This window comes from Arthrobacter sp. CJL-S3 (assembly GCF_056711635.1).
Window position 1 is genome coordinate 2,169,759 of sequence record NZ_CM160046.1, and the last position, 56,964, is coordinate 2,226,722.

General features: G+C 68.9%; 52 protein-coding genes and 1 tRNA gene (2 of these 53 running past the window's edge). 34 read left to right on the plus strand and 19 right to left on the minus strand.

From position 1 onward, the window contains the following. Positions 1-613, minus strand: partial view of a response regulator gene (locus tag AC06G6_RS09815; protein WP_479828488.1) — the 5' portion only. 116 nt of this gene lie to the left of the window's left edge; only the first 613 of its 729 coding nucleotides appear in the window; it begins with the start codon at positions 611-613; the stop codon falls past the left edge of the window. Positions 614-977: 364 nt separating this feature from the next. On the opposite strand from AC06G6_RS09815, the gene AC06G6_RS09820 reads away from it, so the two are divergent. Beyond that, positions 978-1,430, plus strand: coding sequence for a universal stress protein (locus AC06G6_RS09820; protein WP_479828489.1), 453 nt, complete (start codon positions 978-980; stop codon positions 1,428-1,430). Positions 1,431-1,473: 43 nt separating this feature from the next. Here AC06G6_RS09820 and AC06G6_RS09825 read toward each other — a convergent pair whose 3' ends face one another. The 3 genes from AC06G6_RS09825 to glgC all read right to left on the minus strand — a co-directional run bounded on the left by AC06G6_RS09825 (position 1,474) and on the right by glgC (position 4,983). Beyond that, complete coding sequence (locus tag AC06G6_RS09825) at positions 1,474-1,944, minus strand: pyridoxamine 5'-phosphate oxidase family protein (RefSeq protein ID WP_479828490.1); 471 nt, start codon at positions 1,942-1,944, stop codon at positions 1,474-1,476. A gap of 87 nt (positions 1,945-2,031) precedes the next feature. Next, positions 2,032-3,495, minus strand: a complete 1,464-nt coding sequence (locus AC06G6_RS09830) for an SDR family NAD(P)-dependent oxidoreductase (RefSeq protein WP_479828491.1) — start codon at positions 3,493-3,495, stop codon at positions 2,032-2,034. Positions 3,496-3,567: 72 nt separating this feature from the next. Continuing rightward, a complete protein-coding gene (gene glgC / locus AC06G6_RS09835) occupies positions 3,568-4,983 on the minus strand; it encodes a glucose-1-phosphate adenylyltransferase (protein ID WP_479828619.1) in 1,416 nt (471 codons plus the stop codon). A gap of 96 nt (positions 4,984-5,079) precedes the next feature. Here glgC and glgA point away from each other — a divergent pair, with 96 nt between their 5' ends. Continuing rightward, positions 5,080-6,285, plus strand: coding sequence for a glycogen synthase (gene glgA / locus AC06G6_RS09840; RefSeq protein WP_479828492.1), 1,206 nt, complete (start codon positions 5,080-5,082; stop codon positions 6,283-6,285). 100 nt (positions 6,286-6,385) lie between these two features. Here glgA and AC06G6_RS09845 read toward each other — a convergent pair whose 3' ends face one another. Then, positions 6,386-8,482 carry an acyl-CoA dehydrogenase family protein gene (locus AC06G6_RS09845; protein ID WP_479828621.1) on the minus strand — a complete coding sequence of 699 codons (2,097 nt, stop codon included), beginning with the start codon at positions 8,480-8,482 and terminating at the stop codon, positions 6,386-6,388. Positions 8,483-8,527: 45 nt separating this feature from the next. Then, positions 8,528-9,304, minus strand: a complete 777-nt coding sequence (locus AC06G6_RS09850; protein ID WP_479828493.1) for a TetR family transcriptional regulator — start codon at positions 9,302-9,304, stop codon at positions 8,528-8,530. 61 nt (positions 9,305-9,365) lie between these two features. Here AC06G6_RS09850 and AC06G6_RS09855 point away from each other — a divergent pair, with 61 nt between their 5' ends. Genes AC06G6_RS09855 through AC06G6_RS09865 form a run of 3 tightly spaced genes read left to right on the plus strand, consistent with a single transcriptional unit; the run spans position 9,366 to position 13,090 of the window. Beyond that, entirely contained in the window at positions 9,366-10,802 is a 1,437-nt protein-coding gene (locus AC06G6_RS09855) for an acetyl-CoA C-acetyltransferase (RefSeq protein ID WP_479828494.1), read from the plus strand. Between the two features lie 9 nt (positions 10,803-10,811). Beyond that, complete coding sequence (locus AC06G6_RS09860) at positions 10,812-12,182, plus strand: 3-oxoacyl-ACP reductase (protein ID WP_479828495.1); 1,371 nt, start codon at positions 10,812-10,814, stop codon at positions 12,180-12,182. After that, positions 12,179-13,090: a MaoC family dehydratase gene (locus AC06G6_RS09865; RefSeq protein ID WP_479828496.1), complete on the plus strand. Its 912-nt coding sequence runs from the start codon at positions 12,179-12,181 to the stop codon at positions 13,088-13,090. The genes AC06G6_RS09860 and AC06G6_RS09865 overlap by 4 nt, the downstream gene beginning before the upstream one ends. On the opposite strand, the gene AC06G6_RS09870 is transcribed toward AC06G6_RS09865, so the two are convergent. The 4 genes from AC06G6_RS09870 to AC06G6_RS09885 form a co-directional block, all read right to left on the minus strand. Continuing rightward, on the minus strand, positions 13,087-14,217 hold the full coding sequence (locus AC06G6_RS09870) for an FUSC family protein (protein WP_479828497.1): 1,131 nt from the start codon (positions 14,215-14,217) through the stop codon (positions 13,087-13,089). The two genes, AC06G6_RS09865 and AC06G6_RS09870, sit on opposite strands and share 4 nt — an antisense overlap. Before the next feature lie 63 nt (positions 14,218-14,280). Then, on the minus strand, positions 14,281-15,345 hold the full coding sequence (locus AC06G6_RS09875) for a glutathione S-transferase family protein (protein WP_479828498.1): 1,065 nt from the start codon (positions 15,343-15,345) through the stop codon (positions 14,281-14,283). A 9-nt stretch (positions 15,346-15,354) separates the two neighbouring features. Further along, the gene (locus AC06G6_RS09880; protein ID WP_479828499.1) at positions 15,355-16,134 is read right to left on the minus strand and encodes a M50 family metallopeptidase; all 780 of its coding nucleotides are present in this window, start codon (positions 16,132-16,134) and stop codon (positions 15,355-15,357) included. After that, the gene (locus tag AC06G6_RS09885) at positions 16,131-16,511 is read right to left on the minus strand and encodes a TraR/DksA family transcriptional regulator (RefSeq protein ID WP_479828500.1); all 381 of its coding nucleotides are present in this window, start codon (positions 16,509-16,511) and stop codon (positions 16,131-16,133) included. The genes AC06G6_RS09880 and AC06G6_RS09885 overlap by 4 nt, the downstream gene beginning before the upstream one ends. Before the next feature lie 242 nt (positions 16,512-16,753). On the opposite strand from AC06G6_RS09885, the gene AC06G6_RS09890 reads away from it, so the two are divergent. From AC06G6_RS09890 to AC06G6_RS09900, 3 genes are read left to right on the plus strand one after another with little or no spacing between them, the layout of a single operon-like run. Next, positions 16,754-17,290 (plus strand): hemerythrin domain-containing protein, encoded by a 537-nt coding sequence (locus AC06G6_RS09890; protein WP_479828501.1) that lies wholly within the window; start codon positions 16,754-16,756, stop codon positions 17,288-17,290. A gap of 9 nt (positions 17,291-17,299) precedes the next feature. Next, the gene (gene malQ, locus AC06G6_RS09895; protein WP_479828502.1) at positions 17,300-19,456 is read left to right on the plus strand and encodes a 4-alpha-glucanotransferase; all 2,157 of its coding nucleotides are present in this window, start codon (positions 17,300-17,302) and stop codon (positions 19,454-19,456) included. Between the two features lie 14 nt (positions 19,457-19,470). Next, a complete protein-coding gene (locus AC06G6_RS09900) occupies positions 19,471-20,358 on the plus strand; it encodes an alkaline phosphatase family protein (RefSeq protein WP_479828503.1) in 888 nt (295 codons plus the stop codon). Positions 20,359-20,413: 55 nt separating this feature from the next. Here AC06G6_RS09900 and AC06G6_RS09905 read toward each other — a convergent pair whose 3' ends face one another. Further along, complete coding sequence (locus AC06G6_RS09905; protein WP_479828504.1) at positions 20,414-20,962, minus strand: hypothetical protein; 549 nt, start codon at positions 20,960-20,962, stop codon at positions 20,414-20,416. 113 nt (positions 20,963-21,075) lie between these two features. On the opposite strand from AC06G6_RS09905, the gene AC06G6_RS09910 reads away from it, so the two are divergent. Both AC06G6_RS09910 and AC06G6_RS09915 read left to right on the plus strand, forming a co-directional pair. Continuing rightward, the gene (locus AC06G6_RS09910; RefSeq protein WP_479828505.1) at positions 21,076-21,792 is read left to right on the plus strand and encodes a Pr6Pr family membrane protein; all 717 of its coding nucleotides are present in this window, start codon (positions 21,076-21,078) and stop codon (positions 21,790-21,792) included. Further along, positions 21,785-22,858 carry a hypothetical protein gene (locus tag AC06G6_RS09915; RefSeq protein WP_479828506.1) on the plus strand — a complete coding sequence of 358 codons (1,074 nt, stop codon included), beginning with the start codon at positions 21,785-21,787 and terminating at the stop codon, positions 22,856-22,858. Before AC06G6_RS09910 ends, AC06G6_RS09915 begins: the two co-directional genes overlap by 8 nt. Positions 22,859-23,485: 627 nt before the next feature. On the opposite strand, the gene AC06G6_RS09920 is transcribed toward AC06G6_RS09915, so the two are convergent. Further along, positions 23,486-23,568, minus strand: a tRNA-Leu gene (locus tag AC06G6_RS09920). A 163-nt stretch (positions 23,569-23,731) separates the two neighbouring features. On the opposite strand from AC06G6_RS09920, the gene AC06G6_RS09925 reads away from it, so the two are divergent. Continuing rightward, on the plus strand, positions 23,732-25,036 hold the full coding sequence (locus AC06G6_RS09925; protein WP_479828507.1) for a M20/M25/M40 family metallo-hydrolase: 1,305 nt from the start codon (positions 23,732-23,734) through the stop codon (positions 25,034-25,036). Positions 25,037-25,070: 34 nt separating this feature from the next. Next, on the plus strand, positions 25,071-26,234 hold the full coding sequence (locus AC06G6_RS09930; RefSeq protein ID WP_479828508.1) for an acyl-CoA dehydrogenase family protein: 1,164 nt from the start codon (positions 25,071-25,073) through the stop codon (positions 26,232-26,234). A gap of 23 nt (positions 26,235-26,257) precedes the next feature. On the opposite strand, the gene AC06G6_RS09935 is transcribed toward AC06G6_RS09930, so the two are convergent. After that, positions 26,258-26,491, minus strand: a complete 234-nt coding sequence (locus tag AC06G6_RS09935; protein WP_307464900.1) for a DUF5703 family protein — start codon at positions 26,489-26,491, stop codon at positions 26,258-26,260. A 39-nt stretch (positions 26,492-26,530) separates the two neighbouring features. On the opposite strand from AC06G6_RS09935, the gene AC06G6_RS09940 reads away from it, so the two are divergent. Next, a complete protein-coding gene (locus tag AC06G6_RS09940) occupies positions 26,531-26,794 on the plus strand; it encodes a hypothetical protein (protein ID WP_479828509.1) in 264 nt (87 codons plus the stop codon). A gap of 66 nt (positions 26,795-26,860) precedes the next feature. Here the strand turns inward: AC06G6_RS09940 and AC06G6_RS09945 are convergent, their stop codons facing one another. Continuing rightward, positions 26,861-27,796, minus strand: coding sequence for an aldo/keto reductase (locus tag AC06G6_RS09945; protein WP_307464897.1), 936 nt, complete (start codon positions 27,794-27,796; stop codon positions 26,861-26,863). A 52-nt stretch (positions 27,797-27,848) separates the two neighbouring features. On the opposite strand from AC06G6_RS09945, the gene AC06G6_RS09950 reads away from it, so the two are divergent. Beyond that, positions 27,849-28,682 carry an undecaprenyl-diphosphate phosphatase gene (locus AC06G6_RS09950; protein ID WP_479828510.1) on the plus strand — a complete coding sequence of 278 codons (834 nt, stop codon included), beginning with the start codon at positions 27,849-27,851 and terminating at the stop codon, positions 28,680-28,682. Positions 28,683-28,697: 15 nt separating this feature from the next. Then, the gene (mshC, locus tag AC06G6_RS09955) at positions 28,698-29,978 is read left to right on the plus strand and encodes a cysteine--1-D-myo-inosityl 2-amino-2-deoxy-alpha-D-glucopyranoside ligase (protein ID WP_479828511.1); all 1,281 of its coding nucleotides are present in this window, start codon (positions 28,698-28,700) and stop codon (positions 29,976-29,978) included. Here mshC and AC06G6_RS09960 read toward each other — a convergent pair. After that, on the minus strand, positions 29,975-30,880 hold the full coding sequence (locus AC06G6_RS09960) for a PAC2 family protein (RefSeq protein ID WP_479828512.1): 906 nt from the start codon (positions 30,878-30,880) through the stop codon (positions 29,975-29,977). The two genes, mshC and AC06G6_RS09960, sit on opposite strands and share 4 nt — an antisense overlap. 130 nt (positions 30,881-31,010) lie before the next feature. On the opposite strand from AC06G6_RS09960, the gene AC06G6_RS09965 reads away from it, so the two are divergent. The 18 genes from AC06G6_RS09965 to AC06G6_RS10050 all read left to right on the plus strand — a co-directional run bounded on the left by AC06G6_RS09965 (position 31,011) and on the right by AC06G6_RS10050 (position 52,152). Further along, on the plus strand, positions 31,011-31,796 hold the full coding sequence (locus tag AC06G6_RS09965; RefSeq protein ID WP_479828513.1) for an HAD family hydrolase: 786 nt from the start codon (positions 31,011-31,013) through the stop codon (positions 31,794-31,796). Next, entirely contained in the window at positions 31,789-32,997 is a 1,209-nt protein-coding gene (locus AC06G6_RS09970; protein ID WP_479828514.1) for a site-2 protease family protein, read from the plus strand. Before AC06G6_RS09965 ends, AC06G6_RS09970 begins: the two co-directional genes overlap by 8 nt. 113 nt (positions 32,998-33,110) lie before the next feature. Next, on the plus strand, positions 33,111-34,241 hold the full coding sequence (locus AC06G6_RS09975) for a tRNA (adenine-N1)-methyltransferase (protein WP_479821607.1): 1,131 nt from the start codon (positions 33,111-33,113) through the stop codon (positions 34,239-34,241). An 82-nt stretch (positions 34,242-34,323) separates the two neighbouring features. Further along, a complete protein-coding gene (gene arc, locus AC06G6_RS09980; protein WP_479821609.1) occupies positions 34,324-36,096 on the plus strand; it encodes a proteasome ATPase in 1,773 nt (590 codons plus the stop codon). 59 nt (positions 36,097-36,155) lie between these two features. Then, positions 36,156-37,766: a depupylase/deamidase Dop gene (gene dop / locus AC06G6_RS09985; protein ID WP_479828622.1), complete on the plus strand. Its 1,611-nt coding sequence runs from the start codon at positions 36,156-36,158 to the stop codon at positions 37,764-37,766. 90 nt (positions 37,767-37,856) lie between these two features. Beyond that, a complete protein-coding gene (locus tag AC06G6_RS09990; protein WP_024365265.1) occupies positions 37,857-38,060 on the plus strand; it encodes a ubiquitin-like protein Pup in 204 nt (67 codons plus the stop codon). A gap of 92 nt (positions 38,061-38,152) precedes the next feature. Continuing rightward, positions 38,153-39,001, plus strand: a complete 849-nt coding sequence (gene prcB, locus AC06G6_RS09995; RefSeq protein WP_479821611.1) for a proteasome subunit beta — start codon at positions 38,153-38,155, stop codon at positions 38,999-39,001. 1 nt (position 39,002) lies between these two features. Further along, the gene (gene prcA / locus AC06G6_RS10000; protein ID WP_354350229.1) at positions 39,003-39,710 is read left to right on the plus strand and encodes a proteasome subunit alpha; all 708 of its coding nucleotides are present in this window, start codon (positions 39,003-39,005) and stop codon (positions 39,708-39,710) included. A gap of 1 nt (position 39,711) precedes the next feature. Further along, positions 39,712-41,076 carry a Pup--protein ligase gene (gene pafA / locus AC06G6_RS10005; RefSeq protein ID WP_479821613.1) on the plus strand — a complete coding sequence of 455 codons (1,365 nt, stop codon included), beginning with the start codon at positions 39,712-39,714 and terminating at the stop codon, positions 41,074-41,076. A gap of 110 nt (positions 41,077-41,186) precedes the next feature. Further along, positions 41,187-42,119, plus strand: a complete 933-nt coding sequence (locus AC06G6_RS10010; RefSeq protein ID WP_479821615.1) for an FKBP-type peptidyl-prolyl cis-trans isomerase — start codon at positions 41,187-41,189, stop codon at positions 42,117-42,119. 45 nt (positions 42,120-42,164) lie between these two features. After that, a complete protein-coding gene (locus AC06G6_RS10015) occupies positions 42,165-42,560 on the plus strand; it encodes an FKBP-type peptidyl-prolyl cis-trans isomerase (RefSeq protein WP_307464873.1) in 396 nt (131 codons plus the stop codon). A 137-nt stretch (positions 42,561-42,697) separates the two neighbouring features. Beyond that, positions 42,698-44,728, plus strand: a complete 2,031-nt coding sequence (locus tag AC06G6_RS10020; protein ID WP_479821617.1) for a helix-turn-helix transcriptional regulator — start codon at positions 42,698-42,700, stop codon at positions 44,726-44,728. A 26-nt stretch (positions 44,729-44,754) separates the two neighbouring features. Then, entirely contained in the window at positions 44,755-45,135 is a 381-nt protein-coding gene (locus tag AC06G6_RS10025; protein WP_479821619.1) for a hypothetical protein, read from the plus strand. A 35-nt stretch (positions 45,136-45,170) separates the two neighbouring features. Next, a complete protein-coding gene (tatA, locus tag AC06G6_RS10030) occupies positions 45,171-45,440 on the plus strand; it encodes a Sec-independent protein translocase subunit TatA (protein ID WP_479821621.1) in 270 nt (89 codons plus the stop codon). Between the two features lie 48 nt (positions 45,441-45,488). After that, a complete protein-coding gene (tatC, locus tag AC06G6_RS10035) occupies positions 45,489-46,283 on the plus strand; it encodes a twin-arginine translocase subunit TatC (RefSeq protein ID WP_307464867.1) in 795 nt (264 codons plus the stop codon). 24 nt (positions 46,284-46,307) lie between these two features. Then, positions 46,308-49,202: a DEAD/DEAH box helicase gene (locus AC06G6_RS10040; protein ID WP_479821623.1), complete on the plus strand. Its 2,895-nt coding sequence runs from the start codon at positions 46,308-46,310 to the stop codon at positions 49,200-49,202. Positions 49,203-49,288: 86 nt separating this feature from the next. Continuing rightward, on the plus strand, positions 49,289-50,962 hold the full coding sequence (locus AC06G6_RS10045; RefSeq protein WP_479821625.1) for an amidohydrolase: 1,674 nt from the start codon (positions 49,289-49,291) through the stop codon (positions 50,960-50,962). A 440-nt stretch (positions 50,963-51,402) separates the two neighbouring features. Continuing rightward, the gene (locus tag AC06G6_RS10050; protein WP_479821627.1) at positions 51,403-52,152 is read left to right on the plus strand and encodes a polyprenol monophosphomannose synthase; all 750 of its coding nucleotides are present in this window, start codon (positions 51,403-51,405) and stop codon (positions 52,150-52,152) included. Between the two features lie 108 nt (positions 52,153-52,260). Here AC06G6_RS10050 and AC06G6_RS10055 read toward each other — a convergent pair whose 3' ends face one another. The 4 genes from AC06G6_RS10055 to AC06G6_RS10070 form a co-directional block, all read right to left on the minus strand. After that, positions 52,261-52,608 carry an RNA polymerase-binding protein RbpA gene (locus tag AC06G6_RS10055; protein ID WP_024367218.1) on the minus strand — a complete coding sequence of 116 codons (348 nt, stop codon included), beginning with the start codon at positions 52,606-52,608 and terminating at the stop codon, positions 52,261-52,263. Positions 52,609-52,904: 296 nt separating this feature from the next. Continuing rightward, positions 52,905-53,912, minus strand: a complete 1,008-nt coding sequence (locus AC06G6_RS10060; RefSeq protein ID WP_479821630.1) for an SPFH domain-containing protein — start codon at positions 53,910-53,912, stop codon at positions 52,905-52,907. A 96-nt stretch (positions 53,913-54,008) separates the two neighbouring features. Further along, positions 54,009-54,470, minus strand: coding sequence for an NfeD family protein (locus AC06G6_RS10065; protein WP_307464857.1), 462 nt, complete (start codon positions 54,468-54,470; stop codon positions 54,009-54,011). Between the two features lie 158 nt (positions 54,471-54,628). After that, positions 54,629-55,504, minus strand: coding sequence for a methyltransferase domain-containing protein (locus AC06G6_RS10070; protein WP_479821632.1), 876 nt, complete (start codon positions 55,502-55,504; stop codon positions 54,629-54,631). Positions 55,505-55,622: 118 nt separating this feature from the next. Here AC06G6_RS10070 and AC06G6_RS10075 point away from each other — a divergent pair, with 118 nt between their 5' ends. Beyond that, positions 55,623-56,964, plus strand: partial view of a S9 family peptidase gene (locus AC06G6_RS10075; RefSeq protein ID WP_479821634.1) — the 5' portion only. 746 nt of this gene lie beyond the right edge of the window; the window shows 1,342 of its 2,088 coding nt (coding positions 1-1,342); its start codon is at positions 55,623-55,625; its stop codon lies beyond the right edge, outside the window.

The following is a 56,964-nucleotide window of genomic DNA, read 5'->3' on the forward strand; positions in this document are numbered from 1 at the left end:
GCAGGGACGAAACGTAGTTCTTGACCGTCTTCTCCGCGAGGAACATTTCCGCAGCGATCTGGCGGTTTGTGAGCCCGCCGCCCACCAGTTCCAGGACCCGGCGCTCCTGCGGCGTGAGCGAGGACGTCCTGGGGTCCACCTCTTCGGCCTCGACAAGGCTGTCCACGATGCCCGCAGCGACGCCTTCCGCGAAGAGCGACTCGCCGGCGGCCGCCCGGCGCAGTGCCCCGATCAGGTCGGTGCCGCCGATTTCCTTGAGCACATAGCCGCTTGCGCCCGCCAGCACGGCGCCGCGCAGCGCCTGCTCGTCATCGAAGCTGGTCAGGATGATGCAGTTCAGCGACGGGTCAACCGAGCGCACGTCCCGGCAGACCTCAATCCCGGTACCGTCCGGCAGCCGGGCATCCAGAACGCTCACGTCCGGATGCAGGGCGGGAATACGGCGGGTCGCCTCGACGGCGGAACCCGAACTTCCGACCACCAGGAAGCCCTCACCCTCGAGGAGCTCCTGCAGTCCGCGCCTGACGAGCTCGTGGTCATCCAGGATGAAAACCCGGATGACGGCCGGCGCCCCGTCGGGTGCAGTGAGACCTGCGTCTGCCCAGGCAATCATGATTCTCCTGTCCGGCGGCTTGCGCTGCCATGAATGGTGAGGTGCTCCCCAGCCTGATTTTCGCAAATGGCGCCTGCAGGTTGTGCCTGCTAAATCCATTGTCGCTGACCCAGGCGCCGCCGTCGCTGCCGACATTGGAGCTGGTCCCGTTGTTACGTTGTCCCTTGTTACATTGTCCACTCCGGGAGCGTGTTCCGTCCCGGCGACTGTAATTCTTCTCCGGGTAGCGGGCCCCGGCAAGGGTCATTGGTCCCGCCGGGGCGGGCCGGCGGGCTCCTCCGGATGACTTTCGGCCCTAGCTGCTCCTGCGGCCCGCACGGCACTATAGGCTGGACGCGACAGCCGCATGACGAAGGGATCTGCCATGACCGAAGCCAGGGACATCCGGACCATTGTGGTGGGGGTTGATGGGTCCGATGCGTCGGTGGAGGCCCTCCGCCAGGCCCAAGGCCTCGCCGTGCCGCTCTCGGCGACGCTGGTGGCTCTGGCCAGCTGGGACGTCCCTCCGGTGTACGACGGTTACGTCGCGATGGGAATCGATGACTTCGATGTCCGCGCCGGGGAAATCCTGCAGGAAACGGTGGAGAAGGCGTTCGGGGCGGACACCCCGGCCAACGTCGAGAGCCGCCTCGTCCAGGGACACCCGCGGCACACCCTGATCGAGGCCAGCAAGGACGCGGACCTGGTTGTGGTGGGACGCCGCGGGCACGGAGGCTTCGGCGGAATGCTGATCGGATCCGTGAGCTCTGCCCTGGTGGCCCACGCCCATTGCCCCGTCCTGGTCGTCCATTCCCCGGAAGTGAAGGCCGCCAAGTAGGTCCGGCCGGCCCCCAGCTAACGGCCTCCGAACGAACGGCGCCTTATTCGAACGAGGCCCGGCGGGGATCGGAGAGCCGCGTGGTCCACAGATCCGGGCGGTTGACCTTGAACCGGCGCCCGGTCAGGGCCTTCGGGGAGAGCCGGACGTAATAATCCTTGTCGCCCGGCTGCCAAGGTTCCAGCAGCAGGGCGTCGACGGCGTCCTTCTCCTGCTGGTTTTCGATCAGTGCGGCCTCACCGCGGGCCACGACGCTCCAGGCCTCCTGCTCGTGGGAGTCATAGCCGTCGATTTCGAAGGCGATGGGTTTGGCCGTCATCGCCGCCCACAGTTTGGTGCCGCCGGCGGTGCGGAACACGATCGAGCGGCGCTCGAGCGCGAAGTTCACCGGGAAGATCTCCGGATGCTCGTCCACGATCAGGGCGATCCGCCCCACCACCTCGGTGTCCAGCAGCACCCAGCATTGGTCGATGGACATTCCGAAATCGGGCGCAGGCGTCGTCTCTGTGTTCATGTGGACCCACGTTACGTACTGTGCCGGGCACCCATTAGGGCCATTAGGCCTGTAGCCCGGGCAGGCCGGCTCTGATAGGGCCGGCGCCTACCAGGGGCTCGGCTTGTAGTCCTTCAGGAAGACCCCGAACTGGTCCTCGCCGGACTCGCCCATGACGATCGGGTCGTACACCCGAGCGGCCCCGTCGACGAGATCCAGCGGGGCGTGGAAGCCCTCCTCCATCAGACGGACCTTCGTGTAGTGCGGGCGCTCATCCGTGATCCAGCCGGTGTCCACGGCGGTCATCAGGATGCCGTCCTCTTCCAGCATCTCCTGGGCGCTGGTCCGGGTCATCATGTTCAGCGCCGCTTTGGCCATGTTCGTGTGCGGGTGGCCGGGACCCTTGTAGGCGCGGGAGAACTGGCCTTCCATGGCGCTGACGTTCACGATGTACTTCCGCCGCGCGGTGGAGCGCTTCATCGCCCCGCGGAGCCGGCTGACCAGCAGGAACGGCGCGGTGACGTTGCACAGCTGGACTTCGAGCATTTCGAGCGGATCCACCTCGTCGACTACCTGGGTCCAGCTGTTGATGCTGGCCTGGTCGGGAACCAGCCCGCCGGCGTCGATGGCGGTGCCCGCGGCGATGCGTTCCAGCGACGCGGAACCGGTGGACAGAGCCAGCGAGGTGATCGCGTCCCCGGCGAGCACCGGATGCTCCAGCACGCTGCTCGCCAGGGCCAGCGGGTGCTTGTCGTGGGCGTGGCCGAAGGTCACCAGTTCCGGGCCGCCGTTGGCCGCCTGCAGGGCCGCCGGCAGGGGCTCGTCCTCGGCGTCGACCAGGGGCTTGTACGCGTTCCCGGAGCGGCGCACGGTCTGGGCGGCGTTGTTGATGATGATGTCGAGCGGTCCGGCGGCATCGAGGGAGTCGGTCAGCGCCATCACCTGCGAGGGATCGCGCAGGTCAATGCCGACGATCCGCAGCCGGTGCAGCCACTCGCCGCTGTCGTCCATCGCGGCGAAGCGCCGCGCGGCGTCCTTCGGGAAGCGGGTGGTGATGGTGGTGTGGGCGCCGTCGCGGAGCAGCCGTAGCGCGATGTACATGCCGATCTTGGCCCGGCCGCCGGTCAGGAGGGCGCGGCGTCCGCTCAGGTCCGTCCGGGCGTCGCGTTTGCTGTGGCTGAATGCGGCGCATTCCGGGCACAGCTGGTGGTAGAAGGCGTCCACCTGGGTGAAGTGCTGCTTGCAGATATAGCAGGGCCTGGACCTGATCAGGTGCCCGGCAATGCTCCCCGTTGTAGAGGGCGCGAGCTTGTTGCCGCGGGTTTCGTCGTCGATCCGGTCCGGGGCCGCCGTCGCCGTCTGGGCGATCACGGCGCGGTCGGCCTCGGCGATCAGGTCCCGCTTGCTGACCCGGCGGTGGCGCTTGACGGCCTTGAACATTTTGCCGGTGGCACGGCGGACCGAAACGTAGTCCGGGTGCTCCTCGTCGTAGACGTGGATGCTGTTCAGGACCTTCAGGCAGGCCTGGATTTCCTCGGGAGTCAGATCGGAGGGCAGATCGGGGGAGCTCATTGCCCCAATTTTACAGCCTGCGGGGAGCCCGGCCCGACGCCGGGTCCGGACTCCCGCTGCAGCTGTTCAGGCTCAGGGGGCGTTGCTTGACCGCGGAGCCGTGACGCCGACGGCGGCCGCTTGGACTTCTGCCACCTTGTCCACGGATTCCCGCAGGGCGGGCCAGTGCTCGGTGGCGGCCTTGACCGCGTCGGGCACCAGGATCAGGTTGGCGGCCGACAGGGCGCGTTCGTCCTCACCGGGCTCCGGGACGAGCTGACCCTTGGACAGCACGGTGATGCCCGAGTCGGTGACCTTGAAGCCGCGGGCCCGGTCCAGTTCGGGGTCGAGACCGATGGCGGCGCCCGCCGGGACCTGGACGTTCTTATCGATGATGGCCCGCTTGACGACGGCGCCTTCACCGATGTTGACCTTGTCCATCAGCACCGAGTCGAGCACCCGGCTGGAGGTGCCGACGTAGACGTCGTTGGACAGCACGGAGCCTTCCACGATGCCGCCGGAGATCACGGTGCCGCTGGCAACGATCGAATCCAGGGCCGTGCCGACCGTGTTCTTCTGGCCGCGGACGAACTTGGCCGGCGGGGAGATGCTCTGCCGCGTGTAGATCGGCCATTCCGAGTTGTAGAGGTTGAAGACCGGCACGGGCGAGATGAGGTCCATGTGCGCGTCATAGAACGAGTCGATGGTGCCGACGTCGCGCCAGTAGGTGCGGTCGCGTTCGGTGGAGCCGGGGATCTGGTTCAGGGTGAAGTCGTAGACCCCGGCCTCGCCCTTGTCCACGAAGTAGGGAATGATGTCCCCGCCCATGTCGTGCTTGGTATCCAGGCGCTCGGCGTCGACATGCAGGGCCTCGACGAGGGCGTCGGCGTCGAAGACGTAATTGCCCATGGACGCGAGGAACTGGGTGGGGTCGGCGGCCAGGCCCGGGGTGGAGGACGGCTTCTCGACGAAGGCGGCGATCCTCTCCGGGTTGTCCTGGTCCACTTCGATCACACCGAACTGGTCGGCCATGTGCAGCGGCTGGCGGACGGCCGCGACGGTGGCCTTGGCGCCGCTAGCGACGTGCTGGTCCACCATCTGGGCGAAGTCCATGCGGTAGACGTGGTCTGCGCCGACAACGACGACGATGTCGGGGTTGGCGTCATGGATGAGGTTCAGGGACTGGTAGATGGCGTTGGCGCTGCCGAGGAACCAGCTCTTGCCTACGCGCTGCTGCGCGGGGACCGACGCGATGTAATTGCCCAGCTGCGTGGACATCCGCCAGGTTTCGGAAATATGGCGGTCAAGGCTGTGTGACTTGTACTGCGTCAGGACGACGATCTGCAGATAGCGGGAATTGACCAGGTTCGATAATGCAAAGTCAATGAGCCGGTAACTTCCGGCAAACGGGACGCCGGGTTTAGCCCGGTCCGCCGTCAATGGCATGAGCCGGTTTCCCTCGCCACCTGCGAGGACAATGGCCAGAACTTTTTTATTCGGCATGGTGATCGCTCCTGAACGCCTTTGTACTTCCCCAAAACAGTCCGGCACGCCCGAACGTCTTCACACTAGATCAGTTCCACCGTAACGACTACCTTGGGGTTTGTGCGTATAGACATTGTGACCAAAGAATTCCCGCCCGAAATCTATGGCGGCGCCGGGGTCCACGTGGCCGAGCTCAGCAGGGTGCTCGCCCAGCACGTGGATCTGCAGGTGCGCGCCTTCGGCGCGCCCCGTGAACCCGGGTATCACGGCGCGACGGTGACGTCCTACGCCGTACCCGAGGACCTGGGGTCCGTCAATGCCGCCATCCAGACCCTGGGGGTGGACCTGAGGATCGTTCCGGACATCGCCGGCGCGGACCTGGTCCATTCCCACACCTGGTACGCCAACATGGCCGGGCACATCGCGTCGCTGCTCCACGGCATCCCGCATGTCCTCAGCGCCCACAGCCTGGAGCCGCTGCGCCCGTGGAAGGCCGAGCAGCTGGGCGGCGGGTATGCGGTGTCGTCCTGGGTGGAAAAGACCGCCTACGAGGCGGCGGCTGCGATCATCGCCGTGTCGGAGGGCATGCGGCAGGACATCCTGCGCAGCTACCCGGACGTTGATCCCGCCAAGGTCAAGGTGGTGCACAACGGCATCGATGTGAGCCAGTGGAACCGGGACGAGGGTGATGACATCATCCGCGGGCTCGGCATTGATCCGGAGCGGCCCAGCGTCGTGTTCGTGGGCCGGAACACCAGGCAGAAGGGCGTTCCGTACCTGTTGCGGGCCGCCGCCAAGCTCCCGGCCGACGTCCAGCTGGTGCTGTGCCTGGGTGCCGCGGACACCCCCGAACTGGCGGCCGAAACGGCACGCCTGATCGAGGAGCTGCAGAGCCAGCGCAGCGGCGTCATCCTGATCGAGCGGATGCTTCCCCGCAACGAGGTCGTCCAGGTGCTGAGCCACGCGACCGCGTTCGCGTGCCCGTCCATCTACGAACCGCTGGGCATCGTGAACCTCGAGGCGATGGCCTGCGGCGCCGCCGTGGTGGCCAGCGCCACCGGCGGGATCCCCGAAGTGGTCCAGCACGGCGAGACCGGACTGCTGGTTCCGATCGAGCAGGTCACGGACGGCACGGGCATCCCCCTGGACCCGGAGAAATTCGTCACCGACTTCGCCGAGGCGCTCATCGACGTGGTGTCCGATCCCGCCCGGGCCCGGGCCATGGGACAGGCCGGCCGGCGCCGTGCCGAGGAGCACTTCTCCTGGGAATCCATCACCGAAACCACCCTTGAGGTCTACCGCTCGGTGCTCCCCAAGGGTTCCTGACCCCGGCACCCGAGGAACAGACGACGGAACAGACAACGACGGCGCCGCCCCGGCTCAGGGGCGGCGCCGTTGTCGTCTGCGCGGTCGTCGAATTACCGGGTCAGGCGCCGGTGGCCCGGGTCCCGTGGCTCTTGCGGGCCAGCAGGATCTTCTCGTCCACCGGGGCATCGCCGCTGGCGCGCTGGGTGCGGAAGTACTCCCGGGCCTCGTCCTGGCGGAGCTTCTCGGCGCCCGTGGCGATCTCGGCGCGGAGGTGTTCGGGGCCGAACCCGAAGGCGTCGACCAGGTCCAGGGCGTGCGGGCGGATCTTCACGAGCAGGCGGTTGATGTAGTCGCCCACGGTCCGGGCGCGCTGCATGGAGAGCCGGCCGTTCATCAGGTACCAGGACAGGTTGTCCTCGATCAGGGACAGCCCGAAGAGGTCGCGCAGCCAGGTCAGGACCTTCCGGGTCCCCGGGTCCGTGACGGTGCCCAGCGCCTCGGTGAAGGCCTCCCACTGCAGCAGCTCGGCGTGCGCCTGGGCTGCCTCGATGAGTTCGTCCTGGTGGCTGTTGAACAGCGCCGCGCCCTGCTGCTGCGGCAGCTTGTTGGCGCCCTTGAGGGCCGAGCCGACCTCGGCGACCATGGTCTGCACCCGGTCGGTCAGCAGCGCGCGCTGGCTGGCCTCGTCCTTGATCGCGATGGCGGCCTTCTGCACCGAGCCTGTGTCGGCCATGAACTGGGCGACGCCGCGCAGGCCGGTCCGGTGGATGGCGGCGCCGGTGGCCTGGCCGACGACGTAGCGGGCCAGCACGCCGAAGTTCACCGTGCGGAATTCCTTGGCGTAATCGGCCAGCAGCCGCTTGGCGACCAGCTGCAGCAGGACCGTGTTGTCACCCTCGAAGGTGGCGTACACGTCCAGGTCGGCGCGCAGCGAGGCGAAGCGGTTCTCAATCAGGAAGCCGGCGCCGCCGCAGGCTTCGCGGCATTCCTGCAGCGTGTCGAGCGCGTGCCAGGTGCTGAGCGGCTTGAGCGCCGCCGCGAGGGTTTCCAGATCCTGGCGGTCCGCGTCCGTGTCGGCCCGGCCGGAGAAGACGTCGTCGAACTTCTGCAGCAGCTGTTCACTGGCGAAACCGGCGGCGTAGGTGGTGGCGAGGCGGGTGAACAGCCGGCGCTGGTGCCGCTGGTAGTCCAGCAGCACCTCCTCGTCGGTCTGCGAGGAGGCGTTGAACTGGCGGCGTTCCGTGGCGTACTGGATGGCCGTCTTCAGGGCGAGCTTCGACGCGGTGACGGCGGCCCCGTCGAGCGAGACACGGCCCTGGACCAGGGTGCCGAGCATGGTGAAGAAGCGGCGGCCCGGGCTGGCGATGGGGGAGCTGTAGCTGCCGTCGGCGTCGACGTTGCCGTAGCGGTTGAGCAGGTTGGTGCGCGGGATCCTGACCTGTGTGAAGTGCAGCCGGCCGTTATCGATGCCGTTCAGTCCGCCCTTGACGCCGTCGTCCTCGCCGCCGATGCCCGGCAGGAATTCCTTCGTGTCGGGGTCGCGGAGGTCCATGTAGAAGGCGTGGACGCCGTGGTTCACGCCCTGCGTCACCAGCTGGGCGAAGACGACGGCGGCGACGCCGTCCACGGCGGCGTTGCCGATGTAGTCCTTCCACGCGGCCCGGAACGGCGTGTGCACCACGAATTCCTCGGTCGCCGGGTCGTAGGTGGCGGTCGTGGCGATGCTGGCGACGTCCGAGCCGTGCCCGGTCTCCGTCATGGCAAAACAGCCGGGAATGTCCAGGTTCATGATGCCGGGCAGCCACTTCTGGTGGTGCTGTTCGGTGCCGAGGTGGTTCACGGCGGAGCCGAACAGCCCCCACTGGACGCCCGCCTTGATCTGCAGCGAGGGGTCGGCGATGACGAGCTCCTGGAACCCAGCCACGTTGCCGCCGTGTTCGTCGGCCCCTCCGACGGACGCGGGGAAGGCGCGGTGCACGGCGCCATTGTCCACCAGGATCTTGAGCTGGCCGAAGGTGCGGCGGCGGTGTTCGGTGTGGGTCAACCCCTCGGTCTTGTGCAGTTCCGGCTGGCCCGCCAGTTCCCGTGCAGTGCGGCGGGTGTCGGCCCACTTGCCCAGTAGCAGCTCGCCCAGCGCGGCGACGTCGACGGCGGGAGCCGCGGCAGCCGTCGCGCCGGGCGCGGCCGCCGGGCGGGGGGATGCCCGGCATCCTATGAGGGGCGGACGGAGGGGAGCCTGCGGGGCGGTCGGCTAGTTCGGTCATGTCGATTCCTTCGTTGGTTCTGACAAGGTCGGTGCTGAAGTCGGTGCTGATGTGGGTGCTGAGGCCGGCGGTGCCGTGCGCAGTTCGGGCGCGATGCCGAGGCACAGCCAGTCGGTGATCTGGCGTGCCATGGCCGCCTGGTCGGGTTTGTCGGGGGACGCCGGACTGGCCAGCCACTGTTCGCCGGCGTTCCGGACAAGGCCGATGGCCGCGTTCGGCCAGTAGCCGATCACGGCCTCGCGCCCGGCCGAGTCGCCAAGGTGGCTGCGCATCGGCCGGGCGATCATGTCGCTGATCGCCGCGAAGAAATGGCCGAGGGCGCCCGCGGTGGCGATGGTGCCGCTTGTGGCGTCGCCGGGGCTGTAGCGCGTGACGAAGGTGTACACATTGGGGCTGGTTTCCGCCATCTGCAGGTACGCGGAGACCATCGCCAGCAGCCCCTCGCGGGGTGTCTGGGCGCTCTGGGCGGCCTCCTGGATGCGGCGCTGCATCTGGCTCAGCACGACTTCGCCGACGGCCTGCTGGAGCCCGGCCTTGTCCCCGAAATAGCGGTAGAACACGGATTTGGAAGTGCCAGCCGCCGCCGCAATGTCTTCCATGGACGCATCACTGCCCAGCCGGTGCACGGCCTTGCGGGCTGATTTGATCAGCTCCCGGCGGCGCTCTTCACGGTGTGACTGCCAGCGCGAGGCGCGGCCGTCCACACTGCCGGCCGCGGCAGGGCCGGAGCCGGCCGCGCCGCCGCCGGGAAGGTCAGTCTGGGGGATGTTCACGATACCCAGCGTATCAGGTACGCTGGGTATCGGTAACCGCTTTGATCAAAGGAGACAGCCCATGTCCGTCAACGGACAGTCCGCACCCGGACCAAAGGAATCAACCAGCCCGGCGACGCCCGGGGCCGTCACAGCAGCCGCCTCCCCGTCCGCGGGAAGCCCCGCCGCAGGCGCCGCAGAACCGACCGGGCGGACAGCGCCGCGGCTGCGCAGGGCGGTCATCGTCGGTGGCAACCGCATTCCCTTCGCCCGGACCGGGGGCGCCTATACCAAGTCCTCCAACCAGGACATGCTCACCGCGGCCCTGGACGGGCTCATCGCCCGGTTCGGACTGCAGGACGAACGGATCGGCGAGGTTGCCGCCGGGGCGGTGCTCAAGCACTCCCGTGACTTCAACCTGACCCGTGAAGCCGTGCTGGGCTCCGCTCTGTCCGCCGAGACCCCCGCCTACGACCTGCAGCAGGCCTGCGCCACCGGGCTGGAAACGGTCCTCGGCCTCGCCAACAAGATCAAGCTCGGCCAGATCGACTCGGCGATCGCCGGCGGCGTCGACTCCGCCTCGGACGCGCCCATCGCCGTGAGCGAGGGCCTGCGCGAAGTGCTCCTTGACCTGAACCGGGCCAAGACGCTGCCGCAGCGGCTGCAGGTCCTGAGCCGCCTCCGGCCCAAGGACCTCGCCCCGGACGCCCCCAACACCGGCGAACCGCGCACCGGCCTTTCCATGGGGGAACACCAGGCACTCACCACGGCGCAGTGGAAGATCACCCGGGAGGCCCAGGATGAACTGGCTTTCAACAGCCACCGCAACCTGGCCGCGGCGTATGACGCCGGCTTCTTCGATGACCTGCTGACCCCCTACCGCGGCCTGACCCGGGACTCCAACCTGCGGGCCGACACCAGCCTCGAGAAGCTCGCCACCCTCAAGCCCGTCTTCGGCAAGAACCTCGGCTCCGCGGCCACCATGACGGCGGGCAACTCCACCCCGCTCACCGACGGCGCCTCCACCGTGCTGCTCGCGGCGGAAGACTGGGCGGATGCCCATGATCTGCCCAAGCTCGCCACCGTCGTCGACGGGGAGGCGGCCGCGGTCGACTTCGTTCACGGCAAGGACGGCCTGCTGATGGCCCCGGCCTTCGCCGTGCCGCGGCTGCTGGCCCGCAACGGGCTCAGCCTCGACGACATTGACTTCTTCGAGATCCATGAGGCCTTCGCCGGGACCGTTCTCAGCACCCTGGCCGCGTGGGAGGACGAGGAATTCGGCCGCACGCGGCTGGGTCTGGACGGGGCCTTCGGCAGCATCGACCGGTCCAGGCTCAACGTCAACGGGTCCTCCCTCGCGGCCGGCCACCCCTTCGCGGCCACCGGCGGCCGGATCGTCGCCTCGCTCGCCAAGATGCTGCACGCAAAGGGCCAGGTTGACGGCCGCCCGGCCCGCGGCCTCATCTCCATCTGCGCCGCCGGCGGCCAGGGCGTCGTCGCTATTCTTGAAGCACTCTAGGGGGATCCGATGACCGACAAATACACCCAATTCGTGAGCCGCGGCCCGGGCAGGGACATTGCCAGGAAACTCGGGCTACCCCAGCCGGTGGTGCTGCGCCGCCACCAGCCGGGACAGCCGCTCGTGAGCGGGCCCGTCCTGGTCCAGGGAGGCGGCAGCGGCGCCGACGCGCTGGCCTCGACGCTCCTGTCCTGGGACCTCGATGTGCGCCGCCACGCGGTGCCCAAGGAGAAGCTCGGCGCGATCATCCTCGTACTGGATGAACTGGGCCGTCCGGAGGACCTGGAAAAGCCGGTGCTCACCGCGGCCACGTCCCTCCGGGACCTGGCCGCCAACGCCCGCGTCATCACCGTTTCCCGCTCGGCAGCGGACGCTGCAAAACCGGACGCTGCAAATCCAGCCGCTGCGGACCCGGCCGCCGCGGCAGCCCGCCAGGGAGTGGACGGGCTCCTCCGCTCGCTGGCCAAGGAGCTCCGCGCCGGCGCCACCGCCAACGGCATCCTGCTCTCCGGCGGTGCCGGCACCACCAGCCCCAGCACCCTCGGCGCGCTCCGCTTCTTCCTCTCCGGCCGGTCCGCGTTCGTTGACGGGCAGTTCCTCACCGTCGGCTCCGCCGAAGGGCAGCTGCCGGCCGACGCCGAAAAGCCGCTGGCGGGGAAAGTCGCCGTCGTGACCGGGGCCGCGCGCGGAATCGGCGCCGCGATCGCGCGGACCCTCTACCGCGACGGTGCCACGCTCGTCGTCGTCGACATCCCGGCTGCCGGTGACCACCTCGCCGCCGTGGCCAACGAGGTGCACGGCACGGCTCTGCAGCTGGACATCAGCCGTGAGGACGCCGGGCAGCGGATCATCGACCACGCCGTGGAACGTCACGGGGGCCTGGACATCGTGATCCACAACGCCGGCATCACCCGGGACAAGCTGCTCGCCAACATGGACCGGGGCCGCTGGAACTCGGTGATCGCAGTCAACATCGCCGCGCAGCTGCGGATCAACGAGGCCCTGCTGGCCTCGGAGCATTTCCGGAGCTCCCCGCGGATCGTGTCCGTCGCCTCCACCAGCGGCATCGCCGGCAACCGCGGCCAGACCAACTATGCCGCGTCCAAGGGCGGGGTGATGGGCATGGTCCGGGCCACTGCTCCGCTGATCGGCTTGCACGGCGGCTCCATCAACGCCGTCGCGCCGGGCTTCATCGAGACGGAGATGACGGCGAAAATCCCCTTCGCCACCCGCGAGATCGCCCGCCGGCTGAACTCCCTGCAGCAGGGCGGCCAGCCGGGCGACGTCGCCGAGGCCATCGCGTTCCTGGCCAGCGACGCCGCCGGGGGCATCTCCGGCGAGGTACTGCGCGTCTGCGGGCAGAACCTGGTGGGGGCATGACCCTTCCACAGCCCGTCATCCTGGGGGAGATGCCGTCGCTTTCCAAGCTCTACGTCAACGCGGCGGCCACCGCCGCCCGCCGCCGGGTGCTCGGCACCCAGGCGGGCGACGGGCTCCCGGCGGCACGGCACGAGGTCCGCGGCGTCAAGGCGTCAGTGGAAAACCTCACGGCGTACCAGCACCTGATCGGCGAGACCGCGAGCGATGTGCTGCCGGCCGGCTTCATCCATGCGCTGACGTTCCCGCTGGCCATGAGCGTGATGAACCGGGACGACTTTCCGCTGCCGCTGCTGGGCATGATCCACCTGGACAACAAAGTGGTGCAGTCCGCGCCCCTCCGGTTCACCGAAGCGCTGGACGTGCAGGCCTGGGCGGAGAACCTGCGCGGGCACCGGGCCGGCACCCAGCTGGACCTCGTCGCGGAGGTGCGCCGGGCGGGAGAGGACGCCGTGAGCTGGCGCGGCGTCTCCACTTACCTGGCGAAAGGCATGTTCCTGCCCGGAATCGACAAGCCGACGGCCGCTTCGGCCGTGGCGGATTTCTCGGCGCCGGATCCGACCGCGCTGTGGCAGCTGGGCGTCGACACGGGGCGGGCCTACGCGGCCGTGTCCGGTGACTTCAACCCGATCCACCTGAGCGTGCTGTCGGCCAAGGCGCTGGGCCTGCGCCGGTCCATTGCGCACGGCATGTACCTGGCGTCCAGGGCCCTGGCGGCCGTGGGGGCCGCCAAGGGTGATGCCTTCAGCTGGGATGTGGCCTTCGAGGCGCCGGTGTTCCTGCCAGCCCGCGTGGCGCTGGACATCAGCACCGGCCAGGACATCGACGGGGCGTGGCGGCGTTCGGACTATGTCGCCTGGAACTCACGGTCCGGACGTAAGCACTTCAGCGGGTCGGTGGCCGCGCTCTAGGCCCGGTCGGCGGAGTTCTTCACCACGCGCAGCATCCGGTGCAGGCTCATCAGGATCGACTCGACGGCGCTGGGGGCGTCGGTTGCCGTTTCCTCGGTGCCGACGCGTGCCGTCAGCGCCCTGACGGCGGCGTCGGCTTCCTCGCTCAGTTCCGACTGCCGGTCCGGGCTTTCCTTCTCGACCGATTCCAGGACGTTGCCGACGGCGGCCATGGCGTCGGCGAGCGGCGCCGCGTATTCATCCGGCACCACAAAGGGTGTGTCTTTGGCCCAGATGACGTCGGAGAGCACCTGCGTCACGTCCTGGACGTGGAAGGTGATCCGTTCCAGGTCCCGGAGGTTGCTGTAGTCCAGCTCGATGTCCCGCGGATGGAGCCGGCGCCGGGGATTGGCTCGCCGGCTGGCGTCCGCCTTCTCGACGGCCAGCCGGACGGAACGCGCGGACGCCTCGAGGGCGCCGGACCGCTTGGACCAGTCCTCGTGCTCCGGCGGCCAGCTCTCCTTCAGCGCCTTGGCCATGTCCCGGAGCTGCTGGGCGAGCGCGAGGCGCAGTTCGGCGATGCTGAGCTCGGCGGCGCGGAAGTGCAGCGGCGGGAACACGAGCAGGTTCACGAGGATGCCGACCGTGACCCCGGCCCCCATCTGCAGGAGGTAGCCGAAGGAGAACTGGTCCGGATTGTGGCCGCCGACCAGCAGGACCAGGAGCGCCGCCGTCGGGATCCAGTCCCGGCCCGCGCCGATCTTCGGCAGTCCGGCGAGGACGACGCCGAAAGCCATCACCACACCGACCGTCAGCGGCGTCGGGCTGCCGAGAATGAACAGCACAAAGGCGAGCCCAACCCCGATGGCGAGCCCCGCAAGCGTCTGCACACCCTGCTTCATGGACCCGGCGACGTTCTCGTACATCGCCACCAGGGCGCCCAGCGGAGCGTAGTAGGGGTAGTCTGCCGCGGAGCCGGGCATAAACGGGGCGATCGCAAAGGCGATGCCCGCGGCCAGCCCTGCCTTCAGGGCCAGCTGCAGCCGCGGCCACAGCACCGCCGCGCGGACGTTGCCGGTCACCATCCGCCAGAGCCGCTGGGGCAGGGAGGGGCCGCTGGTGTGCGTGGCCTCGTCTGTAGTTGTCACCCGGTTCACCCTAGGGCGGGGAGGTTGCTGCGACAACTGGACGAACCCCCGCCGCTGGCCTGCCTACTCCGCCCCGTGCCCCGGGGCGACTTCCTCCCCGGCCCGGACCGGGCCCGGCGGTGTTCCGACGCCGAAGGGGCGTCCGCCGAGGGTCTCGCGGCCGTGGGCGGTCAGCCAGTTGCCGAAATCCGGCCCCGCCGGAACGATTCCGGTGGGGTTGATGTCCTCGTGGACGATGTAATAGTGCTGCTTGATCTGCACGAAGTCGGTGGTGTCGCCGAACCCAGGGGTCTGGAACAGGTCGCGGGCGTAGGCCCACAGTGCCGGCATCTCGGTGAGTTTCTGCCGGTTGCATTTGAAATGCCCGTGGTAGACGGCGTCGAACCGCGCCAGCGTCGTGAAGAGCCGGACGTCGGCCTCGGTGATCGTGTCTCCCACGAGGTACCGCTGTCCGGTGAGGCGCTCTTCCAGCCAGTCCAGGGCGGTCCAGAGCCGGTCGTAGGCGGCATCGTAGGCTTCCTGGGTGCCGGCGAAGCCGCAGCGGTACACGCCGTTGTTCACCTCGGTAAAGACCCGCTTGTTGACCGCGTCGATCTCCCCGCGCAGTGTCTCCGGGTAGAGGTCCGGGGCGCCGGGGCGGTGGTACGCGGTCCATTCGGTCGAGAAGTCGAGGGTGATCTGCGGGAAGTTGTTGGTCACCACCTGGCCGGTGGCGACGTCGACGATGGCCGGCACGGTGATGCCGCGGGGATAGTCGGGGAACCGGCGGAAGTAGGACTCCTGGATCCGTTCCACGCCGAGCACCGGATCCTTGCCGCCCGGATCCAGGTCAAAGGTCCAGGAGCGTGCGTCATGGGTGGGGCCGGGCTGGCCGAGGGATATGGCGTCCTCGAGGCCTAGCAGCCGCCGCACGATCACGGTCCGGTTGGCCCACGGGCAGGCGCGGGCCGCGACCAGCCGGTAGCGTCCGGGCTCCACCGGCCAGCCGGGCTCGCCGTTCCGGCCGGGGGCGCCGTCGCGGGTGATCCGGTCCTCGATGTAGTTGGTGTCGCGGTTGAACTCCGCACCTCCGGTGACGTAGGCGCCCTTGGTGCTGAATCCCGGGTTATCCGTGTGTGTTGTGCTCATGGTCCCAGCCTATGCCGGGGTGCCGCCTTCTCCGGGCACGGTCAGGGACGGCAGTGTTGCGAACACCTGCGACACCGGCTGCCACGCCACCCACCAGGCGGCACCGACGACGGCGGCAAACAGCACGATCCAGACGACGGCGGGGATGCGGGTGGCCCGGGCGAGCAGGTACGCGTCCGACGTCGCCAGCCGGTCCCGCCGCTTCAGGTGCACGTTGGCGAGCTTGCCGAGGTCCCGGACGGCGGCGACGAGAAGTGCCAGGCCCAGCACGATCATGACATGGCCGTTGAATTCGGGCGGGACGAACAGCACCAGCAGGGCGGCGGCCAGGACCGCGGCCGCGGTGATCAGCAGCCCGATGCCGTTGCGGATGAACAGGAACGAGGCCAGCAGGATGAGGGTTCCGAGGGACATCGCCGCCGGACCCCAGCCGTTGAAGCCGCTCCAGACCATCGCGGCGCCGACGACGGCCGGCGTCGGGTAGCCCCAGAACGTGGACCAGACGGCGGCGAGGGGCCGGCGGCTGAAGGTGGTGGTGGTGCCCGAGTGATCCAGGCGCAGGTGGATGCCGCCCAGACGCTGCCCGGTCATGAGGGCCGCGAAGGCGTGGCCGAGTTCGTGGGTGACGGTGGCGAGCAGCCCGAAGTACCGCCAGGTCACCCGCGGCAGGGAGAGGGCGACGGCCAGCAGAATGACGAGGGCTAGCTCAGTGCCGGTGACGTGCGGGACGGGGGAGTGGGTGAATCCGGCGACAATCCGGGTCCACCACGTCTCGGCAGCGTTGGTCATGCTCTGGTCCGGCCCGGTGTTCCGGCGGCGGGTCCGGCACTGTGCCGGATGCAGTACGGGGTCCAGGGCCGTGCCTCCAGCCGGCCCTCCGCGATGTGTTCCCCGCACACGGCGCAGCTGCCGTACGTGCCGGCGTCGATCCGTTCCAGGGCCGCCTCGATCTGCGCGAGGCCCTGTCGGCTCTGCTCCAGCAGGGCGGAGGCCTGGGAGAGCTCAAACGCGATCGTCGCTCCCTCGGGATCGTGTTCGTCGTCGACGTTGGAATCCTGCCGGGCGGCGTTCACCGAGGAGATGTCCCGGCGAAGCGCGGGGAGGAGCACAAGTTTCCGGCGGCGCTCCTCCTGGAGGAGGGCCCGGAACCGTTCGACGTCGACCATAGGCTGCAAGGCTAGCGCGGACGCTGCGGCCGAGTCTAAAGCCGGCGTCGAAATCCCCGGGCAGGCCGGCCTTGGCTGGCCGGGCCGAAAGGCCCGGTGCCCGGGCGGGTCTCCGCCGTACAGTGGGGAAAGAGAGCGCTTGCCCCACAGCGTGCCCCCAAATTGGTGTGCCGGCAGCGGCACCGCCCAGCCGGCACAAACCGCATTTACCAATACCCGTATCAGCGGACGTAGGAGACGTCATGGATCAGCCAGCGGCCAGCACCAACAAGAACGCCGATGAGGACGCCGAGGCCCTGGCCGCGGTGGAGCAGCACCATGCGGGCATGCTCAAGCGCCTCAGCGCGCTGACGGCGACGCTGGTCCGCGCTGTCCGGACGGGTGACACCGTGGCGGAGCACGATGCCCACGAGGTGCTGGTGGAGTGGTGCGAAACCGATCTCGTCCCGCATGCGCTCGCCGAGGAGGGTCCGCTGTACAGTGCGCCCCGGAACCTGCCACAGGGAAAGCTGCTCGTGGAGGGGATGCTGGCCGAGCATCAGGTGATCGTCGGACTGGTCGAGGAACTGCGGGGATCCACCGGGGTGGACGCCGCCGTGGCGGCCGGCTCCATCCGGAACATTTTCGCCCTGCACCTGGAGAAGGAGAACCGGCTCCTGATGCCGTTTATCGTGGCTTCCCCGGAACTGTCCCTGGCGCGCGCCGTCGAGGGCCTGCATGAACTGGTCGGCGAAACCCACGTCCATCGACACGGTACGGGGCACGGGGGCAGCGTCTAGAGTTGCCCCATGGCTGATGGAATGAACCACAACAACGGGCCCGGCGCAGCCACACTCCTGCGGGAACTGGCGTCCGCCCACGGCGTCGGGACCTCCTACTGGGGCTGGGACGGCGTCGAACGCTCCGTCGCGGACGGCACCCTGCGCGGCGTCCTGGCCGCGCTGGGCGTCCCGGCCGGGGAACCGGACGAGATGGAACGGTCCCTGGCGGAGGCCCGCCTGGCACCGTGGCGGCGCCTGCTGCCGCCGGTCGCCGTCGCCCGTGAAGGGCAGGAACTCCCCGTCAACGTCCACGTCCCGCAGGGGAGTGGAGTCAGCGTCTGGATCGTCGCCGAGGACGGCCAGCGGTACGAGGCAACGCAGCGGGAGAACTGGGACGCGCCGGCCGACGTCGACGGCGTTCTCACCGGCCGGGCGGTGTTCGCGGTCCCGGACCACCTGCCCCTGGGCTGGCACACGCTGCTGGCGGACAATGAGGGCACGGTGGCCCAGTGCCCGCTCATCGTCACACCGCGGAGGCTCCGCACGACCGAGGCGCTCGCCGGGCGGCGGAACTGGGGCCTGACCGCGCAGCTTTATTCCGTGCGGTCCTCCCGGTCCTGGGGCATCGGCGACTTCTCCGACCTCGCCGATCTCGCCGCCATGACCGGGCAGGAGGGAGCCGGTTTCCTGCTGGTCAACCCGCTGCACGCCGCCGAGCCCCGGCCGCCGGTCGAGGACTCGCCCTACCTGCCCACGACGCGGCGTTACTTCAACCCGCTTTACCTCCGGGTGGAGGAGATCCTCGAATACGGCTACCTTGGCCCGGCCGGCCGGGCCGAGGTGGAGCGGCTGGCGAATCAACAGCACGCGGCGAACCACTCCAAGGGTCTGCTGGACCGGAACTCCAGCTACGGGGCCAAACTCGCCGCGCTGGAGCTGCTGTTCGGCGTCCCCCGCGACCCCGCACGCAGCGTCGCGTTCGCTGACTTCTGCGCCGGGGAGGGGCAGGGACTCGACGACTTTGCCCTGTGGTGCGCCCTGGCCGAGAAGCTGCCCCCGGACGCCCCCCAGTGGTCTGCCGAGGCCACCTCGCCGGACACGCCCTACTGCAAGGAGCAGCGGGCCCTGTTGGCAGGCCGGATCGAGTTCCACCGCTGGCTGCAGTGGCTCTGCGACCAGCAGCTCGAAGCCGCCCAGCGCTCGGCCCGGCTTTCGGGCATGGAAATCGGCGTCATCCACGATCTTGCGGTCGGCGTGAAACCCGGCGGCGCGGACGACTGGTCGCTTGCCGGGGTGCTGGCCCGGGACGTCACGGTCGGCGCCCCGCCGGACATGTTCAACCAGCAGGGGCAGGACTGGACCCAGCCGCCCTGGCACCCCGGCCGGCTCGCCGAATCCGGCTACGCCGCCTACCGGGACATGCTCCGGACCGTGCTGCGCCACGCCGGCGGAATCCGGGTGGACCACATTCTGGGCCTGTTCCGGCTGTGGTGGATCCCGGAAGGGGCCGGGCCGGAGCACGGCACCTACGTCTATTACGACCACGAGGCGCTGATCGGCATCCTTGCCCTGGAGGCGCAGCGGGCCGGAGCGATCGTGATCGGCGAGGACTTGGGCGTCTTTGAGCCGTGGGTCCGGGACTATCTGGCCGAACGCGGCATCTTCGGCACGTCGATCCTCTGGTTCGAGCACGACGCCGACGGCCCGATCGCGCCGGAGCGGTACCGCCAGCAGTGCCTGACCAGCGTCAACACCCACGACCTGCCCCCGACGGCCGGCTACCTGGCGGGCGAACACGTCACGCTCCGCGAATCCCTGGGCCTGCTGCAGCGTCCGGTGGACGAGGAGCGCGCCGAGGCCGCCGCCGAGCAGCAGGCGGTGCTGGGCCTCCTGCGGGAACGCGGTCTCCTGCCGGAGCCGGGGCACCAGGACGTGCAGGCCACCGTCGAGGCGCTCTACGCGTTCACGACGCTGACGCCCTCGTCCCTGCTGGGCGTGGCACTCGTTGACGCGGTGGGGGAGACCCGGACGCAGAACCAGCCCGGGACCAGCACGCAGTACCCCAACTGGCGCATACCGCTGGCCGGTCCGCGCGGACCCGTCCTGCTGGATGCGCTGCAGGCCGATCCCGGCTTCCGTTCCCTCGTCGGTACCATCCGGTCCGCGCTGCCTCCGGACGCCTAGAAGCGGCGGGCGCAGTGCGGAGCGTTGCCGGTCCCGCCCGGGCCGCCGTGCTTGCGCTGGTCCTGCTTCTGGCCGGGTGCACGTGGCCGCCGCCCGGTCCCGCCCGGACCGGCACGGTCGATCACGTCGTCATCATCGTGATGGAGAACAAGGCCGCCAGCCGGATTCTGGGCGCCGGAGATGCGCCCTACTTCAACAGGCTGGCAAAGGACCACGCCCTGGCGGCCAACTATCATGCGATTACCCGGCCCAGCCTGCCGAACTACCTGGCCCTGACCAGCGGCACCACTGCCGGTATCACCAGCAACTGCGATCCCGGGGCAAGCAGCTGCCGGGCGGATGTGCGCAGCATTGCCGACGAAATCACCAGGTCGGGGCGGGAATGGCGGATGTACGCCGAGGGGATGCCCGGACCCTGCCGGGCGGAGGACTCCGGACAGTACGCGGTGAAGCACAACCCGTTTATGTACTATCCCTCCGTGACAGATGACAGGGAGTCGTGCGCCGACCATGTGGTGCCCCTGGACCGGCTGGACGCGGACCTGAAGTCAACCCGGAGCCTGCCGGACTACGCCTTCATCACTCCTGACATGTGCAGCGGCACCCACGACTGCCCGGTCCGGACCGGCGACGACTGGCTGTCCCGGCAGGTTCCCAAAATCCTCGCCTCGCCGGCGTTCACAACAGGGAACTCCCTCCTGGTGGTCACGTACGACGAGGGCAGCCGCGCCAGCAACCGGGTTGCCACGGTCTTCGCCGGACCCGCGGCGCGGACCGGCTACACCTCGGACACCCGCTTCACGCACTATTCCCTGCTGCGCACGATCGAGGACGCCTGGGGCCTGGAACCGCTGACGGACAATGACCGGAACGCCGCGGGCATGGCCGAGCTGCTGAAGTAACCGGGGTCAGCCGGCCGCGGCGGTCCGGAGCTGGCAGGGGGAACCCTGTGGAGGACTAGCGCTGCCGTGTCCCGGCGGCGAGGTCCTTGACCCAGTCCGGGGTGGCCAGGCCGAGGCGCCGGTCGGTGACGAGGCGGAGCCTGGCGGCTGCGTTCTGCACGCCGGGGTCGCGGGAGGCGGCACGGTGTCCGGAGACGGCGGCTTCCGGCCGCGCGACGACGGCCGGCCGGGCCGGGGCGAGATCCAGCGGATCTTCCCAGGCCACCGTGATGATCTTGAGTTCCTCAGGGCTGGCCAGTCCGCTGTCGGCGAGGACCGCCATGACCCCCAGGCCCAGTTCGGCCCGGCGCGGGTCATCGGAGAGGGAGCTGTCCAGGGCCCACTGGGTGCGGTCCCACCACTCGCTCCGGTTGTCGGCTTCCCGTTGCTGGGCGAGCGCGGCCGTGTCAGCGGCGGCGCGCTGCTTCAGGGTGCGCAGGCTGACGGCGGCCCCGATGACCGCCGCGAGCAGCACGGCCAGCGGACCCAGGGCGGCAAGGACCTCCCACCACTCGGCGGGACCGGTCTGGACGACGACGTCGACGGGAACTGGGGAGGGTGTCACGGCACCAGCATAGGCCCCGTGCTTCCTGGCGCCCCTGGCGGCTGACGGCGGATGGAGGCAACCAGGTCCTTATGGCTCTAGGGTCCGGCGCCGCGCACCGACACACTGATGCCATGAGTGATGTGCTGACGCTGATTCCCCCCGTCGAACGCAACGCGGGCGCAAACCGGGCGCTGCATCCGGACCGTCTCTGGATCCGGCTGGCGCGCGGCGGGGCCGGACTTGCGATACTCGCCGCCCTCGCCCAGGAGATCTATGACGCGACGCAGCCGGGCAACTCCGTCGACATCCCCCAACTCATCTCCCAGTTCACCTTCCAATCAAACCTCGTCCTCGGTCTCGTGTTCCTGGTGTCCGCCACGCGGCAGCGTGCACGGCTGCCCCTGTGGTGGGATCACCTGTTCGGAGCCCTCGCCTTCTACCTGGTGATGACGGGCATTATTTACGTGGTGCTCGTGGCCCCGCCCGGTGAAGCGTGGTGGACACTGGACATGTACTGGCCGTGGATGATCACCCACCGCATCGCACCGCTGGTCGCGGGGCTCGACTGGCTCGTGGTCACCCGTACCGTCCGCGGCCCGTGGCGGAGGCCCCTCGTCTGGCTTTGCTACCCGGTCGCTTTCCTGATCTTCTCGTGGGTGCGCGGTGCCCTCGACGGCTGGTATCCCTACGACTTCCTCAACCCGGGGCTCGACGGCGGCTGGCCCGCAGTGATCGCTACGAGCGCCCAGGTGCTGGCCGCGTTCCTCGTGGTCGGGGTGCTTGTGCACCTCGCCGGCAATGCCCGGGTGGGCCTCGCCCGCGGACCCGGACCGGAGTCCCGTGCCTAGCCGCCGGTCCCGCCCGGTTCGACTCGGCGTCGTGTCCGTGTCCGTGCTCGCCCTGTTCCTCACCGCGTGCTCGCCCGCGGGCCGGAGCGGGCCGGCGTCGTCCCAGGCCCCCACATCCGGCACGGGAAATCCGGCCTGCGATCTCATCACACCGGAGATTGCGGCGAAAGCCGAACCCGGGCTTGTGCCGGTGGGCCAGGTCAGCCCGGCCAGGCCGCCGGGCAGCAAAGCCTACCTGTGCACCTATTCGAGCAAGTCGGATCAGGGATCGACGTTCCTCTCGGTGGCACTCATGTCTCCGGCGTCGGACACCGACATCTCCAAAGCCAAGTCGACGGCCGACTGCTCACCAGTCACGGGCATCGGCGACTTTGCCTGCCTGCAGTGGACGGGGTACTTCCGCGGTGAGGCCGGGGGCGCGTCCGCGAATGTCGTCCTGACGGCTGTCCGGGGCAACGAGACCCTCGAGATGCCCTACGTCGCCGCAGCGCCCATGGCCGGGGCGGGCACCCCGGACGGCGACGCGATGGCCCGGGCACTCGCACAGGCCGCGGTGGACGCCGGCTGGGGCAACGGCACCGCGCTCAGCGTCCCCGCCGCCCCGCCCGTGGGGCCGCCGGCGACGACAAACAACGCGGTCTGCGCCCTGGTCAGTCCCGATGAGGTCCGGCAGGCCTTCGGGGCGAAGACCCGGCCGCAGATCCTCCCCGGCGAGGTCAACTGCCGCTACACGTTCGGCGACCTGGGCACACCGGGCCCGGACTCCCTGGTCTTCTCCATCGAAGTCCTCGAGGGCTCGGCCCCGGCGCTGGGGGCCCGGGGCCTGCCCGGCGAGCCGCTCGACGGCGTCGGGGACAAGGCGGCCTTCAACATGGGCACCGAACCCGCTGGACCGAAGTCCCTCCGTCCGGCCGGCGACGTGCCGATCACGACCCTGTCCGTCATGGTGGTCAGGGGCCAGGACCTCGCGACATTCACCGCGCAGGTCCTGATCTCCCCGACGGGGCCCACTGCCGGGGAGACGAAGGACCAACTCATCACCCTCGTGCGCGACGTCGAGTTCTGACGGCGCGGTGAACTGCTGCCCCGCCCCTTACCTCAGGCATGAGGGCCCATGGTGGGAGCTACTTCCGGAGAAGGGACGAACCTGAGATCATTCAAGCGGGGGAGGGACTAAGGCCACCGGGCCGGCTGCGTGCCGACCCACACCGAAGTACCCCATGGAGGGCTCACATGCATCCTCTGACCCTGATTGGTATCGTCCTCGCTGTGGCGGTTCTCTGGATGGCCTTTACCTTGGGGATGCTCGCCCATCTCGCTCGCTCTGAAAGCCGGGCAGGGCTGAGACCTCCACGCAAGCGTGCTGAAGCTTTCGGGCGGAGGCATGGGGCTGGAACCCCGAGGAAACTCAAGGTGCGGCACCGGGGGACGTCGCGGCGGGTCGCCATCCACCGTCCAATGAGGTAGCCGGCCGCCGCTGGCAGGTCCCTTCCAGTTTCAGGGAGAGGGACGCCGGCGCCGCAATGGCTTGGATGTCTGCTGCGTCAGCTTTACAGGCCGTGTCCCAAGAGGCAGATACCGACGAGCCGCGTCTGTCAGCGTCATTTGCATCCGCGTGGGTGAAACGGAAGCCCGCGTGGGCGGGGACAGAAAAAACCCCCAGAATCCTTGGATTCTGGGGGTTTTCCTTTTGTGCGCGGAGGGGGACTTGAACCCCCACCCCCTTTCGAGGACTAGCACCTCAAGCTAGCGCGTCTGCCATTCCGCCACCCGCGCAGGTGGTATTCGGTGTACCTTTTCGCCTTTCAGCGTTTCGGTTTTCTCCGAAGCAGCGAGAAAGACTCTAGCATGAACTTTCCCGAAACAAATAATCGGGGCCAGAACAGGCATGTGGGTAGGCTGAAGCCAGCAACAGAGCCGCCGCCACGAGGAGTGAAACATGACTGACATCAGGCCCGAGGACGAAGTCGTCCGGATCTGCCAGGAACTGATCCGGATCGACACGTCCAACTACGGCGACGGTTCCGGCCCGGGGGAGCGGGCAGCCGCCGAATACACCGCGGGACTGATGACCGAAGTGGGGCTGGACGCCGAGATCTTCGAGGCCGCCCCGGGCCGCGCCAGCGTGGTGACCAGGCTGGCCGGCGAGGATCCCTCCGCCAGCGCCCTCGTGGTCCACGGGCACCTGGACGTTGTCCCCGCACTCCGCGAGCAGTGGTCGGTGGATCCCTTCGGCGCGGAACTCAAAGACGGCATGATCTGGGGCCGCGGCGCCGTGGACATGAAGGACATGGACGCCATGATCCTCTCGGTTCTGCGGAATTTCGCCCGCACCGGACGCAAACCCAAGCGGGACCTGATCTTCGCGTTCTTCGCCGACGAGGAAGCCGGCGGCACCTACGGCGCCCGCTACGCAATCGAGAAACGGCCCGAACTCTTCGACGGCGCCACCGAGGCCATCTCCGAGGTCGGCGGCTTCTCCGCGACCATCGGCGGCCAGCGCACCTACCTGCTCCAGACCGCCGAAAAGGGACTGTCCTGGCTGCGCCTCGTCGCACACGGCCGCGCCGGCCACGGCTCCCAGATCAACACGGACAACGCGGTCACGCGGCTGGCCAGCGCGGTGTCCCGGATCGGGGAATACCGCTGGCCGGTGGAGCTGACGCCCACCACGCGGCAGTTCCTCGACGGCGTGACGGAACTCACGGGCGTGGAATTCGATCCCGACGATCCGGACAAGATCCTCAAGGAGCTCGGCACCGTGGCCCGGTTCGTGGGCGCCACCCTGCAGAACACCACCAACCCCACCCTGCTCAAGGGCGGCTACAAGCACAATGTGATCCCCGAATCGGCGGAGGCCCTGATCGACTGCCGGACCCTGCCCGGCCAGGAGGAGCATGTCCTCGAAATCGTCCGCGAACTCGCCGGCAAGGGCGTGGACGTGAGTTACGTCCACAATGACGTCTCGTTGGAGGTGCCGTTCGCCGGGAATCTCGTGGACTCCATGATCGACGCACTGCACGCCGGGGACCCGGGGGCCAAGGTCCTGCCCTACACGCTGTCCGGCGGCACGGACAACAAGTCCCTGAGCCGCCTGGGCATCACCGGGTACGGCTTCGCGCCGCTCCAGCTCCCGGACGAACTGGACTTCACCGGGATGTTCCACGGCGTGGACGAACGCGTCCCCACCGACTCCCTGAAGTTCGGCGCCCGGGTGCTCGATACCCTGCTCACCAATTACTGAAACCTGTTACGTGAAGCCTGGAAGACCCCGTCCCATGAGCCCCGAAGATGTCCTGCCCGATGCCCTGCTGGAACGGATCCGCGGGCGCGCCGCCGGCTACGACCGGGACAACGCCTTCTTTCACGAGGATCTGACGGAGCTGGCGGAGGCCGGCTACCTGAAAATCTTCGTTCCGGCGTCCGACGGCGGCCTGGGGCTCGGGCTCCAGGCGGCGGCGCAGCTGCAGCGGCGGCTGGCGACGGCGGCCCCTGCCACCGCGCTGGCGATCAACATGCATCTGGTCTGGACCGGCGTCGCGCACGTCCTGGCCGCCCGGGGCGATGCGTCACTCGATTTCGTCCTCCGGGAGGCCGGGCAGGGTGAGATCTTCGCGTTCGGGAACTCGGAGGCCGGGAACGACTCGGTGCTCTTCGACTCCCGCACCACGGCTGTCCCGCAGGACGGCGGCGGCTATGCCTTCACCGGCCGCAAGATCTTCACGAGCCTCTCGCCGGCATGGACGCGGCTGGGGATCTTCGGCAAAGACGCCTCGGCCGCGGACGGCGAAGGACAGCTGGTCCACGGCTTCCTCACCCGGGAGAGTCCCGGGTACGAGATCCTGGCCGACTGGGACACCCTGGGCATGCGCGCCAGCCAGTCGAACACGACGGTCCTGGACGGCGCGGTGGTGCCGGCGGAGCGGATCTTCCGCACGCTGCCGGTCGGCCCGAACGCGGACCCGCTGATCTTCGCCATCTTCGCCTGCTTCGAGACGCTGCTGGCCGCGGTCTACACGGGCATCGGCGAACGGGCCCTCGCCCTGGGCGTTGACGCGGTCAAGCGGCGGACGTCCTTCAAGAACGGCGGGCGCAGCTACGCCCAGGACCCCGACATCCGCTGGAAGGTGGCAGACGCGGCCATGGCGATGGACGCGCTGTACCCGCAACTCTCGAGCGTCGCCGCCGACGTCGACGCGCTGGCCGATCACGGCAGCCAGTGGTTTCCGAAACTGGTCGGGCTGAAAGTCAGCGCCACGGAGACGGCCCGCACGGTCGTGGACCTGGCCATCAGGGTATCCGGGGGTTCGAGCTACTTCCGCGGCTCCGAGCTGGAACGGCTCTACCGTGACGTGCTCGCGGGAATGTTCCACCCCTCCGACGACGAATCAGCGCACAACACAGTGGCCAACGCGTGGCTGGGACCGCTCGAGACGCCCTAGACGGTCCGCTGGTCTCCAGGACCCTAGACGGTCCGCTGGACCTGGGTGACCCGGCGGCGGAGCCAGAAGCGGCGGCCGCCGCCCAAATACAGCACGCTGCGCTCCAGTTCCCACTTGCCGTACTCGGAGTGTTCCACCAGGAGGCGGCGCGCTTCCGGCAGGGAATCCTCAGGACTGACCGTCAGTACGAGGTACTCGTACTGCCTCACATAGTCCCGTTCCCGCCGGACTGAACTGCTGAGAAAATGTTCCTTCATTGCTCTCCATTTTCTTCTTTTTCCGGCTAACGTGAAGTCATGAGCATCGATCCGCGTGTCGCGCTTGAAGCCCTGACGGCTGCCCTGGGGGAACACCTCGCCGCTGCGTCAGCACGCCGGGGACCCGGGGACCCCGCGGTCGAGGCGGCGTTTTTTGCCGTTGCTGATGCCTTTGAAGTCTACGACGACTCCCTCTATGAAGCGTACGGCGAAGTGACAGGACTTGGGGTCCTGGATGACGACGGCGATGACGACGAGGAAGAAGACGTCGACGACGAGGAAGACCTCGAAATCCTGCAGTGACCCTGGATCCTGCAGTGACCTTGGTTCCTGCAGTGACCCGGGATCCGGCTGTGACTCAGACGAGGCTCAGGCGGGCCTGGACACGTCCTCCAGGGCCTGGGCGATCTGCGGCGGAAGCGGTGCCAGCGTTGAATCCAGGATCTCCTTGAGCTGCACCGGCGTGCGCGGGCCCACAATCGCCGTCGCCACCCCGTGCTGGGAGAGCAGCCAGCTCAGTGAGACGTCGAGCGCTGTCCGGCCCAGCCCCTTCGCCGCCATCGCCACGGCCTCCACCACACTGGATGAGGTCCCCTCGAGGTACGGCTCGACGTAGCCGGCCAGCCGGGCATGGGCTGCCCGTGAGTCCGCGGGAATGTGCCCGCGGTACTTGCCGCTCAGCACCCCGCGCCCCACCGGCCCCCAGGCCATCAGGCCCAGGCCGGCGTCCTCGATGGCGGGAATAAGTTCAGCCTCGGGGGCGCGGTGCAGCAGGGAGTACTCCGACTGGTTCGCGACCAGCGGGAACCCCGCGACGGCTGCGGCCTTGGCCGTCTGCCAGCCGTTGAAGTTGGAGACCCCCGCATAGCGGGCACGGCCCGAGCGGACGGCGAATTCGAGCGCGGACAGGGTCTCCTCCAGCGGGACGTTGGGGTCCCAGGCCTGGGCGAACCACAGGTCCACGTAGTCGGTGCCCAGCCTGGCGAGGCTCGCGTCCAGGCCGGAGAGCATCCCGTTCCGGGACGTGTCCACGCCGCGGCGGCCGTCCGACGTCGACAGTCCGGCTTTCGTGGAGATGACCACTTCGGAGCGGGCAACAACGTCGCCCAGCATTCCGCCCAGCATCGCCTCCGCCTGGCCGTCGCTGTAGGACGCGGCCGTGTCGATCAGGGTGCCGCCGCCGTCCATAAAGGTGCGGAGCAGGGCCGAGGCATCCTGCTCATCGGTTTCCCGGGCCCAGGACATGGTGCCAAGGGAAAGGGAGGACACGCGCAACCCACTGTTGCCGACATAACGCTGCTGCATGTCAGCTAGCTTACGGGGGTTCGGACGCCTTCATGACGTAGGGTCTATCTACGTGAACTGGTTTGAAGCGGCCTTTCTGGGCCTTGTGCAGGGACTGACAGAATTCCTCCCGATTTCCTCAAGCGCCCATCTGCGGATCGTTGGCTCCTTCCTTCCCAACGCTGCCGACCCCGGGGCCGCCTTTACGGCAATCACCCAGCTGGGCACGGAAACCGCCGTCATCGTCTACTTCTGGCGGGACATTGTGCGGATCGTCACCGCCTGGGCCGGATCGCTGACCGGCAAAGTCCCGCGGCAGCACCCGGACGCCCGGATGGGCTGGCTGGTGATCCTGGGCAGCCTGCCGATCATCATCCTCGGCCTGCTGTTCCAGGACCAGATCGAATCCGTGCTCCGCAGCCTCTGGATCGTCGCCACCATGCTGATTGTCTTCGGCATGATCCTCGCCGTCGCCGACGCCTTCGGACGCCAGGAACGCGAGCTGACCCAGCTGACCTACAAACACGGCATCCTCTACGGCCTGGCCCAGGCCATGGCCCTGATTCCCGGGGTTTCCCGCTCCGGCGGCACGATCACCGCCGGGCTGCTGATGGGCTACACCCGCGAAGCGGCGGCCCGCTACTCCTTCCTGCTGGCCATCCCGGCCGTGTTCGGCAGCGGCCTCTACCAGCTCTACAAGGTGGTCTCCGCGGACGGCATCACCGGCCCCTACAGCCTCCCGGAAACGGCGCTGGCCACCGCCGTCGCCTTTGTGGTGGGCTACATCATCATCGGCTGGTTCCTGAAGTACGTCTCGACCCATGGCTACCGGCTGTTCGTCTGGTACCGGATTCTCCTGGGCCTGGCCCTGTACCTGCTGCTCGGTTTCGGCGTCATCAGCGCCTAGCACTAGGCTTGGGCTGTGAAGTCTTGGATCTCCCGCCCCGTTCCCCAGCTCCCGGGCAGCATGCCTGCCCTCCGCCTCTTCGACACCGCCAAGGGCAGCGTCGTCACCCTCGGGGCAGCAGGCGAACAGTCGATGTATGTCTGCGGAATCACCCCGTATGACGCCACCCACATGGGCCACGCGGCCAGCTACGTCGCGTTCGACCTGCTGAACCGCGCCTGGCGGGACGGCCGCCAGCAGGTCTCCTACGTCCAGAACGTCACCGACGTCGACGACCCCCTGCTGGAGCGCGCGACCGCCACCGGCGTGGACTGGCGCGATCTCGCCGCCAGCCAGATCAAGCTCTTCCAGACCGATATGGAAGCCCTGAACGTGCTGGCCCCGGACCACTACGTGGGTGCGGTGGAGGCCATTCCCCTGATCGTTCCCGCGATCGAACGCCTGGTGGAACGGGGCCTGGCCTACCGGGTGGCCGGCACCGCCGGCGAACCGGACGGGGACGTCTATTACGACGTCGAAGCGGCCGGCAAGCACTCCGCCGAGGCCACGGACGCCTGGACCCTCGGCGCCGTTTCCGGACTGTCCGACGCGGAGATGCTGGGGCTGTTCGCCGAACGCGGCGGCGACCCCGGCCGGGCCGGCAAACGCCAGGCACTGGACCCGCTGCTCTGGCGGGTTGCCCGCGAAGGCGAACCGAGCTGGCCCGGGGACGGGCTGGGGGAGGGCCGGCCCGGCTGGCACATCGAATGCACCGTCATCGCCCAGAAGTACCTGCCTGCCCCGTTCACCGTGCAGGGCGGCGGCTCGGACCTGATCTTCCCGCACCACGAAATGGGCGCCGGACATGCCTACTCCCTGACGGGTGTGCCGCTGGCGCAGCACTTCGCGCACGCCGGCATGGTGGGGCTCGACGGCGAGAAGATGAGCAAGTCCAAGGGAAACCTGGTCTTGGTCTCCAAACTACGGGCCGCCGGCGAGGACCCGGCCGCGATCCGGCTGGCCATCCTGGCCCACCACTACCGCAGCGACTGGTCCTGGACCGAGGCCGGCTTCGCCCAGGCCAAGGAACGGCTCCGCACCTGGCGGGCCGCCCTGGACGCGGCGCCCGCGGGTTCGGCGGCCGGGCTGGTGTCCCGGCTCCGCGCCGAGCTCTCTAACGATCTGAACGCCCCCGGGGCTGTCGCCGCCATGGATGAGTGGGCCGCGGCGGCCCTCGAGGCGGCCCAGCCCGGATCAGCCCCGGACGCGGCCCTGGCGGCCGACGCCATCAACGCCCTGCTGGGCGTCGAACTCTAGGGTTTGTCCTTGCCGCGCCGTTTGAGGTAGCGCTCGAATTCCCGGGCGATCGACTCGCCGCTGGCCTCCGGGAGGTCGGCGGTGTCCTTCGCTTCCTCCAGCTGGCGCACATAGGCCGCGATCTCGGGGTCCTCGGTCGCCAGCTCGTCAACGCCGCGTTCCCAGGCGTCCGACTCCTCGACGAGGTCCTGGGTGTCGAGCGGAACCTGTAGGAGCTCCTCGATCCGGTGCAGCAGCGCGAGCTGTGCCTTGGGGGAGGGCGCCTGTGCCACGTAGTGCGGCACGGCGGCCCAGAGTGAAACCGTGGGCAGCCCGGCCAGCAGCGCCACCTCGGCGAGGACCCCCACGATCCCCACGGGACCCTCGTACTGCGAGGCCTCAAGGTCCATCCGCTCACGCAGCGCAGGGTCATCCGTCGAGGTGCTCACCGGGATCGGTCGGCTGTGCGGCACGTCCGCGAGGAGGGCGCCGACCAGGATGACGTAGTCAACATGGAGTGCCTCGGCGTGGACCAGCAGTTCGGCCGTGTAGGCCCGCCACTTGTACGACGGCTCGGTGCCCTGGACGAAGATGACGTCCACATTGGAGTCCGGAACACTGGCCTTGAAAATACGGGTGGACGGCCACTTGATCTTCCGCTCACCGGAGGACGTGCGGCGGATCGTGGGCCGGGTGAACTGGAAGTCGTAGTACTCGTCGGCGTCGACCGAACCGACCTTCTTGCCGCCCCAGAGCTTGTTGAGGTAGCGCAGGGCATCGCTCGCAGCCTCCCCGGCGTCGTTCCAGCCCTCAAAGGCGGCGAGCATCACCGTGATGCGCCGGCCCTCGGGTACGGGCTGCAGCAGCCGTTCCGGCTCGGGCACGTCGCCCGTTTCCGCGGGGTCTACCTCGAAGCTATTCATCCCTTCACCCTACGTCCAAGGACCCGGCCCCCGCAGGGAATGAAGCGCCGGAAAACGGCGGTCCGCGGCCGATATTCGCCGTAGGCGTAGTATCAGGCCCCTCACAGGGCCGCCCCGTAGACTGGAAAGCATGCAATCCTCAGCTCCCCAGCCCCTGCTCAAAGCCGCGCTCTGGGACATGGATGGCACCATCGTCGACACCGAGCCGTACTGGATCGAGGCCGAACACGCCCTGGTTGCCGCGCACGGCGGGCAGTGGTCCCATGAGAAGGCCATGCAGCTGGTGGGCCAGTCGCTGGTCTTCTCTGCGGGCATCCTGCAGGACGCCGGGGTGGCGTTGGAGCGCCGGGAGATCATCGACATCCTGACGGCCCACGTCATCAGCCAGGTCCGCGCCTCCGTGCCGTGGCGGCCCGGTGCCCGCGAACTGCTGGAGGAGCTCCACACCGCGGGGATCCGCTGCGCCCTGGTGACCATGTCCGAGGCCCCCCTGGCCCGGGAGATCGTGGCCAGCCTGCCCCGGCCCTACTTCGAATTCCTCGTCACCGGGGACACCGTCACCCAGGGCAAACCACACCCCGAGGCTTACCTCACGGCGGTCGGGCTGCTGCAGGAACAGGACCCGGAACTCGGCCTGCACCACTGCATCGCGCTGGAGGACTCCGGGCCGGGCGTCGCGGCCGCCGTCGCCTCCGGCGTGCTGACCGTCGCCATCCCCCATATCGTGCCGCTGCCGCATGATCCGCGCCACGCCATGTGGGACACCCTGGCCGGGCGCACCGTGGCCGACCTCGAAGAGCTCGTCGCGCTGCGCCACGAATTCCCGGACGCTACCTTCGGACTGGCCGGCGGCCTCAACGGCGTCCCCGGGGGCCGGCCGGAACACGGCGCCGCAAAGGTCCCGGTCCATGACTGACACCGACACCCGCGGCCGCAGCGGCCAGGACCCGCAGAAGCAGGGCCGCAAGGAGGGAATCCCGCTGGGGCGCATCGCCGGCATCCCGGTGATCCTCGCCTACTCGTGGTTCATCATTGCCGCGTTCACGGTGATCGTCTACGGCCCGGTGCTGCAGGCGAACAACCCCTACCTCGGCATCGGCGCCTACTTCGTGGCGTTCGCCTACGCTGTCCTGCTGCTGATTTCCGTCCTGGTGCATGAGCTCGCGCACGCGCTGACCGCGAAGATCTACCGCTGGCCCAGCGAAAAGATCGTCCTCAACCTCTGGGGCGGCCACACCCAGTTCGAGGCCTTCACGGCGTCACCCGGCCGTTCCGTCCTCGTAGCGATGGCGGGTCCGCTGGCCAACTTTGTCCTCGCCGCCGGCGGCTGGCTCCTGCTGACGGCCGGCGATCTGACCGGCGTCCCCGGGATCCTGACCAACATCTTCGTCTGGGCCAACCTGCTGATCGGCATCTTCAACGTCCTGCCGGGGCTGCCGCTGGACGGCGGCCGGCTCGTCGAATCCGCCGTCTGGAAACTGACCGGCAGCCAGGAAAAGGGCACCGTGGCGGCCGGCTGGGGCGGGCGGATCATCGTGATCGCCCTCGTGGCCTGGTTTGTGGTCCTGCCCGTGCTCAGCGGCGACCGGCCGGACATCTCCCTGATGCTCATCACGGTCCTTGTCGGCAGCTTCCTCTGGATGGGCGCCACCGCCTCCATCGAACAGGCCCGGCTGCGGAGCCGCCTGCCGCTTGTGGAAGCCGGCGCTCTGGCCGAACCGGCCGTGGGCCTCCCCGAAGGGGCGTCCGTGGCCGACGTGCTGGCACTGGCCCCGGACCCCGCCACGGGGGCGGGTCCCGCCGTCGTGCTCTACCGCCCGGACGGGCGGCCGGCTGCCGTGGTGGATGCCGGGGCCGTCGCCACGGTCCCCGCGTCCGCCGCTGCCAGCACGCCCCTCACGGCCGTGTCCTACGCGCTCGGGGAGGGTGCCTGGGTCCCGGAGTGGTCCAAAGGACAGGAACTGATCCAGTACCTGGCCCAGCTCGACGGCCTGGAATACGCCGTCGTCGACCGCGACGGAACGGTGACCGGCCTCCTGCGCCAGTCCGCGGTCCTGGGCGCCCTGACGGGCAAGAATCCCGGGTCCGGCAAGCGGATGTTCGGGCAAAGCCGGTAGAGTTACCTGCCGGTTGTGTATTTCCGGCCTGGGCGCACCGCCCTGGGCGCGAGCAGCCGGACCGCCGGCGATTTCCGCGGCCACACAGCTTTACAGGAGCGAGGAACACTTTCATGAGCAGCGACACCGCCGCCAGCACCAGCCCCGACGACGCCGTAACCGCCGACGGCGTATCCGCCGAGGGTGTTGACACTAGTCCGGCCACGAGCACAGACGCCCCGGCGGTGGCCCCGGCACGTGCTGCCGACGCACCCGTGGGCGCGGCCCGCCGCCGCGGACCGTTCCGGGAGGGAGAGCGGGTGCAGCTCACCGACGAGCGCGGCCGCATGAACACCATCAGCCTCGAAGTCGGCGGGGCCTTCCACACGCACCGCGGCTTCCTGAACCACGACGAGATCATCGGCAAGCCGGACGGCTCCGTGGTGGTCAACAACGTCGGCCAGCAGTACCAGACGCTGCGCCCCCTGCTCTCGGACTTCGTCCTCTCGATGCCCCGCGGCGCAGCCGTCGTCTACCCCAAGGACGCCGGCCAGATCGTCACCATGGCGGACATCTTCCCCGGCGCACGCGTCGTGGAAGCCGGCGTCGGTTCCGGCGCCCTGTCCATCTCGCTGCTCCGCGCGGTCGGCGACAACGGCTACCTGCATTCCTTCGAGCGCCGGGAGGAATTCGCCGACATCGCCCGCGGCAACGTCGAGACGATCTTCGGCGGCCCGCACCCGGCCTGGCAGATTTCCCTCGGCGATTTCCAGGAGGAAGTGGTCCGCACCGAGGAGCCCGGCTCCGTGGACCGCGTGGTCCTGGACATGCTGGCGCCCTGGGAATGCCTCGACGCCGTTGCCACCGTCCTGGCCCCCGGCGGCGTGTGGATCAACTACGTCGCCACCGTGACACAGCTGTCCCGGACCGCGGAGGCCATCCGCGCCGACGGCCGCTTCACCGAGCCCGACGCCTGGGAATCCATGGTCCGCGGCTGGCACCTCGAGGGCCTGGCGGTCCGTCCGGACCACCGGATGGTCGCGCACACCGGCTTCCTGCTCGTGACCCGCCGGCTGGCCGACGGCGTCACGGGCATCTCCGTGAAGCGCCGCCCGTCCAAGACCGACTTCAACGCCGAGGACGTCAACGCCTGGACGCCCGGCGCCGTGGGGGAGCGCGCCGTCTCTGACAAGAAGCTGCGCCGGGCGGCCCGCGACGCCATTGCTGGAACCAACGTCAAGGACGATCCTGATATTACGAAGTAGTCCGCATTTCGGAAGTCTTCAGCGGGGTCCGGCGTCTTGGGGCTAATGTCTTAATAGAAGCGTAGGAAGGGGCTGATGCACGATGGAGACTCCGAACACTGATCCGGGCCAGACGCCTGCAGAGGACGCGGCAGCATCCGCGGGGCAGGCGCACGCCAGCGAACTGTCCGTGGCCGAGCGGCAGGTCAATATTCTCCGGGACAAACTCCGGCACATTGACCGCCAGCTCGCCGCCGCGACGCAGAACAACTCCAAGCTCGTGGGCATGCTGGAAACCGCGAAAGCGGAAATCCTCCGGCTCAAGAACGCCCTCGACCAGGAGGGCCAGCCGCCGTACAGCTTCGGCACCGTGCTGCAGCTGAACCCGAAACGCCATCCCTCCGCCGGCAACGGCGGGCAGGCCGCCACCGAGGAATCGGTCGACATCTTCAACGCCGGCCGGAAGATGCGCGTCGGGATCAGCCCGCTGGTCAACATGAACCAGCTGGCGGTCGGCCAGGAGGTCCTCCTCAACGAGGCCCTGATGGTGGTCGCCGGGCTGGGCTACGAACGGGCCGGGGACCTGGTCACGCTGAAGGAGATGCTGGGCACGGACCGTGCCCTGGTGGTCGGCCGGGCCGACGAGGAACGCGTCATCCGGCTCTCCGGCGCCCTGCTCTCGCAGAAGCTCCGGGTCGGCGACGCCCTCTCGATCGATTCCCGCACCGGCTACGCCCTCGAAAAGATCCCGCGCTCCGAGGTGGAGAACCTCGTGCTCGAGGAAGTGCCGGACATCACCTACCAGGACATCGGCGGCCTGGGGCCGCAGATCGAGCAGATCCGCGACGCCGTGGAACTGCCGTTCCTGCATCCGGACCTGTACCGCGAACACGGGCTCAAGGCCCCGAAAGGCATCCTGCTCTACGGCCCGCCGGGCTGCGGCAAGACGCTGATCGCCAAAGCGGTCGCCAACTCCCTCGCCGCCCGGGCCGCCGAACGCACCGGCAAAACGGACATGAAGAGCTACTTCCTCAACATCAAAGGACCGGAACTGCTGGACAAGTACGTCGGCGAGACCGAACGGCACATCCGGCTGATCTTCGCCCGCGCCCGGGAGAAGGCCTCCGAGGGCAGCCCGGTCGTGGTGTTCTTCGACGAGATGGACTCGCTGTTCCGCACCCGCGGCACCGGCATCTCCTCCGACGTCGAAACGACCATCGTCCCGCAGCTGCTCAGCGAGATCGACGGCGTGGAGCGGCTCGACAACGTGATCGTAATCGGCGCCTCCAACCGTGAGGACATGATCGACCCGGCGATCCTGCGGCCCGGCCGCCTGGACGTCAAGGTCAAGATCCACCGCCCCGACGCGGAAGCCGCGGCGGACATCTTCAACAAATACATCACCGCCGACCTTCCCTTCCACGAGTCCGACCTCGCCGAGCACCACGGCGATGTGCAGGCCACCGTGGATGCGATGGTCCAGCGCACCGTCGAGGCGATGTACTCCACGGACAAGTCCAACGAATACCTCGAGGTCACCTACGCCAACGGCGACACCGAAATGCTCTACTTCAAGGACTTCAACTCCGGCGCCGTGGTGCAGAACGTCGTGGATCGGGCCAAGAAGTACGCCATCAAGGACCTGCTCACCGTGGGCCAGAAGGGCATCCGGATCGACCACCTGCTGCGCGCCGTCGTCGACGAGTTCCGCGAGCACGAGGACATGCCCAACACCACCAACCCGGACGACTGGGCGCGGATCTCGGGCAAGAAGGGCGAGCGCATCACGTACATCCGCACCATCGTCCAGGGCAAGGCTGGGCAGGAACCCGGCAAGTCCATCGAGACGATGCCGAGCACGGGCCAGTACCTGTGACGTCGGCTGTACCCGGCAGGCCGGCCTGCGTGTCCGGCGGGCTGCCGGTCGGCGGTGCCATGCGGGTGATGGGCTCGGAGACCGAATACGGCATCCACGCCCCGTCCGCGCCGGGCGCCAACGCCACCATGATGTCCGCCCGCGTGATCCAGGCCTACGCCCAGGTGACCCGGCAGCGCGCCGCCGGCGGGGCCGAAACCCGCTGGGACTACACCGACGAGGAACCGCTGCATGACGCCCGCGGCTGGACGCTGGAGCGCAGCCAGGCCGAACCGGACCAGCTGACCGACCAGCCTCCCGTCCTCGACGCCGAGGCGGTCGCCCTGGCCTATGGCCGGCAGGAGCTGGAAGCCGACGGCGAGGACGAGTCCGGCACGCTGCTGATGAACATGGTGCTCGGCAACGGCGCCCGGCTGTACGTCGACCATGCCCACCCCGAGTACTCCAGCCCGGAGGTGACCAACCCGCGCGACGTCGTCGCATGGGATGCCGCCGGGGACCTCGTGGCCCTCGCCGCGGTGCGGCGGCTGGCCGCGGATCCCGAGCTGCCCCCGGTTAATCTCTACAAGAACAACACCGACAACAAGTCGGTCTCCTACGGCTCCCACGAGAACTACCTGATGCCCCGTGCGGTGCCGTTCGGCGACATCGTCCGCGGACTGACCCCGTTCTTCGTCACCCGCCAGATTTTCTGCGGCGCCGGCCGGGTCGGCATGAAACAGGACGGCTCCCGCCCCGGTTACCAGATCAGCCAGCGGGCGGACTTTTTCGAGACCGAGGTCGGCCTCGAAACCACCATCCGCCGCCCCATCATCAACACCCGTGACGAACCGCACGCGACCGCGGACAAGTACCGGCGGCTGCACGTCATCATCGGAGACGCCAACCTCAGCCAGACCGCCAATTACCTGAAATTCGGCACGACGGCCCTGGTCCTGAGCCTGATCGAGGCCGGCCTGGCCCCGAAGGTCGAAGTCCATGAGCCGGTCGCCGCACTGCAGGCGGTCAGCCATGACACCTCGCTCACCGCCACGCTGCGGCTGCTCGACGGGCGCCGGATCACCGCCCTGGACCTGCAGTGGATCTACTTTGAAGCGGCCGCGAAGCATGCCCAGGACACCGGCGTCGCCGATGCCGTGGACGGGGACGGCCACACCCACGAGGTGCTGGAACGCTGGTCGGCGACACTGACCGAACTGGGCAACGACCGGGCCGCGGCCGCGTCCTCCGTCGAATGGCTGGCGAAACTCTCGCTGCTGGAGGGCTACCGGGACCGCGACGGACTGGAATGGGGCCACGCGCGGCTGGGCCTCGTGGACCTCCAGTGGGCGGACATCCGGCCCGAAAAGGGGCTTTACTACCGCCTGCTGGCGCGGGACCGGATGCGGCGGATCGTCGAGGACGGCGTGATCCAGCGGGCGGTCACCGAGCCGCCGTCGGACACGCGGGCCTACTTCCGGGGACGCTGCGTCAGCCGCTTCGGGGCCGACGTTGTCGGCGCCAGCTGGGACTCCGTGATCTTCGATGTGCCGGGCCGCGGCAGGCTGCAGCGGGTCCCCACCCGGGAACCGCTGCGCGGAACCGAGGCCCTCACCGGCGGCCTCTTCGCCCGCCACCGGGAGGCCGGACCGTTCCTTTCCGAGCTGCTGGGACTCCCTCCCGGTTCCTAGTGCCAAAGAGTCCCCGCAGGGGCTCCGGGCGTGGCAATATGGCTTACATGAAGTCCCTTGCAAAGCGGGGACGGACAGAAGGAGAGAACAATGGCAGGCCAGGAGCAGCAGCAGCCGCAGTCGCGGGACACCGAGGTCGACGAAGACGTTCCCGCCGCCCCGCCGGCTCCCGCGGAGGGCCAGGCGTCAGCCGCCACCCAGGGCGTCGACGATCTGCTCGATGAGATCGACGGGGTGCTGGAGTCCAACGCCGAGGAGTTCGTCCGGGCGTTCGTCCAAAAGGGCGGCCAGTAGCGCACCGCCCGGACCGCGGCGGCCCAGGGGTTGCGCCGGCACAGGGCTGAGGGCCGGAAGTCGTTGATTCACTACGTTGAGGGAGTGCACCAGTGCAGGAAACCACCGCCAACCAGGTAGCAGCCAACGCCACGTCCTCCTTCACCGAACACCTGCAGCGCCAGCGCCCCGATTTACTGCCTTTCGGCCAACTGCCGTTCGGCCAGCAGCCGTCCGGCCAGCCGTTCCCGGCGGGGAACACCGCCACGCCCCTGCAGGCGCCGCACGGGACCACCATCGTTGCGCTGACCTACGCCGGCGGGGTGCTGATGGCGGGCGACCGCCGCGCGACGATGGGCAACGTCATCGCCAGCCGGCACATCGAGAAGGTGTTCCCCGCGGACCAGTATTCCGTGCTCGGCATCGCCGGCACCGCGGGGATCGCCCTGGACATCACCCGGCTTTTCCAGGTCGAACTCGAACACTACGAGAAGATCGAGGGGACTCTCCTGAGCCTCGACGGCAAAGCCAACCGGCTCGGCGCGATGGTCCGCAGCAACCTGCCCATGGCGATGCAGGGCCTCGCCGTCGTCCCGCTGTTCGCCGGCTTCGACCGTCCCGCGGGCCTGGGCCGGCTCTTCTCCTACGACGTCACCGGCGGCCGGTACGAGGAGCAGGAACACCACACGGTCGGTTCCGGCTCGATGTTCGCCCGCGGCGCGCTCAAGAAACTCTGGAGGCCCAACCTTCCCGAGCGCGACGCCGTCTCCGTCGCCGTAGAAGCGCTCTACGACGCCGCCGACGACGACTCCGCCACCGGCGGCCCCGACCCCGTCCGGCAGCTCTGGCCGGTGGTCTACGTGGTCAACCGAACAGGCGCCTTCCGGGTTCCGGAACGCGAACTCGCGGTCATGGCCGGCGCCATCATCGAGTCCCGGGCCGTGGCCCAGCGGGAGGCCTGAGATGACCCAGCAGTTTTACGTATCGCCCGAACAACTGATGAAGGACCGCGCGGATTTCGCGCGGAAGGGCATCGCCCGCGGGCGCTCCGTGGTGGTCATCAGCTGCCGCGACGGGATTGCCCTCGTGGCCGAAAACCCCTCGCCGTCACTGCACAAGATCGGCGAGATCTACGACAAGATCGCGTTCGCGGCCGTGGGCAAATACAACGAATTCGAGAGCCTCCGGCAGGCCGGGGTCCGGTACGCGGATGTCCGCGGCTACTCCTACGACCGGGAGGACGTCACCGCCAGGGGCCTCGCCAGCGTCTACGCGCAGAGCCTCGGGGCGGTGTTCACCGCGGAACAAAAACCCTTCGAAGTCGAACTGGCCGTAGCCGAGGTGGGGTCCTCCCCGGACGAGGACCACCTGTACCGGCTGACCTTCGACGGGTCGATCGCCGACGAGAAGGGCTTCATCGTGATGGGCGGCCAGGCGGACAAGGTCTCCGAGGCCGTCGCGGCGGGCTGGCAGGGCGCACTGGACTTTGCCGGCGCCATCCGGCTTGCGCTGGCCGGCCTCGTTGCGGACAAGGAAACCACCACGCTGCCGCCTTCGGCCGTGGAGGTGGCGGTGCTGGACCGCGGCTCGGAAAGCAGCCGCGGCACCCGCCGGGCGTTCCGCCGGCTTGAGGACGCAGATATCACGGCATTGCTCGCTGAGGAGAACTGAGATGGACAAGCGCATTTTCGGCATTGAGACCGAGTTCGGGATTTCCTACTCAAGCCCGGAGTCACGGCCGCTGGCCCCCGAAGAGGTGGCCCGCTACCTGTTCCGCAAGGTGGTCAGCTGGGGGAGGTCCTCCAATGTCTTCCTGACCAACGGCTCCAGGCTCTACCTCGACGTCGGGTCCCACCCGGAGTACGCCACCGCGGAATGCGACGACCTCGCGCAGCTGATCGCGCACGACCGGGCCGGGGAACTTATCCTGGACGACCTCGTGGACGAGGCGCAGGAACGCCTCGCGGCGGAAGGCTTCAACGGCACCGTGTACCTGTTCAAGAACAACACCGACTCCGCCGGGAACTCCTACGGCAGCCACGAGAACTACCTCATCCCGCGGCGCGGCGAATTCTCCCGGCTGGCCGAAATCCTGATTCCGTTCCTCGTGACCCGGCAGCTAATCGCCGGTGCGGGGAAGATCCTCAAGACCCCGCACGGGGCCACGTTCGCGTTCTCGCAGCGGGCCGACCACATCTGGGAGGGCGTCTCCTCCGCCACCACCAGGTCCCGCCCGATCATCAATACCCGCGATGAGCCGCACGCCGACGCCGAGTTCTACCGCCGGCTGCACGTGATCGTGGGCGACTCCAACATGTCCGAAACCACGGCGCTGCTCAAGGTCGGGACCGTGGACCTGATCCTGCGGATGATCGAAGCCGGAGTGATCATGCGTGACATGCGGATGGAGAACCCGATCCGCAGCATCCGGGAAATCTCCCATGACCTCAGCGGCCGCGCCCTGGTCCGGCTCGCCAACGGCCGGCAGCTCACCGCCCTGGAAATCCAGCGCGAATACCTGGGCAAGGTCACGGCCTTCGTCGCGGAACAGGGCGCCCATAACCCCCATGTACCGCTGATCCTGGACCTGTGGGAACGCACGCTCGATGCGATCGAGAGCGGCGACACCAGCAAAATCGACACCGAAGTGGACTGGGCGATCAAGAAAAAGCTCATGGACAACTACCGCGCACGGCACAACCTGGGCCTCGACGCGCCCCGGATCGCCCAGCTGGACCTGACCTACCACGACATCTCCCGAACCCGCGGACTGTACTACCTGCTCCAGTCCCGCGGTGCCGTGCGCCGCGTGGTCGATGACACCGCGGTCAAGGATGCGGTGGATGCCCCGCCACAGACCACCCGCGCCAAACTCCGCGGCGACTTCGTCCGGCGGGCGCAGGAACTGGGCCGCGACTACACCGTGGACTGGGTGCACCTGAAGCTCAACGACCGCGCCCACCAGACCCTCCTCTGCAAGGACCCGTTCCGCAGTGTGGACGAGCGGGTGGATGCCCTGCTGGACTCTATGGGCTGATACCCAGCTTTCCACGTTATTCTGGAGGGGTGCCGTTCGCGGCCACAGCCTGCTTTGCCGCTGGCACTTGCCCGGCGAGGCGTCCATCCTGCCCCGACGAAAGTTCTTAAGTGCGCCGACTACTTGCAATTCTTCTTCCCGGACTGCTGCTGCTGACCGCCTGCGGCGGCGGAGAACCAGCCGCCCCGGAAGCCACCAGCCAGTCCGCCGGAGAGACCGCCAAGCTGGACTCCCTCAAGCTGACGGAGAACGGCGACAAGAAGGCACCCGGTGTTGAATTCACCAAGCCCCTCGAGGTCACGGAACCCACCGTCAAGGTGGTCAAGGACGGCGACGGCGACCGGGTCAAGGCCAACCAGATCGCCTCGATCTCCATCGTTGCCCTGAGCGGCAAGGACGGCTCCACCCTGGAGGACACCTTCCCGGGGGAGCCGGAGGAACTCGAACTCACCGATGACCTCAAGACCGAAAGTCCGGTCATCTACAACGCCTTCGTGGGCGCAAAGATCGGCTCCCACCTCGCCCTGGCCGTTCCCGGCGCGGCAGCCGCTGAAGGCGCCGAAGCGCAGCCCACCCAGCTCCTGCTCGTCAAGGTGCTCTCCGCCAAGGACGCACCCAAGGTCCTGGACAAGCCCGAGGGCGAAACGGTCACCCCGCCGGCCGGCCTGCCGACCGTCAAGGACAATGACAAGGGCATCCCGGAGATCTCCGTCGAAGGCGTCGCCGCCCCGACCGCCCTCGTCTCCCAGGACCTCATCAAGGGCACCGGCCCCGAGGTCAAGGAAACCGACACCCTCACCGTGAACTACGTCGGAGTGGCACTGGAAGGCGGCAAGGTCTTCGACTCCAGCTTCGACCGCGGCGAGAAGGCCACCTTCCCGCTCACCGGCGTCATCAAGGGCTGGACCCAGGGCCTGACCGGCAAGACGGTCGGCTCCCGAGTCCTCCTGGTCATCCCCAAGGACCTCGCGTACGGCGAGGAGGGCCAGGGCGATGCGAAGGGCGACCTCGTCTTCGTCGTCGACATCCTCGGCGTCAAGTAACCACCACACCCGCAGCACCCCCAAGCCACGCTAGAAGGAGCAACCATGTCATTTGGACAGCGCAACATTGACCGCCAGAAGCCGGAAATTGACTTCCCGGAGGGCCCCGTGCCCACCGACCTGGTCATCACCGACCTCATCGAGGGCGACGGCGCCGAAGCCAAGGCCGGCGACACCGTCTCCACCCACTACGTCGGCGTGGCCTGGTCCACCGGCGAAGAATTCGACGCCTCCTGGGGCCGCGGCGCACCGCTCGACTTCCGTGTCGGCGTCGGCCAGGTCATCCAGGGCTGGGACCAGGGCCTGCTGGGCATGAAGGTCGGCGGCCGCCGCCGGCTCGAAATCCCCTCCGAGCTGGCCTACGGCCCGCGCGGCGCCGGCGGCGCGATCGGCCCGAACGAGGCCCTGATCTTCGTCGTCGACCTCGTCGCCGTCCGCTAGCAACCAAGTCAACCACCGGCGGCCGTCCTGACCGGACGACGTCCTGCTTGACGAAGCGCGGTAACAATCGGAAAAGTTCGTCCGGCTGTTGCCGCGCTTTTGTCTGTTTAGGGCGGGGACTTTAGTACCCTTGCGGGGTGTCAGCCTCCCGTACCGAACGCCTCCTGAACCTGCTCATCGCCCTGCTCAACACCACCTACGGCCTGCGCCGCAGTGAACTGCGTCAGAAGGTCTACCACGACACCAGCAGCACCGACGTCGCCTTCGGCCGGATGTTCGAACGCGACAAGGGCGAGCTGCGGCGCTTCGGCTTCGACGTCGAGACCGTCACGGACAAGGGCTGGGGTTCGGATGATCCGGCCACCACCCGCTACCGGATCGGCAAGGACTCCAACCGGCTCCCGGACGTCAGCCTCACCCCGGCGGAGTGCACCGTGCTGATGCTCGCGGCCCAGCTCTGGGAGCACGCCGCGCTGGGCTCGGCAGCGCTCAACGCGGTGCGCAAGCTGCAGGCCTCCGGCGGTTTGGTCGACGCCGAACTACCCGCCGGTGTCCAGCCGCGGATCCGGCCGGCCGGGCAGGCGTTCGAGGACCTCGTCGCGGCCATGCACGCCCAGCACCCCGTCAGCTTCCGCTACCTCGCCGGCAGCACCGGCAAGGAAGAGGAGCGGCTCGTGGAGCCCTGGGGACTCGGCAGCCGCTTCGGCCAGTGGTACCTCGTGGCCCACGACCGGGCCCGGGGGGACAAGCGCTTCTTCCGCCTCTCCCGCGTCACGTCCGCCGTGACCGTCCTGGAAAAGGAAAGCTTCACCCCGCCGTCGGACTTCAACGTGCGCGCCGAGCTGGCCGGGCTCGCGGAGCTGCCGGTCCGGACAGCCGCCGTCGATGTCCGGCCCGGCAGGCTGCGCGGACTCCGTAAACGCGCCCTCCCCGGCTCCGCGGCCGACACCGCGGCCGACACCGCCGCCGGGCTGCCCGCCACGGGCCTGGACCGCCTCAGCGTGCCGTTCCGGGACGTCGAGACGCTCGCCGAGGAACTCGCCTCCTACGGGCCCCTGGCAGTCGCGGTGTCCCCGCCCGAACTCGTCAGCTCCGTCCGGCGACGCCTGGCCGCCGCGGCCGACTTCGCCGCGGCGCCCGTCCCGCCGATCGCCTTCCCGGCGGCCTCCTCGGCTGGCTCCCCCCTCCCAGGGGGGACTCCCCGGCACGGCCGCAAACGCACGTCCGAGGACCAGCTGACCCGGATGCTCCAGCTGGTGCCGTTCCTGGTGCACAATCAGGGCCTGCACATCAGCGACGTGGCGCAGAAGTTCGGGATCACCCGCAAGGAACTGGAAGCGGACCTGCGGATCCTGATCTGCTCCGGCCTGCCCGAGGGCTACCCGGACGACCTGCTGGACATCCAGTGGGACGATGACCACGTCACCATCAGCGAGCACCTCGACCTGAACCGGCCCGTCCGCTTCACCGTGGAGGAGGCCTGCGCCCTCCTGACGGGTCTGGAGACGCTCAACGGCCTGCCCGAACTGGCCGAGGGCGGCGCCCTGGAGTCCGTCACGCTCAAGCTCATGGCAGCGGCGGGGGAGGAAGGCCTCAAGGCGGCCGCCCTCTCCGGCCCCGACGTGGGGCCGGAGAACTCCGCGGCCCTGGAAACGGCGCGCGAAGCCATCCGGACCGGCGCCCAGCTGCGGCTGCGCTACTTCTCGCCGCAGCGGGACACCGTCTCCGAACGCAACATCGATCCGCTGCGGCTCTACTCGCTGGACAACACCTGGTACCTCGAGGCCTACTGCCATTCCGCGCAGGGGCTGCGCAACTTCCGGCTGGACCGGATCGAAGCCCTGGAAGGCACCGGCCTGCCCGTCTCGGAGACGGCGGCGCCGGGCAGCAGCTTCCCCGTCAAACTCTTCACCCCGAACGACGACGACACCGTGGTCGTGGTTGAACTGACCCGCCGCGGCATCGGCCTGGCCGACGAGTACTACGCGGAACGGACGGCGGAACTTCCCGGCGGCGGGCTGCTCGCCGAAATCCGTTTCGGCAGCACCGACTGGCTGCCGATGTTCGTGGCCCAGCACGGCGGGACGGCCCGGATCCTGCAGCCCGAATCGCTGGCGGAGGCATCCCGCGAGTGGCTGGCCGCCGGCCTGGCCAATTATGAGGACTAGCCACTGCGGCGGCTAGACTACTCAGCATGCCTTGGTGGTCCTGGATTGTGATCTGGATAGCGCTCGTTGCGCTGTCACTGTTGTTCTTTGTTGTGCTCGGCGCCCGGTTGTTCCGGAAGTTCATGGCCACGGCCAAGGAACTCGGCGAAGCGGGGGAGCGGTTTTCCACCTTCCCCGCCGCGGCCGCCCACTCCGCGGACAGCGGCGACGGCGCGGACAGCCGCGACGGTCCGGGCGCTGAACCGCCGGCCGAACCCGGATCCGCCGTTTTCGCCTCACCCGTGCAGATGGGGCATGACTACCGGGCGGCCAAGGCCGCCCGCCAGGAAGCCCGCCGCCAGCGCCGCGTCCAGCGCAAGCGGGACCGCGGGCAGCCCCAGCGGTTGCACGACATCGAATTGAGTTAGACGTAGGATGTATTCAAACGAAAGGACCTCCCGTTATGAGGCTTGAAGGCTGGCATCTCATCATCATCATCGTTCTGGCACTGGTGCTTTTCGCTGCACCAAAGCTGCCCGGCATGGCCCGGAGCCTCGGCCAGTCGATGCGCATCTTCAAGTCGGAAGTCCGGGAAATGAAGAAGGACGGTGCAACGGACGCCACGGAGGGCACTGAGCCCGTCGAAGGCCGGGTCGTGAACCACCCGAAGTCCGCCGGCACGGAAACCCGCACCGGAGACGGAACCGACGTTCCGCCGCCGAACCGCGCCTAACACCGCGTGGCAGTAACCATGGGCCGCCGGTCGAACCCCGAGGGGAGGATGGCGCTCCTCGATCACCTGAAAGAGCTGCGGAACCGTCTCTTCAAGTCCGCGATCGCCGTCGTCCTTGGAACCGTCGTCGGATTCCTCGTCTACCAGCCCATGCTTGCGGCGCTGATCAAACCGATCGCTGACCTCAATGAACATGAGGGCCGGCAGGCGACGCTGAACTTTGACGGCGTGGCCAGCTCCTTTGACCTCATGATCCAGGTCTCCGTCTTCCTGGGCCTGATCGTCGCGAGCCCGGTCTGGCTGTACCAGCTCTGGGCCTTCATCGTCCCCGGCCTGCACAAGAAGGAACGCCGGATGGCGCTGTCCTTCGTGGCGGCCGCCGTTCCGCTGTTTGTGGGCGGCGTCCTGCTGGCCTGGCTGGTGCTTCCGAACGCGGTCCGGGTGCTGACCGACTTCACCCCCTCCGGCGGCTCCAACTTCATCAGCGCCCAGGTGTACCTGGCGTTTGTGCTGCGGCTCCTGCTGGCCTTCGGCATCGCCTTCCTGCTCCCCGTGGTCCTCGTCGGGCTGAACCTGGCGGGAGTCATCAAGGGCAAGCAGCTCGTCAAGAGCTGGCGCATCACCGTGTTCCTGGTCTGCCTCTTCGCCGCCATGGCCGCGCCCGGCGCCGACGCGATGAGCATGTTCTACCTTGCCGGGCCCATGCTGCTGCTGTTCTTCGCCGCCATCGGGCTGTGCCTGCTCAACGACCGCCGACGTGAACGGCGCGCCGTCAAACGGGCCGCGGAGACCGAAGCCACCGCGGACCGGGCCACTCCCAGTTCCGAGCTGGAGAATCTCTAGCCCTTCGCGCACTAGGCTGGAAGCATGTCGTCAATCCCCGGGCCCGAATCGCCGTCTGAACGCTACCGGGCCAGCGTCGAGCGGGCCGCAGAAGCCAAAACCTATCTGGGCGGCTTCATCCGTTCGCTGGCCTTCGACCTCGACGACTTCCAGCGCGAAGCGTGCCTGTCCCTGCAGGCCGGGCGCGGCGTCCTGGTGGCCGCCCCCACAGGTGCCGGCAAGACGATCGTGGGGGAGTTCGCCATCTACCTGGCCCTCCAGCGCGGGCTCAAGGCCTTCTACACCACCCCGATCAAGGCCCTGTCCAACCAGAAGTACTCGGAACTGGCGGACAAGTACGGTGCCGACCGGGTCGGGCTGCTGACCGGCGACACGAGCATCAACGGCGACGCCCCGGTGGTGGTGATGACCACCGAGGTGCTCCGCAACATGCTCTACGCGGACTCCAGCACCCTGGCCGACCTCGGCTACGTCGTGATGGACGAGGTGCACTACCTCGCGGACCGCTTCCGCGGCGCCGTCTGGGAAGAGGTCATCATCCACCTGCCCAGCGAAGTCCAGGTCGCCTCGCTCAGCGCCACAGTCTCCAACGCCGAGGAGTTCGGCGCCTGGCTGGACACGGTGCGCGGCCAGACCGACGTCATCGTGTCCGAGCACCGGCCGGTGCCGCTGTGGCAGCACGTCATGGTGGGGCGGAAAATCGTGGACCTCTTCGCCGGCGACACCAGCTTCGATGAGATCGCCCCGGCCGGCGACGCCGCCGTGTCCGCCGTGTCCGCCACCGCGGAAACCGCCGACCTGAGTGCCCGCCCCGGCTTCGAGGTCAACCCCGAACTGCTGTCCATGGCCCGCGCCGAAAGCCAGATGAACTTCCGCGGACGCTTCGGCCAGGGCGGCCGCAACGTCCGGCGCCAGCGGAACCAGCGCGACGATGCACCGCAGGGCGGCCCCCGCAGCCCGTTCCGGAAGGCCAGCCGCCCCCAGGTCATCGCCAGCCTGGACCGGCAGGACCTGTTGCCCGCGATCACCTTCATCTTTTCCCGCGCAGGCTGCGACGCCGCGGTGGCACAGTGCGTCGCTGCCGGGCTGTGGCTGACCACCGAGCAGGAACAGCTCATCATTGCCCGGCGGGTCGACGAGGCCGCGCAGGACATCCCCTCCGACGACCTGGACGTGCTCGGCTTCTGGAGCTGGCGTGACGGGCTGCTCCGCGGGCTGGCGGCCCACCACGCCGGCATGCTGCCGACCTTCAAGGAAGTCGTCGAGAAGCTCTTCGTCGACGGGCTGGTCAAGGCCGTGTTCGCGACCGAAACCCTGGCGCTCGGCGTCAATATGCCGGCACGCTCGGTCGTGCTGGAGAAGCTCGACAAGTTCAACGGCGAAGCGCACGTCAACATCACCGCGGGCGAGTACACCCAGCTGACCGGGCGTGCCGGCCGCCGCGGGATCGACGTCGAGGGCCACGCCGTTGTGCTGTGGCAGCCCGGCACGGATCCGGCGGCCGTCGCCGGCCTCGCCTCGCGGCGCACCTATCCGCTGAACTCCAGCTTCCGGCCCACGTACAACATGTCGATCAACCTGCTGGCGCAGTTCGGCCGGCCCCGGGCACGGGAGATCCTCGAGTCCTCCTTCGCCCAGTTCCAGGCCGACCGCTCCGTCGTCGGGCTGGCCAAACAGGTCCGCAGCCGCGAGGAATCCCTGGCGGGCTTCAGCAAGGCTATGAGCTGCCACCTGGGCGACTTCACCGACTACTCCCGGATCCGGCGTGCGCTCTCCGATGCCGAGAAGAACGCCTCCCAGACCAGCTCCCGGGCCAGGAAGTCCGTGACCGAGGACTCCCTGAGCAGGCTGCTCCCCGGGGACGTGGTGGACGTACCCACCGGCCGGGCGCCCGGACTCGCCGTCGTCCTCAGCTCCGACCACCACTCCCGGGAACCGCGGCCCGCCGTGATGACCCTGGACAACCAGCTGCGGCGGATCGGCACCCAGGACGTGGAAGGACCGCTGGCTCCCATCACCCGGGTCCGGATCCCGAAATCCTTCAACGCCAAGGTGCCCAAGTCACGGCGCGACCTGGCGTCCTCGGTCCGGAACGCCCTCCGGGAAAACCGGCCCCCTGCGCCGCCGAGCCGGAATGACGACTTCGGCCGCGCCGCCGCCCTGCCGGACCAGGAACGGAAGATCGCCGAGCTGCGCCGCGAACTCCGTGCGCACCCGTGCCATGGCTGCAGCGAACGCGAGGACCACGCACGCTGGTCCGAGCGCTACTGGAAGCTCCGCCAGGAGACCGACGGGCTGGTGCGCCAGATCCAGGGCCGCACCAACACCATCGCCAAGACATTCGACCGGGTCTGCGGCGTCCTGTCCAGCTACGGCTACCTGGAAACCTCCGACGCCGGGGTGCTCACCATTAGCCCCGACGGGCAGCGCCTGCGCCGGATCTATGGCGAGAAGGACCTGCTGATTTCGCAGTCCCTGCGGCTGGGCGCCTTCAGCGACCTGGACGCCGCCGAGGTCGCCGCCCTCGCCAGCGTCCTGGTCTACCAGGCCAAACGTGAGGACCGCGGGCTCCGGCCCAAGATGCCGAGCGTGTCACTGGAATCCGCCGTCGACATCGTGGTGCGCGAATGGTCCGCCCTGGAGGACGTCGAGGAAGCCAGCAAGCTCCCCCTGACCGGTGAACCCGAGCTCGGCCTCGTCTGGCCCATTTTCAAGTGGGCCAAGGGCCGGCACCTGCAGGACGTCCTCAGCGGCACGGACCTGGCCGCGGGCGACTTCGTCCGCTGGGTCAAACAGGTCATCGACCTGCTCGACCAGCTGGCGAAGATCCCGTCGCTGGACCCCAGGGTCTCGCGGCTGTGCGCGGACGCGATCAAACTCATCAAGCGCGGCGTCGTCGCGTATTCCTCCGTGGCCTGACCGCCGCGGCCGGCCCCGGCCGGAACATCCCGCCGTCGAACACGTCCGGCCCGCGCCGGCCGCCAGCAACAAGGAGTCCCCGACCCATGACCGATTCACCGGCCGCCCCCGCGCCGCACAAGGTAACGCTGTACCGCAACGGCTCCGTGTACACCGCCGCCGACCCCTTTGCGACGGCGATGCTGGTCGACGGCGACACCGTCGCCTGGGTCGGCTCCGAGCAGGCGGCCTCCTCGATTGCCGACGCCTCGATGGAGGTCATCGACCTGCACGGCGCGCTCCTCGCCCCAGGCTTCGTCGATTCCCACGTCCATCTCACCGAGACGGGAATCGCCCTGGACTCGCTGCAGCTCGGCGGGGTCCGCTCGGCCCGGGAACTGCTCGACGCCGTTGCCGGCTTCTGCAACTCCGCTTCCAGCGCGGGCGGCACCGTGCTGGGCCACGGCTGGGACGAGACCCAGTGGACGGACTCCGCCCTGCCCACGGGCGAGGAACTGGAACGCGCCGCCGGCGGGCGGCAGGTCTACCTCTCCCGCGTCGACGTGCACTCGGCGCTCGTGTCCTCCTCGCTGGCGGCAGCCGCCGGCCTCCGCGCCGCCGGCAGCAACGATGCCGACGGTTCCGGGGCGGGCGGCCAGGTCAAGCGGGACGCGCACACGGCCGCCCGGCTGGCCGCGCGCCGGCTGCCCGCTGCGGCGCTCCGCGGCTACCAGCAGCGGGCCCTCGCGGAGGCGGCAGCCAACGGCTACGTGGCCCTGGCGGAAATGGCGGCCCCGCACATCGGCAGCGTCGAGGACCTCCGGCTCGCCGTTGCCTGGAACACCGGCCCGGACGCGGTTCCCGAGATCCTGCCGTACTGGGGCGAGCTGGCCGGCTCCGCGGAACATGCCCGGTCCATCCTGGACGGCCTGGGCGTGCCCGTCCTCGGGCTGGCGGGGGACCTGAACCTGGACGGCTCGATCGGTTCGCGGACCGCGGCCCTGCGGGAGGACTACAGCGACGCCGCGGGGGAGCGCGGCAGCCTCTACCTCTCGTCCGCGGAGGCGGCGGCCCACCTCGCGGCGTGCTCGCTGCTGGGGATCCAGGCAGGCTTCCACGTCATCGGCGACGCCGGCCTCGACGCCGCACTGGACGCGCTGGACCTGGCGGCGGCCGACGTCGGAGAGCAGAAGGTCCGCGCCGCGGGCCACCGCCTGGAACATGTCGAGCTCGCCGATGCGGAATCCATCCGCCGGCTGGCCAGCTACTCCGTGACGGTCAGCGCGCAGCCCGGCTTCGATGCCGCCTGGGGCGCGGCGGACGGCCTCTACCAGCAGCGTTTGGGGTCCCGGCGCAGCGGCATGAACCCCTTCGCCTCCCTCTACGCCGCGGGCGTCCCGATCTGCTTCGGCAGTGACAGCCCGGTCACGCCCCTGCGGCCCTGGTCCAGCGTCCGGGCCTGCCTGCAGCACAGCAACCCGGACGAGCGGATCTCCGCCCGCGCCGCGTTCCTCGGCCACACCCGCGCCGGCTGGCGGGCCGCCCGGTACCGGAACCCGATGGCCGGCCAGCTGGTACCCGGCGCCCCCGCCAGCTTCGCCGTGTGGGAGGTCGAGGAACTGATGGTCCAGGTGGCCGACGGCCGGGTCCAGTCCTGGAGCACGGACCCCCGCGCGCGGACGCCGCTGCTGCCGGCACTGGACGCCGGCTCCGAGCCGGTGTGCCTGCAGACGGTCAGGGACGGCCGGGAACTGTTCGCCAGCGGCTCGCTCCGGGGCTGACGGCAAGCGCCGAAGCGCCGGTCCGGCCCGAAACTTCGGCGGCCACAAGACGGCCCTGACCTGCGGCGACGGACGAAACGGCAGGTCACGGAGCGGTTGACAGATCGGGGCCGCCCCGTAGCATTGAGGGGCAACGGAGGGTTGTGTAAGCCGCAGACTCCGGACGTCCCCCGGCCAGTTCCAGGTTGCCGCAGCGCGGCAGCTTCCTCGGTCGTGGCCATGGGTACTCCCAGGGGGCGGGTCCACTTCGCACCAGAAAACGGTTCCGGCGGCGCTTTTCGCGCCCTGCCGCAACTGGCCCGAGGCGGGTGGACCTGCCCGGGGGACCGGCATCGGCCTCAGCGGCCCCGGCGACTCCCTATAATGGAGAGTTGCGCCTGGTGTCAGCTAAGCACTGACCGCCCGGCTCTCGACCGCTCCCTTCAAGGAAAGGCCCCGCTGTGCGTGTCCTCACGATCATCCCGACCTACAACGAGCTGGAATCGTTGCCCAAGACCCTCGGACGGCTGCGCACCGCGGTGCCAGGCTCCGATGTCCTGGTTGTCGACGACAACAGCCCCGACGGGACCGGGCAGCTGGCGGACCGCTTCGCCGCTGAGGACAGCCAGGTCCACGTCCTGCACCGCGCCGGCAAGGCCGGACTCGGAGCGGCCTACATCGCCGGTTTCAAGTGGGGACTCGACGCCGGTTACGACATCCTCGTGGAGATGGACGCCGACGGCTCGCACCAGCCGGAGCAGCTTCCGCAGTTGATCGAGGCCGTGGAGCAGGGGGCCGACCTGGCCATGGGTTCCCGCTGGGTTCCCGGCGGCAGTGTCGTCAACTGGCCTCTGTACCGGCAGGCGATCTCCCGTGTGGGCAGCACCTATGCGCGGATCATGCTGGGCATCAAGATCAAGGATGTCACCGGCGGGTTCCGTGCGTTCCGCCGGAGCACGCTGGAGAAACTGGACCTGAACACCGTCGACTCGGTCGGCTACGGCTTCCAGGTGGACCTGGCCTGGCGCGTCGCCAAGCTCGGCCTGACGATCGTCGAACGCCCCATCACATTCGTCGAGCGCGAACTGGGCGATTCGAAGATGAGCGGAAACATCGTGGTCGAAGCGATGATCAACGTCACCCGGTGGGGCCTCACCGCCCGCTGGAACACGCTCGCCGGAAAGCTCGCCGGCAAAAAAGCCTCCCGGTAGCGCCGCTGGAGACAGCCTCGCCCGAAAGGGAAAAGCAAGGGCCGGTCATGCAACGTCAATGACGTGGCATGGCCGGCCCTTGCTTTGAAGTGGCGGGTGCGGGGCTGTCTAGGCCGAGCGCCGTTCGCCGCGGCGTTCACGCAGGATCGTGAGACGGTCTTCGAGGATCTGCTCGAGTTCGGGCAGCGACCGGCGTTCCAGGAGCATGTCCCAGTGCGTGCGGACTGCTTTCTCGTTGAGGTTCACGGGGCGTTCGCCGTCGACGAGCAAGGCTTCCTTGCCGGTCTTCGACACCCATACCGGGGGGATCTCGGCTTCGGAGGAGAAGGTCACGAATACCTGCTCGCCGTCCGCGCAGCGGTACTCGACCCGCTGGCGCGGAGCCGGCTCGACACCGGATTCGGTCTCCATGCTCTGTGCGCCAAGGCGCATACCCCGCAGGCTGCGATCGCTCATCTTTTCTCCCTCTATTCGGTTCGCAGGGTCATGCCCTGCGTTAGCCGGGGGCTGTGAGACCGCGCCGGACTACTGTTTGCATTGCGCCGTTTCACTGGACCCAAACCGGATGAATCGTCACAGGATAAAACGCTTAGCGAAGCTTAATTGTTCCGCCGGACTGAACCAGCCGGACAAATATTCAAGTATACGGGAACAGGGCACCCCGGGTAAAGCCTGCAGGGGTGCGGCGGGGTTCCGCGCAGCGCAACGGGGAGGCATCCGCCGCGCGGATGCCTCCCCGTTCGTTGAAGAGCCTAGGCCTCCGGGTGCCCCGGGAAACCGGCGGGCCCTGCGGCCGGACCGGCGGCAGGCGCAGCCGGGCGGGTCGCTGCGGGTTCCGCCGCGGCGTCGGAATCGGGGCCGAACAGCCCGTCATTGAACTGGCCGTCCTTGCTGCCGCCCAAGGCGTTGCCGATGCCCTTGAGGGCTTCGCCGACTTCGCTCGGGATGATCCACAGCTTGTTGGCCGAGCCCTCGGCGATCTTCGGGAGGGTCTGCAGGTACTGGTAGGCGAGGAGCTTCTGGTCCGGGTTGCCCTTGTGGATCGCGTCGAAGACCTTCTGGATGGCCTGGGCCTCGCCGTCGGCCCGGAGGATCGCCGCCTTCGCGTCGCCTTCGGCCTTCAGGATCGAGGACTGCCGCTGGCCCTCGGCGGTGAGGATGGCGGACTGCTTGGTGCCTTCCGCGGTCAGGATCGCGGCGCGGCGGTCACGCTCGGCGCGCATCTGCTTCTCCATCGAGTCCTGGATGGAGTGGGGCGGATCGATCGCCTTGAGCTCCACCCGGGAGACCCGGATGCCCCAACGGCCGGTCGCTTCGTCCAGGACGCCGCGGAGCTGCCCGTTGATCTGGTCACGTGAGGTCAGGGCCTCTTCGAGGTTCAGGCCGCCGACGACGTTGCGGAGTGTCGTGGTGGTGAGCTGTTCAACGGCCTGGATGTAGTTGGCGATCTCGTACGTGGCTGCCCGCGCGTCGGTGACTTGGAAGTAAACCACCGTGTCGATGGAGACGACGAGGTTGTCCTCGGTGATCACCGGCTGCGGCGGGAAGGAGACCACCTGTTCACGCAGGTCAAGCAGCGGCAGCAGCCGGTCCACGAACGGGATCAGGATCGTGAGGCCGGGATTCAGCGTGCGCTGGTACTTGCCCAGCCGTTCCACGACGCCGGCGCGGGCCTGCGGGACAATCCGCACCGCCCGGACGAGCACGATTATTACGAACGCAACGAGAACCAGCAGCACGATTGCGACTGCGATATCCATACATCACCTATTCCCCAGATTGGTCTTGCTATGGTGTGCGGCGGTTTCCCGCCGCCTGCCCGGTGCCGGTGGCGGCCGCCGGAATTCGTGCGGGTGCTACTGGATGGCGGTTTCCGGCTGCGGTGCCACGACGGCCGTGGCGCCGTCGATCGCGCTGACGATCGCGTGCTGCCCGGGTGCCAGGACTCCGGTTTCGGAGCGGGCGCTCCAGACGTCGCCGCCGATCTTGACCAGGCCGCCGGTTGCGGTCACCGGCTCCATAACAAGGGCGGATTCGCCGATCAGCCGTTCGACGTTGCTGCGGCGGTCGGCCGGGCCTTTATGCAGGTGTTTAAGCGCTACGGGACGGACGAAGCCGATCATCAGGAGGGACACCACGCAGAAGGCCACGACCTGCAGGCCCAGGTCGGCGCCGGCCAGGGCCGCCACCAGTCCGGCGAGGGCGCCGCCGCCGAGCATGATGAAGAACAGGTCGAGGGTGATCATCTCCACCACGGCAAACACCAGGAACACCGTGAGCCACAGCGCCCACCAGTTTTCGGGTAGCCATTCGAACATCTTTTCCCCCTTTGCCCCGGGGGCTGCAGGTGCAGACCCTCAGTCACTGTGATTCCATCCTAAGCCGAACGGCAACGCCTGCGGAGGGCCGGGTTACGCACTTGGCGAAAGTGGCCAAGTCGTTACCTTCGGGCACTCCTTTGGCGCTGGTGGAGCCACTAGCGGAGCGGTGAGAAAACGCTGATCCGGAACCGGGCCGACACGGCGGTCAACGGCGGCAGCCCGGCGGCGAGGGACGCCAGCGCTCCGCGGTCCAGGTGGTGTCCGGCGGGGCCCATCAGCGCCAGCCGGGCGACGTCCCCCGGGGACAGCTGGAGCGGCACGTCCAGGTTGTCCGCGGAGAGCGCCGAAAAGTGTCCCGCGAGCGAGGCCGCGAGCCGCTCGTCCTTCGCGGGTTCGATTCCGAGCATGCCTGTCTGGCCTGCCACCTCCTCGAGGTGGCCCGGCCGGGGAGTGACGACCACCAGCCGGCCGCCCGGGCGGAGCACCCGGGCGAACTCCGCCGCGTGGCGCGGCGCGAAGACCACGGTGACGACGTCGACGGCGTCGTCGGCGACCGGCAGCGGCTGCCACACGTCCCCGACAAGGTTGATGGCCTCCGGGTTCAGTTTTGCGGCCCGGCGGAGCGCGAACTTGGAGATGTCCAGCCCGACCGCCCGCGCGGGTGTTCGGTCCAGCGCCGCACGGTCCAGCAGGGCCCGGAGGTAGTGGCCGGTGCCGGTTCCGGCGTCCAGCACCGTCCCCGGCGTTTCAGCGGTTCCGCCGGCGAGGGCCGGGACCGCCAGTTCCGCCACGGCCGCGGCGAGCGGACGGTAATGGCCGGCGGAGAGGAAATCGAAGCGTGCCGCCACCATGTCTGCCGTGTCCGCTTCGAAAACGGTGCCTTTGCCGACGAGGAAGTTGAAGTACCCTTGTTTCGCCGCGTCAAAGCGGTGGCCGGCCGGACACCCGAGGGTGCGGCCGGCGTCGTCGCTGAATCCGAGGCGGTTCCGGCAGACCGGGCACAGCAGCGGGGCAGCGGAGGCGGGGGGCATAGTGTCCATCCTAGGGGCGGCGTGCCCGGCCCGGGCCGGCAGGGCCGCGCCGTCCGGCGTCCACGCCCGCAGGGTGAGCCATTTCACAGTGGAGGAAACTGGGGCTAGGCTCTCACACGTGAAATCCGAACATCTGCCGCTGCTGAATTCCGTCTCCGCCCCTGCCCTGCATCCGGACGGCACCCGTGCCGTGGTGTCCGTGATCCGGCCCGACTTCGACGCAGACGCCTACGTTGGCCAGCTGTGGACGGTGCCGCTGGACCCGGACCGGCCCGCGCGCCGCCTGACCCGCGGGTTCCGCGACACGGCGCCGGACTTTTCCCCGGACGGGCAGGTGCTGGCGTTCCTGCGCGCCGCGGCCGGCGGCAAACCCCAGCTCCATGTCGTGGAGGCCGCCGGAGGGGAGCCGCAGCCCGTCACCGATGCGCCGCTGGGAGTGTCGGCATTCGCCTGGTCGCCGGATTCCCGGCACGTTGTCTACAGCGCCCGGACTCCGGAGGAGGGCCGCTACGGCAGTACCGAGGGGGTTTCCGCCGGCGGCGAGGACGCGCGGCTGATCACCGACTACCAGTACCGGATGAACGGCGTCGGGTATACCGCGGACAAGCCGGTCCAGCTCTTCCTCGTCGAGGTCCCGGACCCCGGCGCGGAACCCAAGGTGGCGCCCCAGGGCAGGGCGCTGAAGGCCCGTACCGCGGCACCTGCGGGCCGGCCCGAGCCCGACGCCGGCCCGACGCCGGCCGGGCTGGTGCCGGCCGCGCGCCAGCTCACCTCCGCTGCCACCGACCACACCGGCGCGAGCTTCAGCACCGACGGGCGCAGCATTTACTTCACAGCCGCCCTGCATGAGGGCAGCGACAACGATCTCGCCAGCGGCATCTACCGCATCGCGGTGGGGGAAGGCTCCGCAGGAGCGGAAGCAGAAGGGGAGCCGGAACTGGTCGCCCCGGCCAACACCGGCCGGCAGAGCGTCCACGCCGTCCGCGAGTCACGGGACGGGCAGTGGCTGTTCTTCCTCGCCCAGGACCTCGGCCCGTCGGGCCAGGACTTCGTGGCGCGCAACACCGCGCTCTACGTGATGCCGGCAGGCGGCGGCGACGCCACCCGCCTGAGCGACGTCGAGACGATGGACCTCGGCTGCAACGGCAGGCTCGAACCGGGGGGTCCGGACTCGGTGCTGCCGCTGAACAACGCACGGGGAACGGTCGAGCTGCTGGAGTTCCAGGCCTCCGGGAAGCACGGGGTACTGGTCCGCGGCGAGCGTGTGGTGACGGGTGGCGCCGCCAACGGCGGTTCGCTGGTGGTCAGTTTCGCCGACGCCTCGACCGCGGGCGACGTCGCCGTGGTCGACGGCGGGCAGCTGCGGGTACTGACCGATTTCTCGGCGCCGCTGCGCTCCGGCGCCGGAATCATCGAACCGCTCGAGCTCACCGTCCCGTCCGGCGACGGCTACCCCGTCC

Coding starts and splice junctions, on each gene's coding strand:
- dop (WP_479828622.1), top strand. CDS start 36,156: ATGCGGGTGATGGGCTCGGAGACCGAATACGGCATCCACGCCCCGTCC.
- AC06G6_RS10070 (WP_479821632.1), bottom strand. CDS start 55,504: ATGCCCCCCGCCTCCGCTGCCCCGCTGCTGTGCCCGGTCTGCCGGAAC.
- AC06G6_RS09930 (WP_479828508.1), top strand. CDS start 25,071: ATGAGCCCCGAAGATGTCCTGCCCGATGCCCTGCTGGAACGGATCCGC.
- AC06G6_RS09875 (WP_479828498.1), bottom strand. CDS start 15,345: ATGAGCACAACACACACGGATAACCCGGGATTCAGCACCAAGGGCGCC.
- tatA (WP_479821621.1), top strand. CDS start 45,171: ATGAGGCTTGAAGGCTGGCATCTCATCATCATCATCGTTCTGGCACTG.
- AC06G6_RS09940 (WP_479828509.1), top strand. CDS start 26,531: ATGAGCATCGATCCGCGTGTCGCGCTTGAAGCCCTGACGGCTGCCCTG.
- AC06G6_RS09855 (WP_479828494.1), top strand. CDS start 9,366: ATGTCCGTCAACGGACAGTCCGCACCCGGACCAAAGGAATCAACCAGC.
- AC06G6_RS10025 (WP_479821619.1), top strand. CDS start 44,755: ATGCCTTGGTGGTCCTGGATTGTGATCTGGATAGCGCTCGTTGCGCTG.
- prcA (WP_354350229.1), top strand. CDS start 39,003: ATGACCCAGCAGTTTTACGTATCGCCCGAACAACTGATGAAGGACCGC.
- AC06G6_RS09830 (WP_479828491.1), bottom strand. CDS start 3,495: ATGAGCTCCCCCGATCTGCCCTCCGATCTGACTCCCGAGGAAATCCAG.
- AC06G6_RS09945 (WP_307464897.1), bottom strand. CDS start 27,796: ATGCAGCAGCGTTATGTCGGCAACAGTGGGTTGCGCGTGTCCTCCCTT.
- AC06G6_RS09960 (WP_479828512.1), bottom strand. CDS start 30,880: ATGAATAGCTTCGAGGTAGACCCCGCGGAAACGGGCGACGTGCCCGAG.
- AC06G6_RS09935 (WP_307464900.1), bottom strand. CDS start 26,491: ATGAAGGAACATTTTCTCAGCAGTTCAGTCCGGCGGGAACGGGACTAT.
- AC06G6_RS09820 (WP_479828489.1), top strand. CDS start 978: ATGACCGAAGCCAGGGACATCCGGACCATTGTGGTGGGGGTTGATGGG.
- AC06G6_RS09865 (WP_479828496.1), top strand. CDS start 12,179: ATGACCCTTCCACAGCCCGTCATCCTGGGGGAGATGCCGTCGCTTTCC.
- pafA (WP_479821613.1), top strand. CDS start 39,712: ATGGACAAGCGCATTTTCGGCATTGAGACCGAGTTCGGGATTTCCTAC.
- AC06G6_RS09975 (WP_479821607.1), top strand. CDS start 33,111: ATGAGCAGCGACACCGCCGCCAGCACCAGCCCCGACGACGCCGTAACC.
- AC06G6_RS09925 (WP_479828507.1), top strand. CDS start 23,732: ATGACTGACATCAGGCCCGAGGACGAAGTCGTCCGGATCTGCCAGGAA.
- AC06G6_RS09970 (WP_479828514.1), top strand. CDS start 31,789: ATGACTGACACCGACACCCGCGGCCGCAGCGGCCAGGACCCGCAGAAG.
- AC06G6_RS10040 (WP_479821623.1), top strand. CDS start 46,308: ATGTCGTCAATCCCCGGGCCCGAATCGCCGTCTGAACGCTACCGGGCC.
- malQ (WP_479828502.1), top strand. CDS start 17,300: ATGGCTGATGGAATGAACCACAACAACGGGCCCGGCGCAGCCACACTC.
- AC06G6_RS09860 (WP_479828495.1), top strand. CDS start 10,812: ATGACCGACAAATACACCCAATTCGTGAGCCGCGGCCCGGGCAGGGAC.
- AC06G6_RS10060 (WP_479821630.1), bottom strand. CDS start 53,912: ATGGATATCGCAGTCGCAATCGTGCTGCTGGTTCTCGTTGCGTTCGTA.
- AC06G6_RS09825 (WP_479828490.1), bottom strand. CDS start 1,944: ATGAACACAGAGACGACGCCTGCGCCCGATTTCGGAATGTCCATCGAC.
- AC06G6_RS10015 (WP_307464873.1), top strand. CDS start 42,165: ATGTCATTTGGACAGCGCAACATTGACCGCCAGAAGCCGGAAATTGAC.
- AC06G6_RS09910 (WP_479828505.1), top strand. CDS start 21,076: ATGAGTGATGTGCTGACGCTGATTCCCCCCGTCGAACGCAACGCGGGC.
- AC06G6_RS10055 (WP_024367218.1), bottom strand. CDS start 52,608: ATGAGCGATCGCAGCCTGCGGGGTATGCGCCTTGGCGCACAGAGCATG.
- AC06G6_RS10065 (WP_307464857.1), bottom strand. CDS start 54,470: ATGTTCGAATGGCTACCCGAAAACTGGTGGGCGCTGTGGCTCACGGTG.
- AC06G6_RS09890 (WP_479828501.1), top strand. CDS start 16,754: ATGGATCAGCCAGCGGCCAGCACCAACAAGAACGCCGATGAGGACGCC.
- AC06G6_RS09965 (WP_479828513.1), top strand. CDS start 31,011: ATGCAATCCTCAGCTCCCCAGCCCCTGCTCAAAGCCGCGCTCTGGGAC.
- tatC (WP_307464867.1), top strand. CDS start 45,489: ATGGCGCTCCTCGATCACCTGAAAGAGCTGCGGAACCGTCTCTTCAAG.
- AC06G6_RS10045 (WP_479821625.1), top strand. CDS start 49,289: ATGACCGATTCACCGGCCGCCCCCGCGCCGCACAAGGTAACGCTGTAC.
- AC06G6_RS09880 (WP_479828499.1), bottom strand. CDS start 16,134: ATGACCAACGCTGCCGAGACGTGGTGGACCCGGATTGTCGCCGGATTC.
- arc (WP_479821609.1), top strand. CDS start 34,324: ATGGAGACTCCGAACACTGATCCGGGCCAGACGCCTGCAGAGGACGCG.
- AC06G6_RS09885 (WP_479828500.1), bottom strand. CDS start 16,511: ATGGTCGACGTCGAACGGTTCCGGGCCCTCCTCCAGGAGGAGCGCCGC.
- AC06G6_RS09990 (WP_024365265.1), top strand. CDS start 37,857: ATGGCAGGCCAGGAGCAGCAGCAGCCGCAGTCGCGGGACACCGAGGTC.